This window comes from Paraburkholderia sp. PREW-6R (assembly GCF_039621805.1).
Taxonomy (GTDB): domain Bacteria; phylum Pseudomonadota; class Gammaproteobacteria; order Burkholderiales; family Burkholderiaceae; genus Paraburkholderia.
The window spans coordinates 1721243-1778913 of record NZ_CP155074.1; the positions used below are offsets into that span (position 1 = coordinate 1721243).

At 61.5% G+C, this 57671-nt stretch carries 51 protein-coding genes (2 of these 51 running past the window's edge); 23 read left to right on the forward strand and 28 right to left on the reverse strand.

From position 1 onward, the window contains the following. The 6 genes in view from waaF to AAGS40_RS22850 are tightly spaced (at most 38 nt apart) and all read left to right on the forward strand, a layout consistent with a single transcriptional unit that may run on beyond the window. A protein-coding gene (gene waaF, locus AAGS40_RS22825) for a lipopolysaccharide heptosyltransferase II (protein ID WP_345815167.1) crosses the window boundary here: on the forward strand, window positions 1–601 show its final stretch. It extends 656 nt beyond the left edge of the window; 601 of the gene's 1257 nt are visible here — the last part of the coding sequence; its start codon lies beyond the left edge, outside the window; the stop codon is at window positions 599–601. Between the two features lie 23 nt (window positions 602–624). Further along, entirely contained in the window at window positions 625–2370 is a 1746-nt protein-coding gene (locus tag AAGS40_RS22830) for a carbamoyltransferase C-terminal domain-containing protein (protein ID WP_345815168.1), read from the forward strand. Between the two features lie 26 nt (window positions 2371–2396). Further along, window positions 2397–3446 (forward strand): glycosyltransferase, encoded by a 1050-nt coding sequence (locus AAGS40_RS22835; RefSeq protein WP_345816551.1) that lies wholly within the window; start codon window positions 2397–2399, stop codon window positions 3444–3446. Window positions 3447–3448: 2 nt separating this feature from the next. Then, window positions 3449–4582, forward strand: a complete 1134-nt coding sequence (locus AAGS40_RS22840) for a glycosyltransferase family 9 protein (RefSeq protein WP_345816552.1) — start codon at window positions 3449–3451, stop codon at window positions 4580–4582. Beyond that, window positions 4572–5528, forward strand: coding sequence for a glycosyltransferase family 4 protein (locus AAGS40_RS22845; RefSeq protein WP_345815169.1), 957 nt, complete (start codon window positions 4572–4574; stop codon window positions 5526–5528). Before AAGS40_RS22840 ends, AAGS40_RS22845 begins: the two co-directional genes overlap by 11 nt. Before the next feature lie 38 nt (window positions 5529–5566). Then, a complete protein-coding gene (locus tag AAGS40_RS22850; protein ID WP_345815170.1) occupies window positions 5567–6583 on the forward strand; it encodes a UDP-glucuronic acid decarboxylase family protein in 1017 nt (338 codons plus the stop codon). Here AAGS40_RS22850 and AAGS40_RS22855 read toward each other — a convergent pair. Continuing rightward, on the reverse strand, window positions 6540–8333 hold the full coding sequence (locus tag AAGS40_RS22855) for a RecQ family ATP-dependent DNA helicase (RefSeq protein WP_345815172.1): 1794 nt from the start codon (window positions 8331–8333) through the stop codon (window positions 6540–6542). The genes AAGS40_RS22850 and AAGS40_RS22855 overlap by 44 nt on opposite strands. 321 nt (window positions 8334–8654) lie before the next feature. Between AAGS40_RS22855 and AAGS40_RS22860 the strand changes: the two genes are divergently transcribed. The 3 genes from AAGS40_RS22860 (at window position 8655) to AAGS40_RS22870 (ending at window position 11961) form a co-directional block, all read left to right on the forward strand. Further along, a complete protein-coding gene (locus AAGS40_RS22860) occupies window positions 8655–9791 on the forward strand; it encodes a glutathione-independent formaldehyde dehydrogenase (protein WP_345815174.1) in 1137 nt (378 codons plus the stop codon). Window positions 9792–10044: 253 nt separating this feature from the next. Next, the gene (locus AAGS40_RS22865) at window positions 10045–10938 is read left to right on the forward strand and encodes an alpha/beta hydrolase (RefSeq protein WP_345815175.1); all 894 of its coding nucleotides are present in this window, start codon (window positions 10045–10047) and stop codon (window positions 10936–10938) included. A gap of 114 nt (window positions 10939–11052) precedes the next feature. Beyond that, window positions 11053–11961: a cation diffusion facilitator family transporter gene (locus AAGS40_RS22870; protein ID WP_345815176.1), complete on the forward strand. Its 909-nt coding sequence runs from the start codon at window positions 11053–11055 to the stop codon at window positions 11959–11961. A gap of 24 nt (window positions 11962–11985) precedes the next feature. Here AAGS40_RS22870 and AAGS40_RS22875 read toward each other — a convergent pair whose 3' ends face one another. From AAGS40_RS22875 to AAGS40_RS22905, 7 genes are all read right to left on the reverse strand, one after another. Next, on the reverse strand, window positions 11986–12396 hold the full coding sequence (locus tag AAGS40_RS22875) for a septal ring lytic transglycosylase RlpA family protein (protein WP_345815177.1): 411 nt from the start codon (window positions 12394–12396) through the stop codon (window positions 11986–11988). 446 nt (window positions 12397–12842) lie between these two features. After that, window positions 12843–13568 carry an MBL fold metallo-hydrolase gene (locus AAGS40_RS22880; RefSeq protein WP_345815178.1) on the reverse strand — a complete coding sequence of 242 codons (726 nt, stop codon included), beginning with the start codon at window positions 13566–13568 and terminating at the stop codon, window positions 12843–12845. After that, window positions 13565–14170: a DUF6875 domain-containing protein gene (locus AAGS40_RS22885; RefSeq protein WP_345815179.1), complete on the reverse strand. Its 606-nt coding sequence runs from the start codon at window positions 14168–14170 to the stop codon at window positions 13565–13567. The genes AAGS40_RS22880 and AAGS40_RS22885 overlap by 4 nt, the downstream gene beginning before the upstream one ends. A 249-nt stretch (window positions 14171–14419) precedes the next feature. After that, a complete protein-coding gene (locus tag AAGS40_RS22890) occupies window positions 14420–15229 on the reverse strand; it encodes an ATP-grasp fold amidoligase family protein (protein ID WP_345815180.1) in 810 nt (269 codons plus the stop codon). A 650-nt stretch (window positions 15230–15879) separates the two neighbouring features. Continuing rightward, complete coding sequence (locus tag AAGS40_RS22895) at window positions 15880–16929, reverse strand: DUF1254 domain-containing protein (RefSeq protein ID WP_345815182.1); 1050 nt, start codon at window positions 16927–16929, stop codon at window positions 15880–15882. 244 nt (window positions 16930–17173) lie between these two features. After that, window positions 17174–19075 (reverse strand): S9 family peptidase, encoded by a 1902-nt coding sequence (locus AAGS40_RS22900; protein WP_345815183.1) that lies wholly within the window; start codon window positions 19073–19075, stop codon window positions 17174–17176. Between the two features lie 425 nt (window positions 19076–19500). Next, on the reverse strand, window positions 19501–20604 hold the full coding sequence (locus AAGS40_RS22905; RefSeq protein ID WP_345815184.1) for an SDR family oxidoreductase: 1104 nt from the start codon (window positions 20602–20604) through the stop codon (window positions 19501–19503). Between AAGS40_RS22905 and AAGS40_RS22910 the strand changes: the two genes are divergently transcribed. Next, window positions 20590–21474 carry a LysR family transcriptional regulator gene (locus AAGS40_RS22910; RefSeq protein ID WP_345815185.1) on the forward strand — a complete coding sequence of 295 codons (885 nt, stop codon included), beginning with the start codon at window positions 20590–20592 and terminating at the stop codon, window positions 21472–21474. The genes AAGS40_RS22905 and AAGS40_RS22910 overlap by 15 nt on opposite strands. 50 nt (window positions 21475–21524) lie before the next feature. Here the strand turns inward: AAGS40_RS22910 and AAGS40_RS22915 are convergent, their stop codons facing one another. The 4 genes from AAGS40_RS22915 to AAGS40_RS22930 all read right to left on the reverse strand — a co-directional run bounded on the left by AAGS40_RS22915 (window position 21525) and on the right by AAGS40_RS22930 (window position 25926). After that, complete coding sequence (locus tag AAGS40_RS22915) at window positions 21525–22898, reverse strand: dicarboxylate/amino acid:cation symporter (protein WP_345815187.1); 1374 nt, start codon at window positions 22896–22898, stop codon at window positions 21525–21527. Window positions 22899–23013: 115 nt separating this feature from the next. Next, the gene (gene leuD / locus AAGS40_RS22920; RefSeq protein ID WP_345815188.1) at window positions 23014–23628 is read right to left on the reverse strand and encodes a 3-isopropylmalate dehydratase small subunit; all 615 of its coding nucleotides are present in this window, start codon (window positions 23626–23628) and stop codon (window positions 23014–23016) included. After that, window positions 23625–25043, reverse strand: coding sequence for a 3-isopropylmalate dehydratase large subunit (gene leuC, locus AAGS40_RS22925; protein WP_345815190.1), 1419 nt, complete (start codon window positions 25041–25043; stop codon window positions 23625–23627). The genes leuD and leuC overlap by 4 nt, the downstream gene beginning before the upstream one ends. Before the next feature lie 4 nt (window positions 25044–25047). Further along, window positions 25048–25926, reverse strand: coding sequence for an alpha/beta hydrolase (locus tag AAGS40_RS22930; protein ID WP_345815191.1), 879 nt, complete (start codon window positions 25924–25926; stop codon window positions 25048–25050). 117 nt (window positions 25927–26043) lie between these two features. Here AAGS40_RS22930 and AAGS40_RS22935 point away from each other — a divergent pair, with 117 nt between their 5' ends. Continuing rightward, window positions 26044–26946 carry a LysR family transcriptional regulator gene (locus AAGS40_RS22935; protein ID WP_345815192.1) on the forward strand — a complete coding sequence of 301 codons (903 nt, stop codon included), beginning with the start codon at window positions 26044–26046 and terminating at the stop codon, window positions 26944–26946. A gap of 128 nt (window positions 26947–27074) precedes the next feature. Here the strand turns inward: AAGS40_RS22935 and AAGS40_RS22940 are convergent, their stop codons facing one another. Then, window positions 27075–27902 carry an AraC family transcriptional regulator gene (locus tag AAGS40_RS22940; protein ID WP_345815194.1) on the reverse strand — a complete coding sequence of 276 codons (828 nt, stop codon included), beginning with the start codon at window positions 27900–27902 and terminating at the stop codon, window positions 27075–27077. Window positions 27903–28463: 561 nt separating this feature from the next. On the opposite strand from AAGS40_RS22940, the gene AAGS40_RS22945 reads away from it, so the two are divergent. Then, window positions 28464–28958 (forward strand): MgtC/SapB family protein, encoded by a 495-nt coding sequence (locus tag AAGS40_RS22945; protein ID WP_345815196.1) that lies wholly within the window; start codon window positions 28464–28466, stop codon window positions 28956–28958. Window positions 28959–29041: 83 nt separating this feature from the next. On the opposite strand, the gene AAGS40_RS22950 is transcribed toward AAGS40_RS22945, so the two are convergent. Then, entirely contained in the window at window positions 29042–29476 is a 435-nt protein-coding gene (locus AAGS40_RS22950; protein ID WP_345815198.1) for a PRC-barrel domain-containing protein, read from the reverse strand. A 281-nt stretch (window positions 29477–29757) separates the two neighbouring features. Here AAGS40_RS22950 and AAGS40_RS22955 point away from each other — a divergent pair, with 281 nt between their 5' ends. The 3 genes from AAGS40_RS22955 (at window position 29758) to AAGS40_RS22965 (ending at window position 34079) form a co-directional block, all read left to right on the forward strand. Next, the gene (locus tag AAGS40_RS22955) at window positions 29758–30333 is read left to right on the forward strand and encodes a DUF308 domain-containing protein (protein ID WP_345815199.1); all 576 of its coding nucleotides are present in this window, start codon (window positions 29758–29760) and stop codon (window positions 30331–30333) included. Between the two features lie 158 nt (window positions 30334–30491). Further along, on the forward strand, window positions 30492–31121 hold the full coding sequence (locus tag AAGS40_RS22960) for an Hsp20/alpha crystallin family protein (RefSeq protein ID WP_345815200.1): 630 nt from the start codon (window positions 30492–30494) through the stop codon (window positions 31119–31121). A 117-nt stretch (window positions 31122–31238) separates the two neighbouring features. Beyond that, complete coding sequence (locus AAGS40_RS22965; protein ID WP_345816554.1) at window positions 31239–34079, forward strand: ATP-dependent Clp protease ATP-binding subunit; 2841 nt, start codon at window positions 31239–31241, stop codon at window positions 34077–34079. A 53-nt stretch (window positions 34080–34132) separates the two neighbouring features. On the opposite strand, the gene AAGS40_RS22970 is transcribed toward AAGS40_RS22965, so the two are convergent. The 4 genes from AAGS40_RS22970 to AAGS40_RS22985 all read right to left on the reverse strand — a co-directional run bounded on the left by AAGS40_RS22970 (window position 34133) and on the right by AAGS40_RS22985 (window position 36384). Continuing rightward, entirely contained in the window at window positions 34133–34405 is a 273-nt protein-coding gene (locus tag AAGS40_RS22970; RefSeq protein ID WP_345815201.1) for a UBP-type zinc finger domain-containing protein, read from the reverse strand. 59 nt (window positions 34406–34464) lie between these two features. Next, window positions 34465–35700 carry an FAD-dependent oxidoreductase gene (locus AAGS40_RS22975; RefSeq protein WP_345815202.1) on the reverse strand — a complete coding sequence of 412 codons (1236 nt, stop codon included), beginning with the start codon at window positions 35698–35700 and terminating at the stop codon, window positions 34465–34467. A gap of 173 nt (window positions 35701–35873) precedes the next feature. Then, a complete protein-coding gene (locus tag AAGS40_RS22980; protein WP_345815203.1) occupies window positions 35874–36113 on the reverse strand; it encodes a DUF6566 family protein in 240 nt (79 codons plus the stop codon). A gap of 28 nt (window positions 36114–36141) precedes the next feature. Next, window positions 36142–36384, reverse strand: a complete 243-nt coding sequence (locus tag AAGS40_RS22985) for a hypothetical protein (RefSeq protein WP_345815204.1) — start codon at window positions 36382–36384, stop codon at window positions 36142–36144. A gap of 394 nt (window positions 36385–36778) precedes the next feature. On the opposite strand from AAGS40_RS22985, the gene AAGS40_RS22990 reads away from it, so the two are divergent. Both AAGS40_RS22990 and AAGS40_RS22995 read left to right on the forward strand, forming a co-directional pair. Next, on the forward strand, window positions 36779–37993 hold the full coding sequence (locus tag AAGS40_RS22990) for an alkene reductase (RefSeq protein WP_345815205.1): 1215 nt from the start codon (window positions 36779–36781) through the stop codon (window positions 37991–37993). A gap of 90 nt (window positions 37994–38083) precedes the next feature. Next, a complete protein-coding gene (locus tag AAGS40_RS22995) occupies window positions 38084–38440 on the forward strand; it encodes a host attachment protein (RefSeq protein WP_345815206.1) in 357 nt (118 codons plus the stop codon). Window positions 38441–38557: 117 nt separating this feature from the next. Here the strand turns inward: AAGS40_RS22995 and AAGS40_RS23000 are convergent, their stop codons facing one another. The 7 genes from AAGS40_RS23000 to AAGS40_RS23030 all read right to left on the reverse strand — a co-directional run bounded on the left by AAGS40_RS23000 (window position 38558) and on the right by AAGS40_RS23030 (window position 46132). Next, on the reverse strand, window positions 38558–39157 hold the full coding sequence (locus tag AAGS40_RS23000; RefSeq protein WP_345815207.1) for an HAD-IA family hydrolase: 600 nt from the start codon (window positions 39155–39157) through the stop codon (window positions 38558–38560). Between the two features lie 82 nt (window positions 39158–39239). After that, entirely contained in the window at window positions 39240–40034 is a 795-nt protein-coding gene (locus AAGS40_RS23005) for a DeoR/GlpR family DNA-binding transcription regulator (RefSeq protein WP_345815208.1), read from the reverse strand. Window positions 40035–40164: 130 nt separating this feature from the next. Beyond that, a complete protein-coding gene (araD, locus tag AAGS40_RS23010) occupies window positions 40165–40854 on the reverse strand; it encodes an L-ribulose-5-phosphate 4-epimerase AraD (RefSeq protein ID WP_345815209.1) in 690 nt (229 codons plus the stop codon). Further along, window positions 40839–42554, reverse strand: coding sequence for a ribulokinase (locus AAGS40_RS23015; protein WP_345815210.1), 1716 nt, complete (start codon window positions 42552–42554; stop codon window positions 40839–40841). The genes araD and AAGS40_RS23015 overlap by 16 nt, the downstream gene beginning before the upstream one ends. A 1-nt stretch (window position 42555) precedes the next feature. Further along, on the reverse strand, window positions 42556–43590 hold the full coding sequence (locus tag AAGS40_RS23020; protein ID WP_345815211.1) for a ribose ABC transporter permease: 1035 nt from the start codon (window positions 43588–43590) through the stop codon (window positions 42556–42558). Next, the gene (locus AAGS40_RS23025) at window positions 43583–45106 is read right to left on the reverse strand and encodes a sugar ABC transporter ATP-binding protein (protein WP_345815212.1); all 1524 of its coding nucleotides are present in this window, start codon (window positions 45104–45106) and stop codon (window positions 43583–43585) included. The genes AAGS40_RS23020 and AAGS40_RS23025 overlap by 8 nt, the downstream gene beginning before the upstream one ends. Before the next feature lie 84 nt (window positions 45107–45190). Further along, window positions 45191–46132: an ABC transporter substrate-binding protein gene (locus AAGS40_RS23030; RefSeq protein WP_345815213.1), complete on the reverse strand. Its 942-nt coding sequence runs from the start codon at window positions 46130–46132 to the stop codon at window positions 45191–45193. A 305-nt stretch (window positions 46133–46437) separates the two neighbouring features. Between AAGS40_RS23030 and AAGS40_RS23035 the strand changes: the two genes are divergently transcribed. From AAGS40_RS23035 to AAGS40_RS23060, 6 genes are all read left to right on the forward strand, one after another. After that, complete coding sequence (locus AAGS40_RS23035; protein WP_345815215.1) at window positions 46438–46839, forward strand: hypothetical protein; 402 nt, start codon at window positions 46438–46440, stop codon at window positions 46837–46839. Window positions 46840–47041: 202 nt separating this feature from the next. Then, the gene (locus tag AAGS40_RS23040; protein ID WP_345815217.1) at window positions 47042–48976 is read left to right on the forward strand and encodes an EAL domain-containing protein; all 1935 of its coding nucleotides are present in this window, start codon (window positions 47042–47044) and stop codon (window positions 48974–48976) included. Window positions 48977–49246: 270 nt separating this feature from the next. Then, a complete protein-coding gene (locus AAGS40_RS23045; protein WP_345815218.1) occupies window positions 49247–50983 on the forward strand; it encodes a PQQ-binding-like beta-propeller repeat protein in 1737 nt (578 codons plus the stop codon). A 540-nt stretch (window positions 50984–51523) separates the two neighbouring features. Then, window positions 51524–52243 (forward strand): DUF1223 domain-containing protein, encoded by a 720-nt coding sequence (locus AAGS40_RS23050; RefSeq protein ID WP_345815220.1) that lies wholly within the window; start codon window positions 51524–51526, stop codon window positions 52241–52243. Then, complete coding sequence (locus AAGS40_RS23055) at window positions 52227–52496, forward strand: hypothetical protein (protein WP_345815222.1); 270 nt, start codon at window positions 52227–52229, stop codon at window positions 52494–52496. The genes AAGS40_RS23050 and AAGS40_RS23055 overlap by 17 nt, the downstream gene beginning before the upstream one ends. 79 nt (window positions 52497–52575) lie before the next feature. Further along, window positions 52576–53757: a porin gene (locus tag AAGS40_RS23060; protein ID WP_345815223.1), complete on the forward strand. Its 1182-nt coding sequence runs from the start codon at window positions 52576–52578 to the stop codon at window positions 53755–53757. A 148-nt stretch (window positions 53758–53905) separates the two neighbouring features. Here the strand turns inward: AAGS40_RS23060 and AAGS40_RS23065 are convergent, their stop codons facing one another. From AAGS40_RS23065 to AAGS40_RS23075, 3 genes are all read right to left on the reverse strand, one after another. Next, window positions 53906–54883, reverse strand: coding sequence for a sensor domain-containing diguanylate cyclase (locus tag AAGS40_RS23065; protein WP_345815224.1), 978 nt, complete (start codon window positions 54881–54883; stop codon window positions 53906–53908). Window positions 54884–55048: 165 nt separating this feature from the next. Beyond that, on the reverse strand, window positions 55049–56254 hold the full coding sequence (locus tag AAGS40_RS23070; protein WP_345815225.1) for an ATP-binding protein: 1206 nt from the start codon (window positions 56252–56254) through the stop codon (window positions 55049–55051). 480 nt (window positions 56255–56734) lie between these two features. Further along, on the reverse strand, window positions 56735–57671 hold the 3' portion of the coding sequence (locus AAGS40_RS23075) for an EAL domain-containing protein (RefSeq protein ID WP_345815226.1). Its footprint extends 656 nt past the window's final position; the window shows 937 of its 1593 coding nt (coding positions 657–1593); its start codon lies beyond the right edge, outside the window; it ends in the stop codon at window positions 56735–56737.

Here is a 57671-nt window from a genome sequence, read left to right on the forward strand (position 1 = left end):
CTGCATTGTGCTGCATCCCGGCGCAACCGCGGCATCGCGCCGCTATCCGCCGGAGCGCTTCGGCGCAGTCGCCACGCGGCTCGCGCGCGAAACCGGTGCGTCATTGCTGATCACAGGCAGTTCCAGCGAACGGCCGCTGGTCGAAGCGGTGATCCGCGCGGCGGCCGCCGATGTCGGCGCGCAATTGCACGACCTGAGCGGCGCGCTCACGCTTGGCGAACTGGCCGCGTTGATCGAAGGGGCGAGCGTGCTCGTGTCGAACAACAGCGGGCCGGTGCATCTCGCCTCCGCATTGGGCACGCCCGTGGTCGACCTCTACGCGCTGACCAACCCGCAGCACACCCCGTGGCAAACACCGCACCGCGTGCTCTTTCGCGACGTCCCTTGCCGCTGGTGCTATCGCAGCGTGTGTCCGCAGCAGCATCACGCGTGTCTGCTCGGTGTCACGCCGGACGAGGTCGTGCACGCTGCGCTTGAATTGCGCGCGTCAATGCAGAAACGCTCAAACGATCCGGCCGATCACGCGCAGACCCTATCCCGCGCCGACGACATCAGTGATACCGATTCGCCGCCGCTTGCCGACGAACCTGTCGCTCCCTGAACCCTTTTTCGATGCGAACGTCCATGTACACACTCGGAATCAACGCCGTCTATCACGATAGTGCGGCAGCCTTGCTGCAAGATGGCGTGGTGATCGCCGCCGCCGAAGATGAACGCTTCACGCACGTCAAGCACGCGAAGCGACCCGTTCCATTCTCGACCTGGCAACTGCCGTTCGACGCGATCGACTACTGCCTCAAAGCCGCGGGCATCACGCTCGCCGATGTGGATCACGTCGCCTATTCCTACGACCCGACGCTTTTCGGCGGTATGCCGAAGCGGCCTGGCGCGACCATCGAGTTGCCGTTCGATCCTGCGAACACCCGTCTGACGGATCCGTCCGCATCGCCGTGGGACCCGCTTTTCCTGAGCTACATTGCCAACGCCAAAGGCCAATTGCTCGACGGCGCGCCGCATCATCTGAAAAAGCGTTTTCAGGGCGTGGATCGGGACAACGGCTTCAAATGGCACTTTGTCGATCATCATCTGGCGCACGAGGCAAGTGCGTTTCTCGCCGCGCCGTTCGGGGACACCGCGGTGCTGACCATGGACGGCCGCGGCGAAGGCGTGACGACGAGTATGGGGCAGTTCGTCGGCGGCGAATACACGCGGCTCAGGCAGGTCGAGCTGCCGCATTCGCTGGGTCTGCTGTACGAGGCCGTCACGGACTGGCTGGGCTTCCTGCACTCGTCGGACGAGTACAAAGTGATGGCGTTGGCCTCTTACGGCAAGCCGCTTTATGTCGATGTATTCCGCGAGATCGTTCGCTATCGCAACGACGGGACTTATACCGTCGAGGCGCCGCGTCTCGTCGAGCGCTTTGGGCCGCCCCGCGAGCGCGGCGGCCCGCTCGAGCAGCGCCATTTCGATATCGCGCATTCGCTGCAAAGCGTGCTCGAAGAGACCGTGTTGCAACTGGCCGGCTGGCTGCATCGGCAAACGGGTCTCAGCAGACTCAGCATGGCGGGCGGCGTTGCGTTGAACTGCGTGATGAACGCAAAACTGCGCGACCTGGGACCTTTCGACGACGTGTGGGTTCAGCCCGCCGCGGGCGATGCGGGCACTGCGCTCGGCGCGGCCCTCTGGATCGACTACCGCGAACGCGACGCGCGCGGCGACCGGCAACGCCTCTGGAGCATGGATCACGCGTACCTCGGCCCGGAGTACAGCGAAGCGGAGATCGAGCAATTCCTGAGCTGGTCGAAAATACCCTACCGCCGTCTTTCCGACATAGCCGCCGACACCGCCGATCTTCTCGCCGACGGCAAAGTCATCGGCTGGTACCAGGGGCGTACCGAATTCGGACCGCGCGCACTCGGCGCGCGCTCCATCCTAGCGTCACCCGTGGACCCGCAGATGCAGGCGAAGCTCAACGAGATCAAGGACCGAGAAGATTTCCGCCCGGTTGCGCCCGTCGTGATGGAAGAACATGCGAACGAATGGTTTGTCGACGGCAAGGTCGCGCCATTCATGCTGTTCGTGTTCGACGTGCGCGAGGAAAAGGCCGAGCGCATTCCGGCCGTGCGCCACGTGGACGGAACGGCGCGCGTACAGACCGTCAACCGCTCGCAGCATGCGCTGTATTACGACCTGCTGGACGCGTTCCGGCGACGCACCGGCGTACCGATTCTGGTCAATACGTCGTTCAACACGCGTGGTGAGCCGATGGTGAATTCGCCGCGCGATGCGGTCGAATCGTTCTGGACGTCGCCGCTCGACGCACTCGTGATCGGCCCGTTCCTCGTCGAGAAAGTAGGAGCGCGCGCATGAGTTCGCTGACGCCGGCTCCAATCGACATGGGCGGCGGCCTCACCAATCCGTCAGCCGTTGACGAGCCCGTTGCCGCGGGCTTTCCTGGGGCGCTGCTTGCGCACCTGGATGTCGCCGTGGTCGTGCCGACTTACCGCCGCCCTTCGATGCTCGCGGCGTGTCTGGCCGCGCTGTGCGAGCAGGACTTCCCGCCGGATCGATACGAGATCGTGGTCTGCGACGACGGACCTGACGACGCGACACGAGCGTGCGTCGAGCGTTTTGCACGCTCGCAGGCGGAGCGAGGTCTTGCGGTGCGCTACGTACCGGTTACCCGGACGCAAGGTCCGGCCGGCGCGCGCAATGCGGGCTGGCGCGAGGCGCGTGCGCCCGTCATTGCCTTTACCGACGACGATACGCTCCCCGATCCGCACTGGCTGACCGCCGGCGTCGAAGCCCTGGCGCGAGGCGCGGCAGCCGCCACGGGTGCGATCGTCGTGCCGCTGCCGCCCACGCCGACCGATTACGAGGCGGACGCAAGCGGCCTGGAACGCGCCGAATTCGCCACGGCGAACGCGTTCGTCGCTCGCTCGTTTCTCGTCACGACGGGTGGCTTCGACGAACGCTTTACTTCCGCATGGCGCGAAGACTCCGACCTGCAGTTCACGCTGATGCAGGCGGGCGGCGAGATCGTCCGCGCGCCTGACGCCGTGGTGGTGCATCCCGTGCGGCCCGCGCATTGGGGCGTGAGCATTGCGCAACAGAAGAAGAGCCAGTTCGACGCGCTGCTCTACAAGAAACACCCCGAACTCTTCAAGACGAGAATCCGCTCGACGCCACCGCTGCTCTACTACGCGATTCTGTGCGCGGCGCTGATCATGTTGATCGGGGCTTCCGTGGGCGACACGGCCACGGCGCTCACCGCGCTGATTGCATGGCTGGGTTTGACCGGCTACTTCTGCATGATCCGTTTGCGGGGCCGCGATCACGGCATACGACACATCGCCGAAATGGCGTGGACGTCGATTCCGATTCCGTTTCTTTCGATCTTCTGGCGGCTTTATGGCGCCTTCCGTTTCAGGGTGTTCTTTCTATGACTATGAATACGCCAGCGTTCCTGAGCGCGCTTGCGCCGCGCCGCATCGTCATCTTTCGCGCGCTGCAGCTGGGCGACATGCTGTGCGCCGTGCCCGCGTTGCGAGCGCTGCGTGAGGCGGCGCCGGACGCACACATCGCGTTGATCGGCCTGCCGTGGGCGCAAAGTTTCGTGGATCGTTATGCGGATCTCGTCGACGAACTGATTGTGTTTCCTGGCGCGGTCGGCTTTCCCGAGCAACCGGAGTCCGATGCGCAACTGCCCGATTTTTTCGAGCAGATGCGCGCACGCCGTTTCGATCTGGCCATCCAGTTGCACGGAAGCGGCGGTATCGCCAACGATCTGTTATTCGAATTCGGTGCGAGGGCCTGCGCCGGCTTCGTGCAGCCTGAGGAAACGGTCCGGCAGGGTTGCTTCATTGGCTGGCCGGACGATCTGCCCGAATCGGAGCGCTATCTCGCATTGACCAGCGCGTTGGGCGCACCCGCCTCGGACCGGCAACTTTCGTTTCCGTTAGACGCACGCGACGCTGACGAATATGCGGAGCTTGTCGCCGTGCATGGTGTGGAAGCCGAGCGACTCGTGCTGATTCATCCTGGCGCGCAATTGCCGTCGCGTCGCTGGCCTGCCGAGCGTTTTGCCGGCGTGGCCGACAATCTCGCCGCCGACGGCTGGCAGATCGCCATCACCGGCACCGTGGCGGAAACACCGCTGACAGGCGCCGTGTTGGGCGCAATGACTTCGCCCGCGCTTCATCTGGCGGGCGCGACCTCGCTCGGTGGACTCGCGGCGCTGGTGGCGCACGCACGCCTCGTCGTGTGCAACGACACCGGCATTTCGCACATCGCAGCAGCGGTGAGGACCTCGTCGGTAGTGATTGCATCCGGCAGCGATACGCGACGCTGGGCGCCGCTCGACCACGCCCGGCACCTCGTACTCGCCGACTATCCGGCATGCCGGCCATGCAGTTTCCGCGAATGTCCGTATGGGCATCCTTGTGCGCTGAACGTGAGCGTCGAGCAGGTGGTCGACGCTGCACGTACCCAGCTCGCCCACGTGCTGGGCGCGCATCGCGGTGCACCGCACGCGCTGCATGCGTGCGGCTATCCTTTCACGGAGCTGCCGCATGCTGCATGACCGCCGACGCCTGCGCGTATTAACCTGGCACGTGCACGGCAACTACCTCTACTACCTCACGCAAACGCCGCATGAGTTCTATCTCGTCACGAAACCCGGGCATCCGCCGGGGCATGCCGGAAAAGTCGGTGTACTGCCGTGGGGCGACAACGTCCATGAAGTCTCGGCCGACGACGTGCGCAACCAGGAGTTCGACGTCATCCTGTATCAGCACAGGAGTCATTGGGAGCATGACCGCGAACAGGTGTTGAGCGCCGCACAGCAGCGATTGCCGCGTGTCTATATCGAACACGACCCGCCGCAGGAAAATCCGTTCGAACAGCGGCATTGGGTCGACGATCCAGGCACGCTGCTCGTTCACGTGACCCACTTCAATCGCCTGATGTGGGACAGCGGCGCGACGCCGACTACGGTCATCGAACATGGTGTAGTCGTGCCTGAAGGGGTGCGTTACAGCGGAGAACTGGCACGTGGAATCGTCGTGGTGAATCACCTGGCGCAACGCGGCCGCCGCCTTGGCGCAGACGTATTCACCGAAACCCGGGAACGGGTGCCGCTCGATCTGGTGGGAATGGATGCGCAGAGTCTCGCTGGTATCGGCGAGATCGGCAATCTCGAACTCGCTGCGTTCACGGCACGCTATCGCTTCTTTTTCAATCCGATCCGCTGGACCAGCCTCGGTCTCGCGATTGTCGAAGCAATGACGATAGGGATGCCGATCGTCGGTCTCGCGACCACCGAACTGGCCACCGTCATTCGCAACGGCGAGAACGGCTTCATTCATACGGACGTCGACGCGCTCGTCGACGCGATGAACGCGCTGATTCGCGATCCCGGCGAAGCGCGGCGGCTTGGCGAAGGCGCACGGCTCACCGCGCTTGAGCGTTTTCACATCGACCGCTTTGCGCAGGAATGGCATGACACGTTGTTGCGCGTTGCAACTTGAGTGCACGCAGCCCGTAACCTACCGAAGGACGACGCACCATGAAAGAACTCACCCGCAAGCGGATTCTGGTTACCGGCGGCGCCGGCTTCCTCGGCTCGCACCTATGCGAACGACTCGTCACGCAAGGGCACGATGTGCTTTGCGTCGACAACTTTTATACCGGTACGAAAGACAACATCGCGCATCTCTTCGACTGCGCGAATTTTGAACTGATGCGTCACGACGTGACATTTCCGTTATATGTCGAGGTGGATGAAATCTATAACCTTGCATGCCCTGCTTCGCCCATTCACTACCAGCATGATCCGGTGCAAACCACGAAGACGAGCGTGCATGGCGCAATCAACATGCTTGGGCTCGCCAAACGCGTGAAGGCAAAGATTTTTCAGGCGTCGACGAGCGAAGTGTATGGCGATGCGCTCGTGCATCCGCAGACGGAGGACTACTGGGGACACGTGAACCCGATCGGCCCACGTTCATGCTACGACGAAGGCAAGCGTTGTGCCGAGACACTGTTCATGGACTATCGCCGGCAGCACGGTCTGTCGATCCGCATTGCGCGGATCTTCAACACGTATGGGCCGCGCATGCACCCTGCCGATGGCCGGGTCGTGTCCAACTTCATGATGCAGGCACTGCAAGGCGATCCCATCACGCTGTATGGCGACGGGTCGCAGACGCGCTCGTTCTGTTACGTGGACGATATGGTGGACGCATTTATCCGCCTGATGAACACGGCGGACGATCCCGCCGGCCCTGTCAATCTGGGCAATCCGCATGAAATCAGCATGCGTGAGATTGCGCAGCGCATTGTTGCGATTACGGGCTCCGCGTCGCCGATCGAACTCCGCCCTTTGCCAACCGACGACCCGTGGCACCGTCAGCCGGATATCACGCGTGCGCATCAGCTTCTTGGCTGGCAGCCCCATACCGCACTGGACGACGGATTGCGCGCGACCGCCCGCTATTTCCGTGCACGGATCGAAGCCGGCGCGGGAGGTCGTGCAGCCGCTACTGCTGGAGTTGTCGCGCCGCCCGCACATAGCTCGCCATGAAAGTGCGCGTGCGGCCGTCGGGAAACTGAACGGCGACCTGCTCACCGCTTGCGAGGGCCACTTCGCCCGCGCCGTAACGCGGCACCCGAACCGCGTCGCCTGGCGCCCACTGGCGTGGCGGCGCTTCGCGCTTGACTGCCGTTCCAGCGAGCGACTCAGGCGCGGATGGATTGTCCACGGCGATCGCTTCGCTGTCCGGACGTGCGTCGATCAGCGTAGGATTCACGCAGTTATCACACACGCCGCAGCGCTCCGCATGCATCGAGTCGCCATAGTAGTCGAGAATCGCGCGCCAACGACAGCGGCCAGTCTGCGCATAATCGATCATCTGCTGGAGCGTTTCCTTGTCGTGCGCGCTCATCTGCTCGAATTTTGCTGCGGCTTTCTCTACCGCGTCACGCGCGCTCGCCGCGGCATGGTCACCTGTCGCAGCACGCGTCAAAAGCCGATAACGACGCTGCCGGTCACGTCCCGCGATCCGGGCGTTCTGGAGCATGTTCAGTGCGACTTCTAGCTTTCCGCCGCCGACTTCCGGCAAATCGTTTTTGAGTGACGCGAGCGTCACGCCCTTTGCGTCTTCCTTGCAGTGCCTTGCCAGCGTATCGTACACACGTTGCGCCAGTTCGAGACTCGGATAACGCCCCGCCAGAAAGAATTGCTGGATGCGCCGGTCGTTGAGATCGAACAGCAGCACGCAATCGGCAGGCTCGCCATCGCGCCCCGCGCGGCCGGTTTCCTGGTAGTACGCATCGAGACTGCCGGGAATCTGGTAGTGGATCACGAAGCGGATATCGGCCTTGTCGATGCCCATCCCAAACGCGTTCGTTGCGATCATGAGCCGCGTATCGCCGGACATGAAGCTTTCCTGCGCCTGATCGCGCGCCGCTGTCGGCAGGCGACCGTGATAGCGCGAAACAGACTCGCCCGCTTCGACGAGCCAGCCGTAAATGCGTTCGACATCGGCCACGGTGGCGGCGTAGATGATGCCCGAGCCTTTCAGCGAAGCGAGCAGTTCATGCAGTTGCTCGCGCTTGGCCTCGATCGCGCGAAGCGCACCGTCTTTGCCGCCGGCCGTGCTGACCTGAACCACGCGGTAGCGTAGATTCTCGCGCAACGTGCCCGTACGAACGATGCGCGGATCACGCAGCCCGAGAGACCGAACGATGTCGTCGAGCACGGTGGCCGTTGCCGTCGCGGTCAGTGCGAGCACGGGCGGTTGGCCGAGCGCCTTCACCGCATTGGCGATTTCGAGGAATGCCGGCCGGAAATCGTGTCCCCAATGAGACACGCAATGTGCTTCGTCGACAACCACGAGTCCGACGCGCGGCGCCAGGCTCGCGTCAGGCCGCGAGCGCAGTATGTCGATGAAAGCCGGCTGCGCCAGGCGCTCCGGCGTAACGAACACGATACCGCTTTCGCCGGTCGCAATGCGTTGCAGTGCCTCGCGTTCCGCACGGCTGCGCAGTGTGCTGTTGACCACCGTGCAATCGATTCCGGCCGCAAGCAGTTTGTCCGCCTGATCTTTCATCAACGCGATGAGCGGCGATACGACTAAGGTCACGCCATCCAGATGCAGTGCGGGCAGTTGGTAGCACAGCGATTTGCCTGCGCCGGTTGGCATGGTGGCAAGCGTGTCATGCCGCTCGAGCACGCTGCGAATGATGTCTTCCTGGCCGGCGCGCAGTCGCGCGATGCCGAACATGTTGCGCATGGTCTTGCGCATACTTCTAAGCCGCTGGTCGAGTGTCATAAAGTGCGCGGTCTGTACTTAGGGCTGAGGCTGTTTGCTTCGCTGCTGCAACGTTGTCTGCATATTCAGCTGCCTATGGTCACTCATAGTGGATCCTGTTACCGGCCGATCCGGCTTGAACAAGCACGTGAGCAAGCCGCGTTCCGCGGTCGGCGGTGCGACCCTGTGCGACCCGGTGCTAACCGAAGCTGGCTTGAAGCGTCTGGCACAGTGCAGCGCCCGGTCGTCGCATTTCTTCTGAAAAGCAATGGCGGGCATGCGCGGTGCTGCGGTTCGCAAACCGTCGCCAGATTGGCGCACGTTCGCACATAGGAGATCAGGATGAAAGCACTCGTGTATGAAGGCCCCCGTCAGGTTGTCGTGAAAGACATGCCCGACGCGAAGATCGAGCGTCCGAACGATGTTCTCGTCAGAATCACCACGACCAACATTTGCGGCTCCGACCTGCATATGTATGAGGGCCGCACGAACATGGAAACAGGCCGTATTCTTGGCCACGAAAATCTCGGCGTAGTCGTGGAGGTGGGACCCGGCGTCGAGCGGATCAAAGTCGGTGATCGCGTATGCCTCCCGTTCAATATCGGTTGCGGCTTCTGCAAGAACTGCGAGCGCGGGTTGACCGGCTTCTGTCTGACAGCCAATCCGGGCATGGCGGGCGCGGCCTACGGTTTTGCTGGAATGGGCCCCTATAGCGGCGGCCAGGCTGAATATCTGCGCGTGCCATTCGGCGACTTCAACTGCCTCGTATTGCCGCCCGATGCGCTCGAAAAGGAAAACGATTATGTGATGCTGTCGGACATTTTTCCGACCGGCTATCACGCAACGGAGCTTGCGGGCGTGTTGCCCGGTGAAAGCGTGGTGATCTACGGCGCCGGGCCAGTGGGATTAATGGCTGCTCTGTCGGCGCAGATCAAAGGCGCAAGCAAGATCATGGTGGTCGATAGTCATCCTGATCGTTTGAAACTCGCTGAAAAGATCGGCGCCATTCCAGTAGACGACAGCGACGGCCATTCAGCGGATCGCATTCTGGAAATGACCGGCGGCGAAGGCGCGGACCGTGGCTGTGAATGTGTCGGTTATCAGTGCAGCTGCAAGGGGCATGAAGTGCCGAACCTGACCATGAACAACCTGATCAAGGCCGTCCGTCCGACAGGCGGCATTGGTGTGGTGGGCGTGTTTGTCGCCGAAGATCCGAAGGCCGAGGACGACCTGGCGAAGAAAGGGCAGATCGCGCTCGATTTCGGCCAGTTGTGGATGAAGGGTCAGAAAATCGCTACCGGTCAGGCGAACGTGAAAGCCTATAACCGTCGTCTGCGTGACCTGATTTCGGCAGGCAAGGCCAAGCCGTCGCAGATCATTTCTCATGAGTTGCCGCTGGAGCAGGCTGCGGAAGGCTACAAGCACTTTGACGAGCGGGACGAAGGTTGGACCAAGGTCGTGTTGAAGCCCGCGGCCTGAGGCGCAATCCACCGTATGGCCGCCGCAGATTTGGCGACGGCTGCGCGCGTTCGTGCAGCCTGATCGACGCGCAACCATATCGCCGGATGCCGGCCTCCCAGCAGAACGTCACCCGAGGGTTCGACAAAGGGCGAATGGCTATGAAATAGCCGGCATGGATCGACAACGTTAAAATCGACGCCATGCCGGCTTGAATCGACCATCAGCCAGTGGTCAACGGCGACCTGCAACCTCTTTTGCTCAGGGTGTCGCGATGCTGAAAACCATTGCCACGAATCTGCTCGATATCGCGTACGACGAACAGGGTGACGCCAACGGCTGGCCGGCGGTTCTGCTGCATGGTTTTCCGTACGACGTCCACGCATACGATGAAGTCGCGCCTCGCCTCGCATCTGCAGGCGCACGCGTGATCACGCCATATCTGCGCGGCTATGGACCCACGCGGTTTCTCGCGCCCACCACCCCCCGCTCGGGGCAACAGGCTGCGCTCGGCGCCGACCTGCTCGCGCTCCTCGACGCGCTTGAGATTGAACAGGCCATCCTGGGCGGTTACGACTGGGGCGGACGTGCGGCCTGTATCGCGGCCGCGTTGTTTCCTTCGAGAGCGCGCGGGCTCGTGTCGGTCAACGGCTACAACATCCAGAACATCGCGAGGGCGATGACACCCGATACCCCTGAGAAGGAACACCGGCTCTGGTATCAGTACTACTTTCACGGCGAACGCGGCCGCGCAGGTCTCGACGAAAACCGCGCGGATTTCTGCCGCCTGTTATGGTCGCTCTGGTCGCCCACCTGGAAATTCGACGACGAAACCTACGCGCGTACAGCGGTCGCGTTCGACAATCCGGACTTCGTCGACGTAGTCATTCACTCGTACCGGCACCGGTTCGGCCTGGTTGAAGGCGACCCTCAGTTCGACGACCTGGAACGGCAACTGGCCGCCATGCCGCCCATCACCGTGCCCACTATCACGCTCGACGGCGACGCCGACGGCGTGTCCCCGCCTGGCGCGAGACAGAACGGCCTCAAGCGTTTTACTGGACGCCATGAGAACCGTGTCGTGCCGAACGTCGGACATAACCTGCCGCAGGAAGCGCCGGACGCTTTTGCACAGGCGCTACTCGATGTTCATGGATGGGCGGGGTAACGTAGTCGCCGCGCGCTGCCCGAGTGTTCATCAGGGGCGAAAGCGGCCAAGGGTCGGCAATCGTTCAAAACCCGCGTATCGTTCACCCATTCTGTCGACAAAGAGATCATCACGATGTCAGACCGCAGGTCCGATGCCGCGCTTCGGCACATGGCCTCCGTCGTCGCGCTCGTCGTGGCGTTGGCGCTGGTCGTGGTCAAGTTGTGGGCATGGCTCGCAACCGGCTCCATCTCGCTGCTGACCGCGGCCGCAGACGGGCTGGTCGACGTAGTCGCGTCGTCCGTGACTTTTGCGGGCGTGCGCTATGCCGCGCGACCTGCCGACAGCGGACACCGCTACGGGCATGGCAAGGCCGAGGCAGTGGCGGCTTTTGTGCAGGCGCTGCTGCTCGGCGCCGCCGCGGTCGGCCTTGGCGTCGAGTCGATCCGCCGTTTGCTCGTTCCCCAGCCGCTCAGCCAAACCGGCTTCGGCATTGCGGTGATCGTCGGCAGTTCTTTCGCGGCTGCCGGACTGGTCGCTATGCAGACGCTCGTCGTTAGACGCACCCAGTCGACAGCCATTGCAGCGGACAGGGCGCACTATGTCACCGACGTCGCGGTCAACATCGCGGTACTGATCGCGCTATTGCTCGAACGTCTTCTTGGCTGGTTGTGGGCCGACTCGGTCGGTGCGCTCGCCATTTCTGTGTACATGCTGTGGAACGCTCGTGGGATGGCTATGCACGCGCTAGTCCAACTGCTCGACCGCGAGCTGGACCTTGCCGATCGCGAGCGCATCGAGGCCGCGGTGCGCGCCTGTGACGGCGTAGAGTCGGTGCACGATCTGCGGACCCGAAATGGCGGCGACCGGATCTTCGTCGAGTTCCATCTGGAGGTGAACGGCGCGCTCACCGTCGAACAAGGTCACACCATTGGAGACATTGCCGAAAAAGCGGTCCAACGGCTGTTCCAGGCTGCTGATGTCACGGCCCATCTCGAACCCGCAGGCATCGACGACGAGCGGCTGGACGATCTCGTCAAATAGCACCGGTCGCCGGACCGGCAGAAGTCAACGCCCGTTCCGGGTTTCTTTCAGGTCGACGGGCGAGACGCCAGCGGTCGCGCCTTGTGCGCCCGTGCCCGGTTTGACAGAACCGTCGGCTTGAGGCACTTCTACCGGCTTCACTTCGACGGGCGCGGTGCCGTCTTCCTTCAGGCCCAGTTTGTCCGCAGTCTTAGGCGACACATCGACAATCCGGCCTTTCACATAGGGCCCGCGATCCCTGATCTCGACGACCGCGCTGCTGCCATTCTCCAGATTCGTGACCTTCGCCTTGGTACCGAGCGGCAAGGTCTTGCTCGCGGCTTCGTTGGATTGCGGGTCCATTGGCGTGCCATCCGCCATTTTTTTCTTGTAGAACTCGTGTCCGTAATACGAGGCCTTGCCCTTGCGCGTCTTGCCGCTGCGGTCGAGCTTCATGTTTTCAGCGCCCTTTGTACTCGGCGAACTGACGGATACGGGGGCATCTGAATTCGAGTTTTGCGCTGCAAAACTGGCGCGCGCGAGGAATGGACAGAGGAAAGCAAAAACCGTAATGAGCGCAGCCTCGCGGCAGAGCCGCGAGCAATGAGTGAAGTTCAAGAGAGTTTTCGTCATGCGCGCCCCTTCGCCCGTATTTAACTCTGTCGAAGGGCGACGGGTTACGTCTGCGCCCTGTTTGACATGAGTATTGGGGCTATTAGACAGTCCAATACGTCAGCCGGAAATTGACGTATGGTATATGTCCGGGCTTTGTCTGTTCAATATACGGATCGCGAAGTACGCACGCTTTTGCGCTGTTGATGAATAATCGCTCCAGCACAAGGATGACTGTACGGTAACTGACCGACAGATCACCCCGACCTCCGTACGCGTATTGCGCGCTGTCAGCCCTCGACTGCTTCCTTCAATCCGCTTCGCTCGCAATACTCGATCAATCCGTCGATCAGCTCGGCAGGGTTACCCTGAATCGCGGGACCGTGCATCGGAAAGATCCATTCAATATCGTATTTTTTTATTTTATTCAGAGCGTGACGCAAATGATCGACCGACGGTAAATAGCCTGATTTCTCGATCGACGCGACAATGTCCGGCAACGCGTTGCCGCTGCCTGCGTCGACAGGGCCGAATCTCATGAAGATATCGGACGAGAAAAGCGCCTTCAGGCGCGGTACATAAATCACCAGCGAATCCCACTGATGAACGTGCTTGGCGAAGATCGGAATGAACGATTCTTCGTTGATGGTGACCGGAGCCTCGTCTTTGAGCGGCTTCGTTTTGACGGAGAAAACGTCGGCAAGCGCGTGCGAGCAGATTGGATGCGCGTAAGCGACCAGATTCCTGTTCAGCGTCATGAACTCCGGCAATGCGCCCATTTCGTCCGCTTCGAAATGCGGCACGATTACACTGCCCACCGAGCCGACATCGATCCCTGCCGCTTGCAGATTCGATTTCAGTAGCGGAAAGTCGCTCCTCATTCCCGTCTCGATGCAGACAACGCCGCCAGAAGGCGTTTTCAGAAAGAACTGGCTGAAACTCAGCTTGAGCTTGTCGATAAAGATGCTGTTGCGGTAAACATGGTCCGCAAAAACATCCACTTTCGAGGTGGTCATTGACGTGTCTCCATCGCTGTCTCGAACTGCGCAAGTGCAATGCTTCCGCGCTTTCCAAACTTCTCCAGATAAGCGCGGACATAGTTGTCGTTACCGTGCAGGAACGCAATGTCCGTTGGCACCATGTTTCGGATCGCCAGTAGCGGGACCGGCGACTGCAACGGGCGAAAATCTTTGCTCCATAGCCCCGGCTCCTCACATGCTTGAAAGAACTGACCGATCATCATGTGTCGCTCGACAAATGCGGGCTTGAGCTGCATCTGCACAGCTTCTACCGCGGCGGCAACGTCGTCAAGCCTGTTTGGCACGATGATCCGGCACTGATACACATCGTTCATTCCAGCACTCTGCTGAAATTCTTCCATGTGCTGCTCCATATCCCTCGCGAGACACGGCACGCTTTCGGAGTAGTTTCTGTAAAACGTGATCGCGCGCTTCAGCATGGCCGTTTTTGCGAACGGGCACACATCGCCGAGCCTGCCCAGTGCCGTGTTGGGCGCGCAGAGAAAATGCTCGATCCAGGCCATCACACTGGCCAGGCTTTCATCGAGCAAAGCTTCTTCAAAAGTTAGACGTTCTGATTCCGACAGATGCGTCGCCATGTTCAACCTCGTCAAATCGCTGATGCCGGTCACGCTCAGGTGACATTGACGCAGCCGCAACAGCGCGTCCGTTGGTATGTAGCCGATTAATTCCGTTATTGCCTGACACTTCAAAGGTCACTCGCGCGGACGCAGCGGGAGGTCGGGAGAGACAGGACGCAAAAAGCGACGCTGTCCGTCGCAATTAAACCCGCGCTTGAAATCCGTACGGTCTACAGAGGTAAGCTGAAACGCAAAACCAGACCGGGACTATTTCCCCGGGGACATTCCCTCACTGCGCCGCGCAAGCGGCGGTGGCATTGCATTGATCAACTGCCCCCACTCGTAGTCGTAGCGCTCGGGCAGGATAGGGGCGACGCCTGCGCCAGGCGTGAAGGTCAACTCGCCGAAGAAGATCTCGTCGTCGAATACATAAAGGTCCACACGCACATAGCCCAACTCTTCAGTCAGCCGCGTGGCGACGCGAATCACTTCATCCCAGTTCGGCAGGCGTTCGGCCGGCACCGTGCTGCATGGGTAGTCCCCCAACACGATATCCATCCGCTTCCAGTCGGTGTCGTAGAAATCGTGCCGAGGGCTGCCGAACCGGTCGGAGATCACGCCGGTCAGTACGATCGGGTCGCCCTGCTCGCGCGTGAAGATGTGCATTTTGTAATCGGCAGGGATGTTTCCCGTCCGGTCGAGCAGAAGTTGCTCGAAGTAAATCCTCGGCTTGATCGACCTGTAGTGACGTTCGCGCGACGCGAGGTAGAAGTCGGTGGCAAGCCATTCATCGGCAAGCTGTTTCAGTTGCTCGAACGACACATCGGATTTGTCCCGCACTACCTTGACGAATGCGCAACCGTGGTTCGCTTTCATCACGAAAGACGCGGGCAACGCATCGAACACCTGCTGGGTGAACGCATCGGGTACGGCAATCAGTGGGACGAGATGCTTTTCGCCGATTGTGCTTTTCACATAGTTACGCACGGCGAGTTTGTCGGCTAGCGTGCTCCACAGCGGATCGGGATGCAGGCACCGATCGAGCATGATTTCGTTGAAGGTCTGCGCCTTCCTCATATTCGGAAAGCGTCCGACTCTTCTGCGATGGGAAAAAAACAGAAAGACCGCGTCAGGAAGGAAAAACTTCACGCCATGGAGAACGCGTGTGCGAATTGCGCTGAACCGCTCGCCTACGCCACCTGTATGTGCGGAGCCCGACTGCGCCTGACCGCTCACCTGCGCCGGCAAACGCTGCGTCAGTCCCGGCAGAGCAGGCGACTGAGAAAAGGACGTTCGCCGCCGTAGTTTGTCAGGCGTGCTCATTGAAAGACTCCACTCGCGATAGATGAAACGAACCGGTGGCCGCCTGCATGCCCACTTCGGCTTATGTTGCAGTGAAGCATAGCCGAATAAATCCGCACACGATTTGGCGTGTCCGAAAGTCTGGAGGTCTTGGCACAATCCGGGACTTTGCTGTCTGTTGAGACGCAAAAGTTGCGCATCCGGCAATCATCGGAGGCGCTTGTGAGGAAAAATTCGCACCGTGTTTTGTCGGCTGCGACCGTAAGCCAAGGTGTTTGGCTACAGCGTCAGCACGATGAAAGGTGCGAATGAGAGCGGCCGGCCGTCGATAGGGTTAGCGCTTCGAGGTGTGCTCTATCCCGGCGGTGAAGTCAGTGCCACCCTGCGCGCCGATTTCACCGCGGCGGTGAATGATTCAATGCGCGTTAGTCGAGCGGTACGGGCGCGGGGAAAGTCCACGCGCCGCTGAGGATCTCGGCGCGCGGCCGATAGAGACGCACTGTGTAATTCCAGCCGGCAACCACGGGGAGGCAATTCGGCACCTGCCCGTTACAGCCGCCAAACTGCACCGTGATCGAACCGTCACCGCCTTTTTTCGCGGTGAGATTGTTGACCGAGTAGGCATTCGCCGGATTTTTCTCGAAGTAACCCTGGTCGTTATAGACGCTCACCGACCAGAACGCGTCCACCGGCACATCCTTCACCGAGAGGCGATAGACGGTCTTTCCGTCGTTCTTCGGCGGCGTGAAGTTCAGGTACGTCGCGTCCTTGTCCGGATTGCCGCCCCAGGCCGCCGCTGCGCCAACGAGGCGTCGTACCGGGTCCACCTCACCTTTGCGGCCGAATGCGCCCTTGAAGTCGGGAATCGTTGATGCAAGAACCAGCAACGCCTCACGCACCTTTTTCTGGCTCACCGGATCCCAGGCCGGCATCTGCAGCGCGCCGGGCGCGCTCTGGCTGACCGCAATCGCGTCTTGCAGGTTGTGTACCTGCTCGATGTCGGTTGGGCTGGCCGGATCGACGAGCGTGCGAATGGCAACCACCACGTAACGCGTGCCGACATTCTCGCGCGTCAGTGTATGCGTGCCGCCGCCGTAGAATACGTTCGGCACGTAGTGATCCTCATTGATCACCTGCATGGCCATGTAACGGGTGCCGGGGTCGGGCATCCTGATGGTGACCGCACCGGCGTCCAGGTCAAACACACCGGACGAATAAAGCGTGTCGCGATTCAGACGGATGACCGTCTGATGATCGATCGACGCAGGTTCGCGACGATGAAGCAGTTTGCCCAACCCACCTTGTTTCGCGAGTGCGGCGACGTACATGTCCGACTCGGCACGCACGAAATTATCGACCGTGACAGGCACGCTCGCCCCTGTTGATCCGGCGGCGGCCGGCTCCGACCCCGCGGCGCTGGTGGCCGCGCCGACGAGGCCCACGATACAGGTCGTCACCAATGCAGTTTTATTCATGAATGCACCCTCTGATCAGCCGATGATGAGTGAATAGCCGCAAGTCCGCGTCTGCCGACGCCGCTTGGGCCATTCGCGGTTCTTTGTCGCGACCGCTTCCGTATCTTATGTTCTCCTGCCGATACCTAAGATGCGCGTCGCGTGGACAGAACGATAACTCATGCCGGACTTCGCGCGGTCTGCATTGTCGCGAGGCGATTTCCGCCTCGCGTTTCCGGTCAGGTCGTCCGTCGCGCAAGGCTCACTACCCTGGCGCCTTCGCAAGATGTTCGGCAAAGAACGCTTCCATTGCCTCATAGAACTCGAACTGGTTCTCCTCGTTGCGAAAGCCGTGCCCTTCGTTTTCCTTGAGCATGTACTGGACATCGACCCCGCGTGCGCGCAGCGCCTCTACGATCTGGTCGCTTTCGGCCTGCTTGACGCGCGGGTCATTGGCGCCTTGCGCGACAAAGAGCGGCGTCACGATCTGGTCGGCAAAGAACAGCGGCGATGCATCGTGCAGCGCTTGCCGCCCTTCTTCGGTTTGTGGGTTGCCGATCATTTCGTACATCATGTCGAGCATCGGTTTCCAGTACGGCGGCATCGACTCGAGCAATGTGAAGAGATTCGATACGCCCACATAGTCGACCGCCGCCGCGTAGCGGTGCGGCGTGAACGCCACGCCCGCCAGCGTGGCGTATCCGCCGTAGCTCGCGCCGTAAATGCCGATACGCGCCGGATCGGCGATGCCTTGCGCCACGAGCCAGTCGACGCCGTCGTCGATGTCGTTCTGCATCGTGCGGCCCCATTGACCGAAGCTCGCTTCCCAGAAAGCGCGGCCATATCCCGTAGAACCGCGAAAATTGATTTGCAGTACCGCATAGCCGCGATTGGCAAGCAGTTGTGCCTCGACATTGAAGCCCCACTGGTCGCGCGCCCACGGTCCGCCGTGCGGATTGACGATCAGCGGCAACGGCTCGGCCATCGGCTGCCCGAGTTCGAAGCCGGCGGGTAAGGTCAGATAACCGTTAAGTGTCAGGCCATCGCGTGCGGTGATACTGATCGGCGACATGGGGACCATATCGTTCGGGTCGAGCCAGGGCATCATGTCCGCGAGCTTGACGAGGCCGCGGCTCGCAATGTCGTAAAGCCACACCGAGCCCGCCGAGCGGTCGCTCGCGGCACGTACGATCGCGCGCGTTTCGTCGCGCGTAATGCTTGCAACGCTGACCTCCTGCCCGGGCAACTGACGCTCGAGATCACCGAGGATCTCGCGTGCCCAATCGTCGAAAAAGTGGCGATGCACCTTGTCGTCGACATAGGAAGCGGCCGTGAGCACTCGCCGGTGTTCCGAATACGACAGACCGCTGACGTCCACGTGTCCGGTCTCGAACAGCAGCTCGCCCTCGGTAGCCGCTTGGGGATCGAATTCGAAGATCGCGGCCTTGTCGCGCCCGCGGTTCGACAGAACATACAGGCGCCTGTTATCGAACGTGAAAAACAATGGGGAGACAGTCTCGCGAAAATCCGTGGTCAGGATCGCGCGGAAAGGGTCGGTCTCGACGTCTCGATAGAGAAGCGTCTGGTTCACGCCATCCGACGCGATTGCGACGCGCAGCCGCCCGTCGTGATCGGTCATCCAGCTCATCACATTGCCCGGATTCTCCGCGATGGGCGCCAGTTCACCCGTCACCACATCCACGCGGAACACGTCGAAGACCTGCGGATCGCGGCGATTCATCTGGATCAGCAGGTGACGGTCGTCGTCGCGCAGGTCGTCGACGATGCTGGCCCTGATGCCTTCGAACGGCGTCAGGTCGCGTGGCTCGCCACCGCTTACCGGCACCGACAGCACATGGAAATTCTCGTCACCGCCGAAATCCTTGACGAACAGGATCTGATCGTTTCCCTTCCAGGCGTGGCCAGGCACGTCACGCTCCGTTTCCTGAGTCAGCGCGCGCGGCTCGCCAACGGGTGCGCCGTCTGCATCGATCGCCTGGACGAAGATGTTCTGGCGGCCCGCGTGCCGCGCATGGAAAGACAGGTGACGTCCATCCGGCGCGATGGTGAACGACTGTTTATCGGGCCTGCGAAAGAAATCCCGCACTGGGTACCGTTTAACGGCGCCAACGTGGCTGCCACCGTTCTGCTGCGATTGAGCGACCATGTATGCCTCCGTGAAAGTTGCATTTGAACACGAGTCGCGCCCTCGTGGGCGGCGACGAGTCCAAGACCGCCCGTCTACCGGCTTCTGCCAGCGTTCATCCCTTGACGGTTTGTACCGCAAGGTCCAGTGGCGGCTGCTTTCTTTCCTCACCCTTTGCTACATGCTCGCGTCTCTGGAACGTATCACTATCTATTTCGCAAAACTCCTGATGCAAGACGCTCCTGGACTGTCCCATGCTGTCTGCGGAGTGGCCGCAGGCACTTTTTATCGGTTGCGTTCTGATCGAGCTGCCCAGCAACCTGCTTTTGCGTGCGTGGGTGCACGGCGCACCATCGCACGAATCATGGAACGCCGATCGCCGGCTTGAGCGGCGCATGGATAGCGCTGCATGCAGCTACGTCAAAACCGAATCGGCGGCCGGGTGCTCACTGAAAAACGCTGGGCACGAGATTCTCACCGCCGGACACCTCAATCACGGTGCCGGTAACATAAGCGTTGGTCATCAAGAAAAGCGCGGCGTGTCCAATATCATCGACGGTGCCGGCGTGTCGCGCCGGAAAAGACTCACGCACTTTTGCCTTCAAGGCGTGGCGCTCCTCGTCGGACATCACGCGCCACAAGTCGGTGTCGACGTAGCCGGGACGTATCGTATTGACACGGGTGGGCGCCAGTTCAAGGGCGAGTGAGCCCGACAATGCTTCCACGGCGACGAACGCAGCGGTGACAGCGCTGAAGCCCCTTTTATGTCGTGCTGCGAGGCCGCCCGTAAGGAGAGTAATTGAACCGTTGGCTCTCAGATGGGGCGCTGCATAACGCGCACAGGCCCAGCTGCCCATAAACTTGTTGTCGAAGTAGCTTCGAACGCCACGCATATCGTCGTCCATGAAAGTCCCCCAGGTCCCCAGGTCGGGCCCGGCGGTGACGGCGAGATGATCGAATGGACCTATGTCGTCGAAGGCCTTTCTCACCGCCGCCTCATCGCAAATATGCAAGGTCACCTGTTCGAAATTTGCCAGCTCTGGCCGTTCTTTCGCCGAGGCGATCCGCCGACTCGCGACCGTGACGGACGCACCCGCTGCATACGCCGCCCGCGCGATTCCAAGGCCAATTCCCGTTTTCCCTCCGACTACCACCACCCTTTTCCTTGCAAGACTCATAACGGATGGCGACGATTGTTCCTGATGACTGCTTTCGGTACTCATGGCTTTATTCCTGTTGATCAGTTGTTCCGCTAATGAATCAGGGAGCGCCGCCAAACGGAGGTTCCGTGGTTGCGCAATCGTCGCGGGCCGCTGACACGCATTGTTTGTTGACAGCACGTTGCGGTCCTTGCCTTGCGATCGACCGTTAAGCGGGCGTGCATTGATACTAGGTTGATTGTCTGAAGATGATAATGAGTGCATTTTCCATAGGTGCCATTCTTTGAAAGAATAGGTGGTCGACCTCGAGGAGGTCTTGCAGCCGATTCTGGCCAACATGGATGCGGGCCACGGCTGGCTCATCAAGGGAATGCGATGGATCGATTTCATGAATTGACCGCCTTTATTACCGTCGTGGAGGCGGGCGGCTTTTCCGCGGCCGCGCGCCGGCTCGACGATTCACAATCGGGAATGAGCAAATCCATTGGCGCATTGGAAAAGCGGCTCGGCGTGCTGCTATTCAATCGCAACACGCGCAGCGTGACGCTGACCGATCAAGGTCGGAAATACTACGACCTTATCAAGCCGCTTCTGGAGGAAATGGACGAAGCTGATGCAGCGCTAACCAGCAGCACGCTGGACGTTTCCGGCCTTGTCAGAGTCGCTGCGCCCTCTACCTTCGGCCGGCTCCATGTCCTTCCGCTCGTTCCGCCATTGTTGGCACGTCATCCGAAGATCAAACTCGATCTTGGCCTGTTGGACGGCGTCCAGAATCTGATTGCGGACGGGATCGATCTGGCGATCAGAGTCGGTCAAGTGCACGATCAGGATGCCGTAGTAAAGCGGGTGATGGGCACTTCCCTCGTATGTGTCGGGTCACGCCGTTATTTTTCTCGACATGAACCGCCCATGGTCCCGGAAGACCTTGTCGATCACAATTGTCTTGTCTACAACGACGCAGCAAGTTGGAAGTTTGTCGGCCCAAACGGGACAGTCAGTGTGCCGGTGAGCGGCAATCTTTCATCCAATAGTGTCGAGACGATTCTTTCCGGGGTGCTCGCTGGCTTAGGCATTGGCATGTTTTCCCGGGCGTCGCTAGTCGGTGAACTCCAGCATCCGGATATCGTTACCGTGCTGGATCAGTTTATGGATGAACCGCGAGATGTCAGCCTCATCTGGCCGAAGCGCAGGTTTGTACCGGCGCGTGTGCGCCTCGTCACTGACTTCTTTGCAACGATGCTTGCCCAGCGGGTAGCGTGACCATGACAAGACATCCTGGTGATTTATAGCGCGCAACGGGATGGGTCGCATCAATCGCTACAGCCCATCTGTTTCCTTTCTATCTGCGCCTGCGCTGTGGTACTGATTGACAGCGCAGACGCAGGCGCAGGCGTTTTCGGGGTCCGCGAACCGCCTCGGACCTGCTCCTCACTGCCCAACGCCATCGTGAGCTTGGTTCGATCGAGCTCCCCTTCCCATGCCGATACCACGATCGTTGCCACGCCATTGCCGACGATATTGGTCAACGCCCTGCATTCGGACATGAAGCGATCAACGCCGAGGATCAACACCATTGCGCTGACGGGAACGGTCGGAATCACGGACAGACTCGCAGCAAGCGTGATGAAGCCCGCGCCCGTTACGCCGGTCGATCCCTTCGAAGTCAGCATCGTGACGAGCAACAGCGTGATTTGTTGCGCAAACGAAAGATGCGTGTTGGTCGCCTGCGCGAGAAACAGCACCGCGAGCGTCATGTAAATGTTGGTCCCATCGAGATTGAACGAGTACCCGGTTGGCACCACGAGCCCCACCACCGCACGCGGGCAGCCCAGACGTTCGAGCTTGTCCATCAGTTGTGGCAGCGCCGCTTCGGACGTCGATGTGCCGAGTACGATCAGCAGTTCGTCGCGGATATAGGCAAGGAAACGCCAGAGGCGGAACCCGCACAGACGCGCGACGGTGCCGAGCACGACCGCCACGAACAGAAACGCGGTGAAATAGAATGCGCCGATCAGCTTCAGCATCGGCAACAGCGAAACGATGCCGTAACGACCTATCGTGAACGCCATCGCCCCGAAAGCGCCGATCGGCGCGAGACTCGTGACCATCCGGACAATGCGGAAAAATGCTTTGGACAAGGTTTCGATCATCTGTGTGACGGGCCTGGCGGGCTCACCCATCAGCGCGAGCGCCGTGCCGAACAGCATCGCGATCAGCAGCACGGGAAGGATGTCGCCCTGCACCAGCGCGCCCAGAAACGTGTCGGGTATCACATGCTCAATAAATCCGGCGATGCCGTCGCCATGCGCCGCCTGCGCCACATAGCCTGACACAGCGCGTGCATCGAGCGTCGATGGATCGACGTTGAAACCGTTGCCCGGCGCGATCACGTGCGCGGCCAGCAAACCGATCCCTAGCGCGAGGGTGGATGCGACCTCGAAATAGAGCAGCGCCTTGCCGCCGACGCGGCCGACTTTCTTCATGTCCTGCATGCCTGCGATACCCGACACGACGGTGCAAAAAATCACCGGCCCGATGATCATCCGCACGAGCTTGATGAACAGATCGCCGAGTGGCCTGAATGCAATCGCCGCGTGCGGCGCGAAATGGCCGAGCAGCACGCCGGCGACGATGGCTGCCAGCACCTGCACATATAGAATCATGTAGAACGGTTTGCGCTTCATGTGTCTCCTCCATTTTTCGAGGCAAAGGGATGCCCTCCCCTTCTTCGGTCGGAAGGGAATCGGCCTGGCTGAAACAGCGGATCCGCGCGGCGCGCGTTGCGCGGCGCTGGGGCGCTTACATCACCTGGGCCCAGGGATGCCGCGCGAAATGCAACTGTTCGAACGCTTCGATTGCGGCGAGCGAGTCGAGCGTCAGATCAACGGTATCCATGCCTTCGATCACCATGCGCTTATGGCGCGCGCCGATTGGATAGGCGTACCGCGCGCCCGACGCAGAACTCACGGTCTGTTGTTCGAGATCGATCGAGATCGCTGTGCCGGGTGTTGCGACAGCCTCGTGCGTCAGCGCATCGATCGCCTCGCGTTCGAGTTGCACGAGCAGCAGCCGGTTATTCATTGCATTTGAATAGAATATCTCCGCGGAGCTCGGCGCGATCACCGCCTGAAAACCGTACTGCTGCAGACCCCATACCGCATGTTCGCGGCTCGATCCGCAGCCGAAGTTCGCGCCTCCAATAAGAATGCGCGCGTTTGCGTACGTGCTCTGGTTGAGCACGCAGTCAGTGCGAGGCACACCGCGCTCGTCGAAGCGCAGGTCGTACAGCAGACCGTCCGCGAGACCCGCCTTGTCGATGATGCGCAGGAACTGCTTCGGCATGATCTGGTCGGTGTCGAGGTTGTCGATCGGCAACGGCACAGCGCTGCCTTGAATAGTCGTGAGTCGGGTCATGATGCGGATGCCTCCAACGTGCGGACATCGGTAATGGCGCCAGTGATCGCCGCAGCGGCCGCCATTGCCGGACTCATCAGGTGCGTGCGGCCTCCGCGTCCCTGGCGGCCTTCGAAATTACGGTTGGTGGTGGACGCACACCGCTCGCCCGCGCCGAGCACGTCGTCGTTCATCGCGAGGCACATCGAGCAGCCCGGCTCGCGCCATTCGAAGCCCGCATCGAGCAGCGTCCTCGCGATCCCTTGCTGTTCAGCGGCCCGGCGCACGCTTCCGGAGCCCGGCACGACCATCGCGCGCACACCTTTTGCGACGCGCTTGCCGCGCACGATCTCGGCCACCGTGCGCAAGTCTTCGATGCGCCCGTTGGTGCACGAGCCGATGAACACACGGTCGATGCGCGTACCGGCAATCGATTGATTGGCAGCAAGTCCCATGTAGTCGAGCGCGCGGCGCAGCGACGCGGCGGCTTCGTGCGTCGCTTGCGAAGCTTCGTCGGGAATCGGCTGATCGATCGCGACCGCCTGGTCAGGACTCGTGCCCCAGGTGACGAACGGGGCGATGCTCCGTGCGTCGAAGCGATGCTCGATGTCAAAGCGCGCGCCGACATCGGTATAGAGGTCGCGCCAGTCTTCGAGCGCGGCTTGCCATGCAGTTTCGTCGAGTGACGGTGTGTGGGCGCGCACGTAGTCGAAGGTGGTCGCATCCGGAGCGATCAGCGCCGCACGCGCGCCGGCTTCGACGGTCATGTTGCACAAGGTCATGCGGGCCTCGGCCGAAAGCGATGCGATCGTCGAACCGGCAAACTCCACGGCATAACCGCGCGCACCTTGCGCGCCGATCCTGCTGATGATCCAGATGACGACGTCCTTCGATGACGTGCCATACGGAAGCGGGCCATCGACCGTGATGCGCATGGTCCGCGCGAGCCGGTACACGAGCGTTTGGGTGGCGAGCACGTGCTCGACTTCCGAGGTGCCGATGCCAAAGCCCAATGCGCCGAGTGCGCCGTACGTGGTGGTATGGCTGTCTCCGCACAGTACGACCATGCCGGGACGAATCAGCCCGAGCTCCGGCGCGACGATATGCTCAATGCCCTGCAGCGGATCGTCCGCGGCGAGGAGCCGTATGCCGCCTTGCTCGCAGTTGCGCGCGAGGTTCTGCGCCTGCAGCAACGACGCTGCATCGCGAATCACGCGCGGCGACTCCGCATGCGTGGGAATGATGTGGCTCACGACGGCGAGGTGCTGGCGCGGACGGCGCACCGCGCGACGGCGTGCGTCGAGCGCGCTGAACGCTTGCGGGCTGGTGTACTCGTTCATCAGATGCAGATCCGCATACAGCAGCACGTTCTGTTCGTCGATACGCGACACCGTGTGCGAATCGACGAGCTTCTGGTAAAGGGTTCGGTCGGACATGAGATTACTCGCTCAAGAAAGGCAGCACGCGCGCGAGCAACTGCTGCGGCGCTTCTTCGGGAATGTAGTGGCCGCAAGGCAGCGCTTCGCCCCGTACGTTCGGCGCATACGCCCGCCATTCGGTGAGCGGATCGAAGCATTGTTCGATCACGCCCTGCGCGCCCCAGAACGCCATGAACGGACAGCCGATCCGCTGCCCGGAGGCGAGCGTCGCACGGTCGTGTTCGAGGTCGACCGTCACGCTTGCCCGATAGTCCTCGCAGATGCCGTGCGCCGTGTCAGGGTCGGACAGACACCGCAGATAGTCGGCGTAAGCGGCCGGCGTGAACGGCGCAAGCCCGGCGCTGCGCGCGCCGATGGTCTGCCTGAGATAGAGATCGGGGTCCGCACGGATGAGCGTCTCCGGGAACGGGGCCGGGCGCACCAGCATGAACCAGTGCCAGTAGGCGCGCGCAAAGTCGAACGAAGTCTGCTCGTACATTGCGAGCGTCGGCGCGACATCGAGCGTCACGAGGCGCGTCACGGCCTCCTGATGATCGAGCGCCATGCGGGCCGCGACGCGCCCGCCCCGATCGTGGCCGATGACGCTGAAGCGCTGATGGCCGAGGCCGCGCATCAGTTCGACCTGATCGAGCGCCATGCGGCGCTTCGCGTAGTTCGCGTGATCCGCTGCGCCCTGCGGCTTGCCGCTGTCGCCGTAGCCGCGCAAGTCCGCAGCGATCACCGTGAAATGCTCGGCGAGCGTCGGCGCGACCTTGTGCCAGATCGCATGCGTTTGCGGATGTCCGTGCAAAAGCAGAAGCGCGGGGCCGCGCCCGGCCTGGACCGCGTGAATGCGTATGCCGTCGACGGTTGTCGAAACGTTGCTGAAGCCTTCGAACATGATTGTCTCCTGATCGTGATTCAAGTCTAATTGATGAACAGGCCGACCTGATTTCCTGCCAAGCATTCCGGTCGTAACCTGAAGTAACGAATCGCTTGATCTTTAGGAGGGGACGGAATGGATGGTTTCTCGGACCTGAGCCTGTTCGCACTCGTGGCGCGCCACCGGAACCTCGCGGCGGCGGCGCGCGAGGTTGGCGTGACGCCGCCTGCAGTCAGCAAGCGGCTGGCGCAACTGGAACGTCGCCTCGGCGTGCGCTTGATGAATCGGACGACACGGCGTCTGAGCCTCACACCGGAGGGCGAGCTTTACCTGTCAAACGGCTCGCGCATTCTCGACGAGTTGTCGGAACTGGAGCATCGCGTCACGCAAAGCCGTGGCGAACCGACCGGCTTGTTACGGGTCAACGCGTCGTTCGGGTTCGGGCGGGCGCGTATCGCGCCCGCGGTGTCGGAGTTCGTCGAGCGCTATCCCGCGATGAAAATCATGTTGCACCTGACGGACCGGCCGGTGAGCCTACAGGGCGAAGGCTTCGATCTTGGCATTCGCTTCGGCGAGGTGCCGGACGCACGTATCAACGCACGCCTGCTGCTCGAAAACAGGCGGCTGGTATGCGCGTCGCCTGCTTACCTGGCGCGGCACGGCAGGCCCTCCGTGCCGCACGACCTGACACGGCATGCGTGCATCGTTCTGCGCGAGAACGAGTCGGCTTACGGCACGTGGTATTTTTCTCGCGGCAAGCGCACCGAAACGGTCAAGGTCGATGGAGCGTTGTCCAGCAACGACGGCAGCGTCGTTCTTCATTGGGCGCTCGAAGGTCGGGGGATCGTCGTACGATCGCAGTGGGAGATCGAAGGACACCTGGCGCGTGGCGAACTCGTGCCGTTGCTCGCGGACTGGACACTGCCGGATGCCAACATTCACGCGATCTATCTGGAGCGCAATCAGCTTTCGGTCAAACTCAGGACGTTTGTCGACTTCCTCGGCGAGTATCTGCGCAGGCCAGCGAATCTCGCGTGACGCGTCTTCCTGTTGCGCACCGAAACGAACGGCGCCTTTACGCGCCGGCATCGAATGACGCTGGTTGGCCGACAAGCGCGCTTCGAATGCCGACCCTCGCAAGGTCGTTGGCAACTTCGCAAGATGCGTCATCTGTCGGCGCTTCGGTGGGCTAGCCGGAAAGCACGCGGGGTCATGCCGTCGTATCGATGAAACACTTCGGTGAAATGCTGCTGAGTCTGAAAGCCCGCGCGCGCGCCAACGTCAACCAGGGGAATGGTTTCCTCGCGCAACATCGTCCTCGCAAATTTCACTCGTTCGAGCGTCACGTATAGATGGGGCGGCGTACCTGTCGCCATTTTGAAGGCCCGCGCGAAGTTCGATGCACTCATGTGCACCAGCACTGCAAGGTGCTCGACCAGAATGGTTTCGGCAATATGCTCACGAACGAAGGCTTCAATGCGAGTCAACCTCTGACGCGTAAGAGGCAGGGGCGGACCGGCCGCGCCTGCACAGTGCCCATAGCGGACAGCGATATGCACCGAGACGACATCCGCAAACGCGTCGGCGCACGCTGCGTCGATGAGATCCGCGTGAAGCAAAGCATTCAACGTTTCTGCGGTTTCGCTCAAAAACGGGTCCCAGAACCGGGTCCATTTAGGGATCGCGTCGCACGCATCTTGCGAAGCTTGCCCGGGTAAGCCCGGTTTAAGTGCGATCACCCATCCATTCGGCGGGTCGTCAGTAATGGTCGCGAACTGCGCCCCCACCGGAAGGATGGAGACAAACGGTGCACTGATTGAAATGGAATGATTCGTCCCGAGATCGTCGATGCCCGCAGCGCGTACAACAGTGTTGCCTGTCGGTACAACGAGCCGAAATCCCGACACCGGTTTCAGGCCGCCAGCGGCTAAAGCGACATTCATCGGTTGGCACCCGACGCCGTCATCCGAAGTCGATCCTGTTGCTGGTTTCATGATGAGCAACGCCCTCCTTTCTGCCTCGCCGCACACCCGAGCTTAAGGTGGAGTTCAAGGCCGCCCAAGGCGGATTCGTCATATATCAGAAGCAACCATCGCCTCGTCTGGAGGCACTGCTGAGCTATCGCCGGGTCACTCAGTCGACGCTCGATCGATCGTAGGTTTCATACCTGACCATCCGTTCAGAACGCATTCTTCGGGATGGCTGTTTATGCCGGACATCACGCAGCGCAAACGAAGGAGCGGTATGCGCGGTCTGTAAGGTTGCCCGACAACGTCGTCATCATCGGTGTCTCATAAGTAGTTGAAGTGACAGATAGTAAAGAAGGTATCCGCTGAGGCAGTCACATTTCGGACAACTTACGCCTGTTCCGCATCGTTCCATGTCGAGCCGACCGATCGCTGCGATCGCAAGAGGACGACTTCGGCTTGCATGTTGAAGAGTCTCCTGAGCGGCGTTTGCCGCCTCATCAATTTGCTCCGCCCGGCACTAGACTGTAACGGGCGGCCAGCTGCTCGCGGACTGCACCGTGATGTGCACACCTTAGCGGGGGGTCAATGATTTCACATGTGCAATTGTCAGAGGTAATCTTGCGCATGGTCGCGGGCGTGCTCGTGGGCTGTATCGTCGGGCTCGATCGAAACCTGCATGGCAAGCCTACCGGCGTCAAGACGCTCGGCCTCGTTGCGCTCGGCGCCTGTCTCGTCACGATGGCAGGCATGTCCTTCGAACTACACGGTCTGAATGACAACAGCGACGCCGGTCGTGCGATTCAAGGCGTGATTACGGGCATCGGTTTTCTCGGTGCCGGCGTCATCCTGCAAAACCGCGCCACCGGCAAGATTAGCGGCTTGACGACAGCGGCTTCGATCTGGGTCACCGCCGCGCTTGGCATTGTGTGCGGCATAGGCGCATGGCAGATTGCGGGTATTGCCACCGCCCTTCTCCTGCTGCTGCTTTCGGTCGGCGGCCGCGTTGAACGAGCGTTGCACCGGCGCTGGCTACGAAAGTCACCCGAGGAGCAGGCGGCCATCACACGGCACGACGAGTAACACGGTGGCGCGCCAGGCCGCGCACTGCCCGCGGAACGGATAGGCCGCGTCAAAAGCATCAATGATGGCGCTGCGATACCTGATCAGTGATGCTCGCTGTACTCGGACCTCGCTTCAGGTGTTGCGCGTACCTTCGTGTATTGAAACTCTGGCAGCGCCTTGATCGCATCTTTCGTCGCACCGGCTAGCACCAATTTGCCATTGACGAAATCGAGCTGCTCGATCGGGATGGCGACGTCATGATGCGCCACCCCCAGAAACTGGTTTGCGGCGACGATTGCAAACGATACGGAACGATCCGGCGCCACGATAATGTCATGAATGACGCCGACACGCTCATCCTTCTCGTTGAAGACGGGCTTGTCCATGATCGACTTTCTCACGCTCCAGCCTGCCACGATCGCGGCCGATTCTGCCACGCTGACACCAAGCGGCTGGGTGCCGGCCACCTGGGCGTTTGCGTCTGGAACGAATCCAAGCGACGACGCGAGCAGCAATACAAGGAGATTCGTTTTCATGAGATTCCCTTCGCTCTGGCGTTGAGGTGCGATGCCGGGCCCGCACTAAAACAGCCAGGCCACAACGTACGCAGCGTTAGTCCATGTTAGAAGTTCCCGCAGCAAACCGCTATAAAAAAGCGGCGATGGATCGTGTCATTTTTCATGCGTCTGGATGGCATGGCGAGCCCCTCGTGAACGAATGCAGAATTGCGGAACGCATGGCAGAAACGCGAAAGAATCCCAGCTGTCCGGAGCCTAGACTCAAGTTCATTGCATGACGGCACGGCTCGGAGTTCCACATGGACGAACTGCTTGGACGCGCGTGGTGGATGCTCATTCTGCGTGGGACGGTAGCGCTTCTGTTCGGCAGTCTGGCGCTATTCTGGCCGGCTCTTACTCTGCTACTGCTTATTAATCTCTTTAGCGCCTACGCGATCGTCGGTGGCATTGTTGCGATCGTCGGAGCCATTCGTTACCGCGCGACACACGCCGGCTGGTGGGTGCCCTTGCTGCTCGGCCTTTGCAGCATCGGCGCCGGCCTGATCGCCGTACTACTACCGGGCATTGGTGCGCTCGCGCTGGTGGCCGTCATCGGTGCAAATGCCGTTATCACCGGGGTATTCGATCTGATCTCGGCAGCCCGGCTGCACGGGCGCCTGCGCAATGCGTGGATGCTGGTGCTCACCGGCGTGGTGTCCCTGCTGTTCGGCATCTTTGTGCTGCTCTTTCCGGGCGCTGGCGCACTGGCGCTCGTCTGGGTGATCGGCGTGTATGCGCTGTTCACGGGCGCGCTGCTGTTCGTACTCGGCATCACAGCACGTGCCTGGCACCGTGAAGGCCCGAGCGGCGAGCCACACGCGCCGTTGCATCCGTGATCGCACCACTCGCGCACGCCTGCAGCACAACGTGAGACCGCGCGGCCGCCGTCGCGCGGCCGCGCCTCTCATCTCCGGAGAGTCGAATGGACGGCCCGTCGTCTCCAGTGATCCAGCCCCAGGTCTGGCACTGGCGTACCTCACGTAAGGAGAATCACATGCCTCTGGATCTCGACAGATGGAATCCGTTCCGGTTTCTACGCTCGAACGCGCAAAAAGGTGCATCCGGCCTCGCCGAAGCGCCGCCCACCGGACAACAGGATGCCCGGCAAAACGGGCAACAGACTGACACACAGACGGGTAACGGTGCCGCGTCGGCAGCCGCGCCTGCGCCGGTATCGTTGGCGCATGCCAACTGGCCGTTGCCCGATCCGATTCATCTGATCGCCGATCTGATCCGCGATCCTTTCGGAGCCTCCGGGCCGCTCAAAAGCTGGTTTGGCGACTTCAGCGCAAGCGAGTTTCAACCGCGGATCGACGTCACCGATGAGAGCGACGCACTGCGTATCGTCGCCGAATTGCCGGGCATGACCCGCGACGACGTCGAACTCGAAGTGATAGAAGACATGCTGATCATCAGCGGCGACAAGCGCTTCGAATCGACGAGCGAAGAACAGGGATGCTATCGGGTCGAGCGGTCGTTCGGACATTTTCAGCGCGCGGTCCCGCTGCCGGCGGACATTGATCTCGATCGGGCAGAGGCCCGCTTTGAAAACGGCGTGCTGACGCTGCGCCTGCCCAAAGTGGCCGGAGAACCGGCCGTGAAGCGCCGCATCGAGATCAAATAATCCCCTCGGCACTCTGCGGTCATGCCAATGGTGAAACCGCGGAAGACGTAGAGAAACCGATATTTTCCGCTCACCCCTACCCGCTCGGGAAGCGATGCCCGCACCGACGAAAAGGAGATCATCATGGCCGAGTGCAGCGTTTGTGGAAAGCCCGCCACCTCGCAGATCACGATCACCGAAAACGGCCATCGCCGTCAGCTGATGCTGTGCGACCAGCACTACATGGAGTTCATGGCGCGCAATCAGCGCCGCCTGTCGCCGCTAGAGTCGCTCTTTCACGGCGGACTGTTCGAAAGCCTGTTCGACGATATGTGGCCACAAACGGCAACCGGCCGTGGCAGCCGCTCGCGGATCGGACGCGCGCCCGGACCCTCCGACGCGGCGGATCAGGGACCAGGCGCCATCAGCGGGCACACGGAAGATTCAACGGGCGGACAACCAGGCGGCCGCACACGCCGGCATCGCCGGGCGCGCGAAGCGGTGGACCTGCAGACCTATCTGAGCCAGAGCGGTCTGGACCGCCTGCAGGCCGCGGCGCAAGCAGCGGTCGAATATGGGAAGAACGAGGTCGATACGGAACACCTGCTGCTGGCGCTCGCCGATAACAATGTGGTGCAGGAAATCCTGCACGGATTCAAGCTCGACCCCGAAGAGATCAGGAGAACCATCGACCAGACCGCGCCGCGCGGCACCCGCAAGGAACCGGCCGACAACGAGCAGATCGGCGTGTCGCCTCGCGCCAAGAGCGCGCTGGAAAATGCGTTGAAGTCGTCGCTGGAAATGGGTCACAGCTATGTCGGTCCGGAGCACATCCTGATTGGACTCGTCGAGGAAGAAGACGGCTTTGCGGGTGATTTGCTGCGCAAGCTCGGGCTGTCGCCGCAATCGCTGCGGCAAAAGGCAGTCAAGGTGGTCGGCAAGGGGGCCGAAGACGGCAAGACGGAAGGTCGCTCCACCACGCCCACGCTGGACAAGTACGCGCGCGATCTGAGCGCGCTCGCGCGTCAGGGCAAGCTCGATCCGGTGATCGGCCGTGACAGGGAAATCGAAACTACCATTGAAGTGCTCGCGCGGCGCCGCAAGAACAATCCGGTGCTGATTGGCGAACCCGGCGTGGGCAAGACCGCAATCGTCGAAGGCCTCGCACAGCGCATTGCGCAGGACCAGGTGCCGGAAGTGCTGCGCGGCAAGCGCGTGGTCGAACTGAACATCAATAGCGTCGTGGCAGGTGCGAAGTATCGCGGCGAGTTCGAAGAACGCGTCAAGCAGGTGCTCGATGAGATTATCGAGAACCAGGACCGTCTGGTCGTATTTATCGACGAACTGCACACCATTGTCGGCGCCGGCCAGGGCGGCGGCGAAGGCGGCCTCGATATCGGCAATGTCTTCAAGCCCCCGCTCGCCCGCGGCGAGCTGCACCTCGTAGGTGCGACGACGTTGAACGAATACCAGAAGTACATTGAAAAGGACTCGGCTTTGGAGCGGCGCTTTCAGCCCGTGATGGTGCCCGAGCCTGGCGTCGAGGAAACGATCGAGATCCTGCGTGGCCTGCGTGACCGGCTCGAAGCGCATCACAAGGTAAAGATCACGGAAGGGGCAATCGCTGCTGCGGCAAAACTCTCGGACCGCTACATCGCCGCACGCTTTTTGCCCGATAAGGCAATCGATCTGCTGGATCAGGCCGCCGCCCGCGTGCGCATTTCATCGAGCTCGCGTCCGCAACCACTGCACGATATCGAGGCGAGCATCCGCCGCATCAAGCAGGAACAGGACGCGGCCAGCGCTGCGAAACAATTCGACAAAGCCAAGCAACTGGAAGAACGGCTCGTCGCGGAACAGAAACAGCTGCATGAAACGACTGAGACATGGAAGAAGGAACGCGGCACCAGCTCGCAGGAAGTCACGGCGGAAGACATTGCGCAGATCGTGTCGTCGCTCACGGGCGTGCCGTTATCTGAACTCACGGCGGAAGACCGCGAGAAGCTGTTGCGACTCGAAGACCACCTGAAGGAGCGTGTGGTCGGCCAGGATGAAGCCGTCTCCGCGGTCGCCAAAGCAGTACGGCTTTCGCGCGCGGGGTTGACCGAGGCCGGCAAGCCGACTGCAAGCTTCCTTTTTCTCGGACCCACGGGTGTGGGCAAGACCGAACTCGCGAAGGCGCTGGCCGCTTCGGTGTTCGGCGACGAGAACGCACTGGTGCGCATCGACATGAGCGAGTATTCCGAGCGTCATACCGTGGCACGGCTCGTCGGCGCGCCGCCCGGATATGTCGGCTACGAGGAAGGCGGCCAGCTTACCGAGCGCGTGCGGCGCAGGCCCTATTGCGTCGTGCTGCTCGACGAAATCGAAAAGGCGAACTCGGAGGTGCACAACCTGCTGCTGCAACTGTTCGACGAAGGGCGGCTTACCGACGGCCGGGGACGTCTGGTGGATTTCACCAACACAATTATTATCGCGACCAGCAATATCGGTTCACAGCTGATCCAGGACAACATAAAGGCAGATTCGAAGCAGCTCGATTATCCGGAACTACGGGACCGGTTGATGGAAGTATTGCGCCATCATTTCAGGCCGGAGTTCCTCAATCGCGTCGACGAGGTGGTGGTGTTTCATGCGCTCGGCAAGGAGCAGATTCGCACCATTGTCGATCTGCAACTTGCGCGCGTACGGCGTACGGCGCTGGCCCAGGGCATCGACCTGACCTTCGACGACAGCTTGCGCGAGCACCTGGCGCAGATCGGCTATGACCCCGAGTTCGGCGCGCGGATGCTCAAACGCAAGATCCGTCTGGAGGTGGAGTCGCAACTCGCCGATGCGCTGTTGGGAGGCGACGTGCACGACGGCGACAAGGTCACCATGACGTACGACCCGGGAACGCATTCCGTGCGGGTGCAGAAAGCAGCGGCGCCGACGGAAGCGCCCAGCGAGGCTTCGGCGCAGGCACCAGCGCATGCGTGACGCCGGCATCGGAAAAGATCGCCACGCCGCCGCGCAAGCAGGCGGCGTGACCGTCACGATTCAAGTTCACCCACGATGATCTCGTCGCGATAGCACCAGATCCACGTTTCGCCGGGCTCGATTGAACGTACCAGCGGATGGCCGGTCGCGTGAAAATGCCTGCTCGCGTGCCGGTTGGGCGACGAATCGCAACAGCCGACGTATCCGCACGAAAGGCAAAGCCTCAGATGCACCCATGGCTGGCCAAGCTTCACGCAGTCCTCGCAATAGTCGATGGGCGTGTGAAGGATGCGGGCCTCGCCCAGGTGCGTGCATTCAGGGGACATGATCGTACTCCTCCGACAGGTTGTGCGCAGACGCACGTGGACCACGGTTACGCTTGCCCTCAACCGCTATTCAGATAGCGATGCACGAGCGCCACCGCCATTGCACCTTCGCCGACCGCCGACGCCACGCGCTTGATCGACGCATGTCGGACGTCGCCCGCAGCGAATACGCCTGGCATACACGTTTCCAGATACAGCGGCGCGCGTTCGAGCGGCCATTTCAGGTTCGCCTGATAAGCCTGCAAGTCGGGACCGGTCACGAGATAGCCGCCTTCGTCGCGGACAATGCCAACCTCCTGCGCCCATTCGGTCTGCGGTACGCCGCCAATGCAGACGAAGAGCCAACTCGTCCTCACCGTGCGTTGCCGACCGGTGCGCACATCGGTCAGCGTGATCGCCTGCAACACGTCACTGCCCGCGAGCGCGGTCACTCCGGTGCACGTGCACACTTCGACGTTCGGCGCCGACGTGATGCGATCCACGAGGTACTGGGACAACGTGTTCTTAAGCGATGCGTCCCGCACAAGCATATACACGCGGTTGGCTGACTGCGAAAAATGCAAGGTCGCCTGTCCCGCCGAATTGCCGCCCCCCACCACATACACGTCTTCGCCATGGGTCAGCGCGGCCTCGCTCGCGCCGGCGCCGTAATAAAGGCCCGCGCCGAGAAAGTGCTCCTCGCCTGCCAGCCCGAGTGTCCGGTATGCGACGCCGGTCGCGCAGATCGATGTGCGCGCCGTGATACGTGTGCCGTCATCCAGATACACGACGCCGCCGCCAGGCACAAACTGAGCGTGCACGCCGGCGCGCGCCAGCAGGATTTCGGCGCCGAACTTGATGGCCTGATCGCGCGCCCGCTCAGCGAGTTCCGCACCACTCAGCCCCTGCGGAAAACCCAGATAGTTCTCTATCTTCGAACTGCTGCCTGCCTGGCCGCCCAGCGCCCAGCGCTCGACCAGCACGGTGTGCAGCCCCTCGGACGCACCGTACACCGCCGCGCTCAATCCCGCCGGTCCTGCGCCGTAAATGGCCAGATCGTAGGCCTCGCGCGATGGATTCGCGAACCAGCCGAGCTTCTCTGTGATTTGCCGGACGGTCGGACATTCGAGCCGCGTTCCGTCGTGGAAGATACAGACGGGCAGGCGCGAATCGGAAAGATGTTGCACGTGCGCCAGATCCTTGGCTTCTTTGTCGCTACCCAGCTCGATCCATTCGAACGGTATGTCGGAGCGATGCAGGAAGTCGCGTATCGCGTAGCCGGCCGAGCTGCGCATGCGTCCATAGATCCTGACCATGAATATGCCCCCCATTGACGAGGTTCAGAACTCGCTTCGCTATTCACGCGCCTGACAGGGAGGCGGCTGCGCCGGGACAAGTGCAGTCGCCCGTATTGTGCAGTGTCGGTCGATCGAAGGGCAGCGTCTTTCGCTAAACCGCCGTTTTTTATCCGCTTTTGCTGAGGTTTCCATCACATCGGGCGGTGCGACGCTTCCACCTTGTCATCGACAAAGCGTGTGCCCCATTCAATGCCGTCGCGCACCGCCTCCTCTTGCGCAAGCCATTCCGGCTGCACCGTGTCCGGTCGGAATTCGGCCACGGTGCTATCGGCTCGGCGCACGCTTACCCTCGCCTGCCACGCGCCGTACGCGTTCTGCTCCGGCTGCACCACGATCTCGTAGCCTCGATGTTCAAACGCGTGCGTATGCATCAGTGGCTCCGGTGTCGTGACAAGGGCATCAATCTGGGAGCACGAACTCGGTGCGCATGTCTTCGATCACCTTCTTGAGATGATGGGCGTAATCCGCGCCGAGGTCATCGAGCGGCACGATGTTCCAGTTGCGGCCGGAGGCGTCCGGCGGATGCCGCTCCGGCAGCGGTAGGCGCACGCGCAAAGCGCCCGGCACGTCAGCGCCGATTTTCGCCATGCGCTTCTCCAGCTCGTCGCGAATATGCTCCGGCGATTGAACGGTCTTCGGCATCGGTTCGACTCCTTCTGGTCGCGCGTCCGGGTTGTCACTGAACGGCGCATACGTTCCTGTTGCGCGAGCATGCGCGAACGATGCTTCAAGTCTAGTCGCAAATTCAGGCATGGTCGAAGAATCGGCGGCTTGCGCAGTGTTGTCATGGCGGATCTGGCCGACATGAACGCCTGCAACCCCATTCGCGGGTCAGGCACGCATCCGATCGCCGATGCAGCGGTGGATCGAATGGTCCGCAGAATCGCGACACATCTGAGCAGGAATTGGAAAGAAGCGCATGCGGGTCATGGCTAGACTCGGCGGAAAGCGGGCCTCTGCGGTGGGACTGCGCCGACGCCTCGAAGCGTCCACGGCAGCGCCTTTCGCCCACGTCCAGATTGCAAGGAGCGAATTCATGTCTGATACGGAAATCGCGCCCAAGGTAGCCGGGCAGCACGACCAACAGGTTCCACTACGCAAGCTGTTCGAACCCGTCAGGGTGGGACCGTATCACCTCCGTCATCGTGTCGTGATGGGGCCGCTCACGCGTTCGCGCGCGAGCCAGCCAGGCAACGTACCGTCGCAACTCAATGCCTGCTATTACGCGCAGCGCGCAGCGGCCGCGCTCATCATCAGCGAAGCGACGCAGGTGTCGATGCAGGGACAGGGCTACGCATGGACGCCCGGGATCCATAGTCGCGAGCAGGTCGAAGGCTGGCGGCTCGTGGCGGACGCGGTGCACGAGGCGGGCGGATTGATGTTCATGCAGCTCTGGCATGTCGGACGCATATCGCACCCCTCGCTGCAGCCCGATGAAATGCTGCCGGTTGCGCCATCTGCGCTCCTGCCAAGAGCGGAAGCGTTCATTCAGAACGAGCGCGGCGAAGGCGTGCTCGCGCCCTGCGTCACGCCTCGCGCGCTGCAGGTCGAAGAGATGCCGTATCTTGTGCGCCAATACCTCCGGGGTGCGCGCAACGCAAAGACCGCCGGTATGGACGGCGTCGAAGTGCACAGCGCGAACGGCTATCTTCTCGACCAGTTTCTGTTGTCCGGCACGAACCGGCGCACGGATGAATATGGCGGATCGAGCGAGCGTCGCGCGCGGCTGCTGCTCGAGGTCATCGAAACGGTTTGCGAAGTGTGGGGTCCGGAAAGGGTCGGCGTCCGGCTCTCGCCTCTCGGTACCTTCAATGACATGCATGACGACGATCCGGAGGCGACCTTTTCTTACGTCATCGAAAAGCTGAACCGGTATGGGCTGGCTTATCTGCACATCGTCAACCCAGCGCTGGCGGCGACCGGTGAGGATCTCGCTTTCGCGGAGCGCGCAAAACGCATGAACGAGATGATACGCAGCGCTTATCGCGGGGTGCTGATGGTCGCGGGCGGCTTCGACGGCAGCAGTGCCGAGAAATGGCTCGAGGACGGCAACGCGGACCTGATTGCGTTCGGACGCCTGTTCATCGCCAATCCCGACCTGCCTGAACGCCTCCGGTCGCGCGCTCCGCTCAATTCGCCGGATCCGTCCACGTTCTATGGAGGCGGCGAGCGCGGATATACCGACTATCCGTCGCTCGCGCAGGAGCGCGGGGAGGCGCCCCGGTCCGTCATCGACGGGCGTTGGAGATAGGCTGTCGCTGGCGGGCGAACTCGCTGCCAAACGACAATCTGCGACGGCCGCCGCCGAGCCGCCGACCGTTCACGCTGGGAGGGGCGCACCATGGCTGTCAATACCTGGGTTGTCGTCGCGGACGGCAGCCGTGCTCGAATCTTCGAGACACCGGGCCTGAGACTGGACTTGCGGGAGATCGAGGATCTCGTCAATGTCGCCCCAAGTGGAGCGACGCTGACGGATAAAGACCGTGAAAAATTCGCGAAGACCGTCGCCGACTACATCGAGAAGGGACGGGTCCACCAACGGTATCAGCGATTGCGATTTGCCGTGGAGCCGAAATTCCTGGGGATGCTGCGCGCGCGTCTGAGTGAGGAGACGCGTCAGATGATTTTCGAAGAGATCAACGAAGACCTGTCGGCCCTCGATGCGCGCGAAATTCAGGCGCACCTGCAAAGGCATTGACGTGACCGGTCGCAGGTTGCATCAATGTGTGGAAGCGGCAAAGTAACGTGTCCACCGGAAGGCAAGCAAGATGTGCCAGACAGGCTCAACGCCATCCGGAGCGCGACTGATCCGTCATCAGTCGATGGACAGCACGAGGTCGTTTCCCTCGACGGATGCGGTCATGCCGCTCAGATCGTTCAACCAGTCCTGGTTGCCGAGCTTGCCCTGCGTGAGTGGCGAGGCGATCGCAATGACGCGCGCACCGGCCCGCCAACCCGCCTCGATGCCGGCAGGCGCGTCCTCGAACACGACGCAGCGGTCCGCACTGACGTTCAATCCGCGCGCACCGAGCAGGAAACAGTCTGGCGACGGCTTGCCGTGCGGCACGTCTTCCGAACTCACCAGCAGCGCAGGGATCGGCAAGCCGGCCGCTTGAATGCGGTTGAGCGCCAGCTTGCGATCGGCGGAGGTCACGATCGCCCAGCGGTCCGCAGGCAGCGAACGCAGCAACGCGCCCGCGCCGGGGATTTCGAACACGCCGTCCATGTCGTCGCGCTCGCGCTGCATTAAAGCGAGCGCGTCCGACTCGATATCGACACCCGGCGGCGCAAGCGCTCGCATCGAGTCGATCGTGCGGCGCCCCTGCGACTCCCGCAGCACATGTGCGGGGTCGAGCCCGTAACGGTTTGCCCACTCCGTGTAAGCGCGCACCATCGGTGCATGGGAGTTGAGCAAAGTGCCGTCCATGTCGAACAGGAGAGACGAGGCGCGAATCTGTACGTTTCGTAGCAGCATGTAGACGGGGAAATGAACAGGATCAGGTGGCAATCAGCACGTCGACGCCCGCCGCCTTCGCGGCCTTGCGCGCCGTATCGGGCAGGTCTGCATCACTGACCCACAAGGGCACGTGATCGAACGGCACAATGACGGAAAAGCCGCGATGGCCCCATTTCGTACTGTCGGCGATGGCACAGACCAGCCTGCTCTGCGCAATCGCGGCATGCTTGAGTTGGGTTTCGAGCTGATTCGAATTGGTCCAGCCGGCGCTTTCGTCGATACCGCGCGCGCCCATGAAAAACAGGTCGAAATGCGATTGCGCGATCTGGCCGAGCGCGACCGGGCCGACCGTGGAAAGACCGTTGTGATAAAGCTCGCCGCCGATCAGATGGACATTGAAAGCCGGATGGCCGCACAGCTCGATGGCGATATTGATGCCGTGCGTCGCGATCGACAACTGGTTCACATCCGGCAGCCCCGCCTTGATTGCGAGCGCGACTTCCATCGCGGTCGTGCCCGAATCGAGGTAGATCGCCATGCCGTCGCGAATCAGACTTGCCGCGTGCCGGCCGATGCGCTGCTTCTGCGTCTGCTCCTTCTGGGCGCGCAAAGGGTATTCGACCTCGGCATCGACGAGCACCGCGCCGCCATGCACGCGCCTGAGCAAACCCTGTTCTTCGAGCACGTGCAGGTCGCGCCGCACCGTCATCTCGGACAAAGAAAACTTGCGGGCCAGATCGCTCACGCGACACTGCCCGCCGCTCGACAGCGTGGCGAGGATCAGTTCGCGCCGATGATCGGCAAGGGCGGCGTCAGGCAGGTTCTTTGGTGGCATGGCATTTCCGTTCGACTGCGCCTCCGGACGCAACTCCCGGTCCGACAACGCGCCAGCAATGGCAGATTGAGATAGCTGGCCGTCCAGCATTTTAAACCGGCCGAAATGCGCGCGGGATTTCGGAGCCGGATCACGACTGGCCGTAATAGGCGCCCGTACCGTGCTTACGCAGATAGTGCTTGGCGATCAGTGTTTCCTTGATGGGCGGCGCCGCGGGATTGAGCGACTGCGTGAGGTAGGCCATCTGGGCGATCTCTTCGAGCACGCGGCTGTTGTAGACCGCCTTCTGGGCGGTCTTGCCCCAGGTGAACGGCCCGTGGCACGCCACGACGATCATCTCGATCTCGCGATGATCCAGCCCGCGCAGCCGCGCGACGATCTGCTCGCCGGTCTCGATCTCGTAGTCACGCTCGATCGCCGCGTCGCTCATCGGCTCGGTCACGGGTATCGCTGCGGTGAGATGGTCCGCGTGCGTCGTACCGAAGATCGGAATTTCGCGGCACGCCTGCGCCCACGCGACCGCGTACATCGAATGCGAATGACAGATGCCGCCGATATCACCGAAAGCGCGATACAGAACCGCGTGTGTCTTCGTATCCGACGAGGGCCGCGCCGAACCCTCCACGACGCGCCCGTCGAGATCCACGACCACCATCGACTCCGGCAGCAGCGACTCGTAAGGCACACCGCTCGGCTTGATCGCAAAGACGCCGGTAGCCGCGTCGAATGCGCTGACGTTGCCGAACGTGTAGATCGCCAGACCCTGCTTCGGAATCTCCAGATTGGCCTCGTAGGCTTCGCGTTTCAGTTCGGTGTACATAGTTCTGTCGAGTGAGGTGCGGGATGGGCTTCCGCGGCGGACAGCCGCTCGATCAGCGCGCCGTATTCGCGGTACTGCCGGTAAAGGCGGTCGTAGATGGCCGTCGCTTCGGGATCGGGTGTGTAGGTCGTCTCGAAGCCGGAACCCATGTGACGTTGCGCCGATTCGACGCTGTCGTGAAGGCCAGCGGCGACCGCGGCGAACATCGCGGCCCCGAGCGCCACCGCTTGATCCGACTTCGCCACGCGGATGTCGAGCCCGAACACGTTCGCGACGATCTGCATGTTGAGTGGCGATTTTTTCGCTACGCCGCCGACCGCGATCACCTCGTCGATCCGGATGCCTTCCTCGCGGAACCGTTCGACGATTGCTCGCGCGCCGAACGCCGTTGCCTCGATCAGCGCGCGGTAGATTTTCGGGGCATCGCTGCCGAGCGTCAGACCGAAAAGCGCGCCGCGAAGCGTTTGATCCGCGAACGGCGTGCGCCGTCCGTTGAGCCAGTCGATCGCGACCATTCCGGTGTCTACGGGGCTTTCCAGCGCGGCCTGACGCTCCAGCTCCGGCAGGATGCGGTGCAGGATGCCATCGCGCTGAGACTGGGCGTCGGGCGTATCGCCCAGCAGGGCAAGCGGCCATGCGAGCAACTGGCGAAACCACGCGTAGACGTCGCCGAATGCGGATTGCCCGGCTTCCATGCCCGTCATGCCGCTAATCACCGACCCTTCGACCTGTCCGCAGATGCCTTTCACGATGCGGCCATCGACCTCCGCCGCTGGGGCCATCAGGATGTCGCAAGTGGACGTGCCCATCACCTTGACGAGCGAATACGGCCGGATGCCTGCGCCGACCGCGCCCATGTGCGCATCGAACGCGCCGACGCCGACCACCACGTCAGTCGTCAGGCCGAGCGTGTCGGCCCATTGCGGCGTGAGCGTGCCGGCGGCCGTGTCGGCAGTGTACGTGTCGCGATAGAGCCGTTCGCGCATGCCGGCAAGCAGCGGGTCGAGCCGCACGAGGAAAGCTTCGCCTGGCAGACCGTCGAAGGATTCGTGCCACATCGCCTTATGCCCGGCCGCGCAGCGGCTACGCTTCATGACGTCGGGCGCGGTCGTCCCTGTGAGAAGAGCGGGCATCCAGTCGCAATGTTCGACCCAGCTGTAAACGCTCGCACGCACGGCCGGGTCGACGCGCAACACATGCAGCATGTTGGCCCAGAACCATTCGGCGGAATAGACGCCGCCCACGTAGCGGGTAAAGTCCACGCCACCCCAGTTGCGCGCGAGCGTGTTGATTTCATCGGCTTCGCGCACGGCCGTGTGATCCTTCCACAGCACGAACATGGCGTTCGGGTTGTCGCGGAACGGCTCGGTCAGTGCGAGCGGCGTGCCCGCGCGATCGACCGCGACGGACGTGGAACCGGTCGTGTCGATCGACATGGCGCGCACGTTCGCTCGCACTTCGTCGGATACGCCAGCTAACGCGTTGCGCACGGCGAGCGTGAACGCGTCGATATAGTCCTGCGGATGCTGGCGAAACACGTTGCGATCCGGGTCGCAATACATTCCTGCTTTCCAGCGCGGATAGAACTCGACGGCGCTTGCCACCTGTTCGCCGGTTATCGTGTCGACGATCAGACTGCGACACGAGTCCGTGCCGAAATCCACGCCAATCACCAATGCGCTTGTGTCTAATGTGCTCATATCAGTTCATCGAGCCTTTCTGACGCCATTTGTCGAGAATGACCGCGAGCACGATCACCGCGCCCTTCGCAACGTACTGCCAGAACGACGAGAGCCCGAGAATGGTGAGGCCGTTGTTCATCACGCCGATGATCAAGGCGCCGACTACCGTTCCCCAGATCGTCCCGACGCCGCCCATCAGGCTCGTGCCGCCGAGCACGACCGCCGCGATCGCGTCGAGCTCGTAGCCGCTGCCCCAGTTTCCGTTCGCGCCGTATAGCCGGCTCGCCGACATGGCCCCCGCCAGTCCGGCAAAAAGGCCGCTGATGGAATACACGAAAAGCAGAACGAGGCTCACGCGGATGCCTGTCAGGCGCGCGGCCTGCAGATTGCCACCCACCGAATAGATGTGCAGGCCAAGCACGGTCTTTCTGAGGATCGCCCATGACACCAGCACGACGCTGACTGCGATCCAGATAAGCCATGGCACATGCAGGAAGTCGCCATTGCCGATCCATTCGAAGCTCGGAATGTCGTTGTTCAACACGGTCGTGCCGTCGGCAAGCAGGTATGCCGCGCCGCGAAACGCCGTCATCGTGCCAAGCGTCACGACGAACGCATTGATGTTCAGAAAGGCCACCATCGCGCCGTTGATCGCGCCCATCACGAGGCCGGACACGATGAACACCGGGATCGACCAGCCGGCCATATGTCCCATCAACGAGACCTGCATGCCGAGCACCGCCGACACCGCGAGAACGGAGCCGACCGACAGGTCAATGCCCGCCGTCAGGATCACGAAGGTCATGCCCGCCGCCAGCACGAGGTTGATCGCAACCTGGCGCAGGATGTTCATCGTATTGTCGGCGGTCGCGAAATTCGACGTGCCGTCCGCGCTGTAGTAGACCGTCAGCGCATAGAAGACGAGATAGAGCACGATCAGAACCGGCAGCATGCCGAGCCGCTGCAACAGCAGATCGGCGACGAGGCTTTTCTTCTTCGGGCCAGGCGCCGCCGGTCCGGATTCGGCCGGGTGGTGGAGTTTCGTTTCAGCCATGTTTGACGTTGTCCTTTGCTTCGACCGCTTCGCCGGTGGCGAGACGCATGACGTTTTGCTGTGTGATGGCCGCGCCGCTCAGTTCGCCGGTGATCGCGCCTTCGCGCATCACTAGCACACGGTCGCAGAGCCCTACGACTTCCGGCAGTTCGCTTGAAATCACGATCACGGCGACGCCCGATTCAGCTAGCGTGCCGATGATCTGATAAATCTCGCTCTTCGCACCGATATCGACGCCGCGCGTGGGTTCGTCGAGAATCAGCACCTTCGGCTTGATCTCCAGCCAGCGCGCGAGCAGCACCTTTTGCTGGTTTCCCCCCGACAACCGCCCCACGATGACGTCGGGGCTCGCGACTTTCACGCTCAACTGCTTGACCGATTTGCCGGCAAGCCTCCTGAGCGCGCCGTGATCGACGATGCCAAGGCGGCTGTTGCGTCCGGCGACATTGAGCGTCGCATTCGTCAGCACGGAGAGTTGCAGGAAGAGCCCAAGGCCCTTGCGATCTTCGGGCACGTAGCCGATGCCGAGCGCGATGGCGGCGCGCGGATTCGGCGTGTGGACCAGTTTGCCTTCGAGGTGGATGCTGCCGGACGCCTTCGGGTCCGCGCCGAACAGAAGGCGCGCGAGTTCCGTGCGCCCTGCGCCGACCAGCCCCGCGAAGCCCACAATCTCGCCGCGCCCGACCGAGAACGACGCCGGCTTGATCTTTTCGCCCGACAGATCGCGCACTTCGAGTACCGGTTCGCGCGTCACGCCCGCAGCACGCTTGTGCTGATAAAAATCGTCGAGCGGCCGGCCGACCATCATCTGGACGATGCGGCTCGAATCAAGCGCGTCGTGCGACAGTTCGCCGACGTAGGTGCCGTCGCGCAGCACGGTCACGCGGTCCGCAAGCGCGTAGACTTCCGCCATCCGGTGGCTGATGTAGATGATCGCAAGGCCCTCGTCGCGCAGACGCCGCACGACCGTAAAGAGATGGTCGGTCTCGCGGTCGGAGAGCGCGGCGGTCGGCTCGTCCATGATCAGCACGCGGCCTTTATGGATCAACGCGCGCGCGATCTCGACCTGCTGCTGTTCTGCGATCGACAGGCGCCTCGCGCGGTCCGACGCCCGAAAGCCCGCGCCGAGCTGACGAAGCACGGCGGTCGTTTCGCGCCGCATCCGCGCGTGATCGACAAAGCCGAAGCGCGTGCGGGGCTCGCTGCCCATGAAGACGTTTTCGGCGACCGACAGATTCGGTGCGATCGCCAGTTCCTGATAGATGAGGTTGATGCCCGCCGCGCGGCTCGACGCGGGATCACGCAGGCGCACGGCTTGCCCGTCGATGCGGATTTCACCGCGGTCCGGCGAATACACGCCTGACAGGATCTTCATCAACGTGCTCTTGCCGGCGCCATTCTCGCCCATCAACGCGTGAATCTCGCCGCGATGGACAGTGAGGCTCATCCCGGACAGCGCACGCGTCGCACCGAACGACTTGTCGATGCCAACCATTTGAAGAATCGCACTCGTCATGACTTTTCCAGGGGGAACGTACGCGGCGACCGTGCCGACGCGCACGCAAGGGATGTGTTTCTCTTGGCCCGCGCAACCTGTTGCCTAGTTACGTACCCAGCCCTGATAAGTCGCGACGTTCGCCCGGGTGATCGGCGGCGTTTCGAGCAGCTTGACCTTCTGCGCAGGCGGCTTGCCATTTAACAGCGCATAGCCGATGTCCACGCCTTCAGTCGCCATCCGGTGCGGATCCTGCGCCGGCGTCACGGCGAACAGGGACTTCGGATTCTTCAGTGCCGTCTCGCCGTCGGGCGCGCCGTCGACGCCACCGATCAACTTCACGTCGGTGCGCTTCGCCTGGCGGATGGCGAGTTCCGCGCCGATCGCGGTCGGGTCGTTGATGCCGAAGACGGCGTCGATCTTCGGGAATGCAGTCAGCAGGTTTGACATGCTGGAGAGGCCGCCGTCGCGGCTGCCGCCGGCATTCTGATTGTCGGAAAGCAGCTTGATACCGGGGTTTTTGGCGAGCTCGGACTTGCAGCCTTTCACGCGGTCCATGATCGACGACACCGGCGGGCCGTTCACGATCACGACATTGCCCTTGCCGCCCAACTGCTCGGCAATGTACTTGCACGATTGCGCGCCCGCCATGGTGTTGTCGGACATGACCGTCGCGTCCGCGCCCTCGGCCGCTACGTCTACCGCGACGACCACGATACCCGCCTTCTGCGCCTTCTTTACGGCAGGCGCGATGCCCTTGGAATCAGCCGCGCCGAGGATGATCAGGTCGACCTTGTTGGCGATGAAATTTTCGATCTGGCCGACTTGTGTGTTCAGGTCGTACTTCGCCGAAACCACCGTCACTTTCGCGCCAGGGTTGATCTTGTGTGCTTCTTCTGTCGCACTCTGGCCGATCGCGACGAAGAACGGGTTCGCCAGGTCGCCCACGGTCACGCCGACTGATTTCAGCGGTTTTTCGGCCGCTTGTGCGGTCGCAGCCAGTGCGAGCACGGAACAGACAGCGAACGATGCGATGGTTTTTTTCATATTGTCTCTCTCCGATAAGGAACCCTGTCAGATGACACGGGCATGCACAACGATCCGAACATAATCTAACATTTCGACACAATAATAAACACTATCGAACATGTTGTGAAGGATTTTCGGAGGTGTTGCGTGGGCGAGGAGACGAGCGTGCGCCCGTGCAGATCCTGCAGGCGGCAAATCGGTCGGGGTTTGATGCGCACCGCAACCGGCGAGGCGCCAGGTCCGAATCCGGCCATGCAGCTTTCTTTCGCCAGACCTGTTGTCTGTAAGCACCAGGCACTGCGGTCGACCTGATAGCAGAAATAATGAACACCTACACCGGGTGTAACTTCAGGCGTGCGATTGAAGTTTGCCCGTCGCTTGCCGATAAGCATGGGTCAGCACACGTGCACAAGCGAAAAGAAATGGCCGAATTTCCCGCCTTACACATCGAAGAAAACAGACGTCATGCAGTCGAGCGACGCCGCCGGCATGACACGGCTGACGGCCCGCGAATCGACCCGGTCGATTGGCTGGCGGCATACATGAAGCGTGTACCGAGCGCAGCCGCATCCTTGATCGCCGGTCACGCGATGGGCCGCCGTCTGGTATGGACGGCGAGCAGCCGGAGAGACAGGCGCGACGCGACCGTCTATCGTTTCGCGTCGGCAAAACCCACGCTTTCCAGCCGCGAAGACGCGACGGGAAAACGAACTTTTTCGAACTGACCCCTCGCGACGAAAAGACCGGCGATCGCGGCTATACGGTGTCGCGTTTGCGAGATCAGGTCGTTTTCGCCCAGGCAGGTCGAGTCAAGCCGCCAGGTGATAGAACGTATGCGTTCGGTAACAGTAGTCGTTGACCGCTCGCGCTCAGGCCGCCGCCTGAATAATCGCGTCGGCTGCCGCGCAGCAATCAGGAGTATGAATTTTGACTGACGACATTCGCGTATTGCCCGGGGTGGCAACGGCGCAATTCAGATCATTCGCGGCGAACATGCCGCCATTCTATGCGTCGGTGATCGCCACGATGCTAACCGCGATGATCGTCTTCTACCGGGAAACGCCGGGCTGGTTTGCAGTGGGAATGCCATTCCTTTTCGTCAGCATCTGTTTATGGCGTATCCGTTGGTGGACGACCCATCGCAACGATCCGGTCACCGACGCCCAGGCAGGGAAGCATCTCATTCGCGCAACGGCGATCCTGATAGGAAGCACCGTGACGGTGATGGCGATGGATGTCGCTGTCTTCCCCAGCGCGAGTATCCACGCTCGCTACTACGTGGCCATGCAGATTCTCGCCTCGACGATGGCTGGCTTTTACTGCCTGATGCATCTCCGGGCGGCGGCTTCGCTCATGGCCATTGCAATGATGGTGCCGTTCACCGGCTTCATGCTTGCGATGAGAGACGTGGGATCGATTGCGTCTGCGATCAATTCTCTTATCAACGTCGGCTTGATGATGTTTGTCATGTCGCGGTATCAGCGCGAATTTACGAGTCTGGTGCGATCGGAGGCCGCGACCGCCGAGTTGAGCAAAGAAAACATACGCCTTGCAAACCTCGACATGCTGACCGGTCTTCCGAACCGGCGGCTGTTCTTCGACACTTTACTGGACGCACTCCAGACCGCAGCAGCCCACGGGCAAACTGTCGCAGTCGGCATTGCCGATCTGGACGGCTTCAAGCCGGTGAACGATACCCATGGCCATCGGGTAGGCGATGCGGTGCTCGCCGAGGTCGCCCGCCGCATGACGGCGTCGGCCGAGTCGGTCTTCGTCGCCCGGGTAGGGGGCGACGAATTCGGTTTCGTGATCACCGACTTTCGCGATCGTGAAACGCTTCTCTCGTTCGGCGATCAGGTGATCAAGGCTGTCTCCACCCCGATCCAGGTTGGCAGCATCGTTACCTCGGTGGGATGCTCGCTGGGCTTTGCGCTGTACCCGGAGGCCGCAGCGACTTCCGACGTATTGTACGAATGCGCGGATTATGCGCTGTACCACGCAAAACGTTCCGGCCGCTCAAAAACCGTCGTTTTCGCGGACAACCACGAGGCCATACTCAAGGAGCAGGGAAAGGTCGAACAGGCCCTGCGCGGTGCCGATCTCGAGCAAGAGATGTTTCCCGTTTTCCAGCCGATCGTGGACACGGAAGCGGGAAAAACGAAGGAATTCGAGAGCCTCGCTCGTTGGCAGAGCCCTGTCCTGGGTATGGTGTCACCCGCGGTCTTCATTCCTGTTGCGGAGCAGGCAGGATTGATAGGTGACATTACGCTCGTGCTGCTTCGCAAATCGCTGGAGGCTGCGGCAAAGTGGCCAACCGACGTGCATCTGTCGTTCAACGTGTCGCCGTTCGATATTTCGAGCCAACACAGAACTTTGCAGATGATCAGCATTATCTCCGGAAGCACTGTGGAACCATCGCGGATCTCGATTGAGCTGACGGAGACAGCGTTGCTGCACAGTTTCGCCGAGACCAACGCCAATATGCGGCGCCTTCAGGAGCTAGGCGTCAACATCTCACTTGACGATTTTGGAACCGGTTATTCAAGCCTGAGTCACATCCACGCACTGCCTTTCGACAAACTGAAGATTGACAAGAGTTTCGTCGACGCGATCAGCTCCAATCCGCGCAGTCGGGACATTGTCCGTTCGCTGATCCTGCTGTGCAAAGACATGGGTATCGGCTGCGTGGTAGAGGGAATTGAGACTGCCGAGCAGTTGGATGTCGTGCATCAGCTAGGTGCGAGGAACATTCAGGGCTACTTTTTTTCGAGGCCTATTGAAGCCACATCGATAAGTGCGTTTCTGAGCGCGTACGACGCTTCGTCCCCTCACGCGAACGAAAGAAGCCTCACCCTCACGTAACGGCTATCTCGACGGCTGCTTCCAGCGCTTGACGGTCATTCGTCTGCCTTAAGCGTTCGATTACCTATCTGCGGAGCCGGGGGTGCCGGTTCCGACCGACGGCATGCCGGCGTCGGCCTACCCGCAGTGCTTACGTGCACGCGAAGATGGTGGCCCCAGCCTCCCACGCTAGTCGGCACGCTTGATGCTGCGTGTGATCGCACATTGCACGGCGCTTCGCTCGCGCCACCGATCAGTCATGGCGCGGACGCCGGCAATGGGGAGAACGCCATGCAAACGCTACCCATCCCGCGCCGCTTTTACCTGCTGGGCGCGCTGATTTTGTGCTCCGCTATCGTCCTGAGTTGCGGCGGTGGCAGTGGCGGAACGTCGGGCACGGCTAGCTCGGGCGGCGGCACCACGACCGGAACGGGTAGCGGCACCGGCAGCCCTGGCGGCGGGAGCGGAAGCTCGGGCGGTACGGGCAGCCCGTCGGGCGGCACCGCCATGTCTGCTGCCGGCGACGTCGTGACCTACCACAACGATATCGCGCGCACCGGCCAGAACCTCAACGAAACCATCCTCACGCCCGCGAATGTCAACGCAACCACGTTCGGCAAGGTCGGCTTCTTTGCGGTCGACGGCAAGGTGGATGGTCAGCCGCTGTACGTCGGCGCGCTGGCGATTGCCGGCGGCACGCATAACGTCCTGTATGTCGTGACCGAGCACGACAGCGTCTTCGCGTTCGATGCCGACACCGGCACGCAACTGTGGAAAGCATCCGCACTCGGCGCCGGCGAAACAACGAGCGACGACCTCGGCTGCGCGCAGATCACGCCCGAGATCGGCATCACGTCGACGCCGGTCATCGACCGCTCACGCGGGGCGCACGGCACGATCTTTGTCGTCGCGATGACGAAGGATTCCAGCGGCGGCTACCACCAGCGCGTACATGCGCTCGACCTCGCGACCGGGGCCGAACTGCTGAACGGACCCACCGAGATCGCCGCGTCATATCCGGGTACGGGTGCGAACAGTTCGAACGGCCGCGTTGTGTTTGCGCCATCGTCCTATGCCGACCGCGCGGGGTTGCTGCTGCTAAACGGCGTGATTTACACAACGTGGACCTCGCATTGCGACGGGGGCGCGTATACCGGCTGGATCATCGGTTACAGCGCGGACACGTTGCAGCAGACCTCCGTCCTGAACGTCACACCGAACGGTTCGGACGGTTCAGTCTGGATGAGCGGCGCCGGTCCCGCATCGGACGGCTCGTCGATCTATCTGCTCGACGCGAACGGCACATTCGATAACACTTTCAACGCCAATGGCTTCCCTGCACAAGGCGATTTCGGCAATACGTATCTGAAACTCGGCACGACCGGTGGTCTGTCAGTCGCGGATTATTTCGCCATGTCCAACATTGTTCAGGAATCCAACGCAGATGAAGACCTCGGCTCGGGCGGCGCGCTCGTGCTGCCGGATCTTGCGGATGCGAGCGGCGCGATTCATAGGCTCACCCTCGGAACAGGTAAAGACGACATCATTTATGTGCTCAATCGAGACTCGATGGGGAAGTTCAACGCTGCCGGCAACAACATTTACCAGATCATTCCTGGACAGCTGACGGGTGGCGAATTCGGCATGCCGGCCTATTTCAACCAGACCGTTTATTTTGGCTCGGTCAGCGATCACCTGAAGGCGTTCACGATTACCAATGCGAGGCTGTCGGCGACCCCTTCCAGTCAGACCGCCATGACTTTTGTTTATCCGGGGACGACGCCGAGTGTATCGGCCAACGGGTCCGCCAACGGTATCGTGTGGGCGGCCGAGAATGGCAACGTTGCCGCGTTGCATGCATTTGATGCTGCCAATCTTGCCACCGAGCTGTACAACAGCAATCAGATGGGCACGCGCGACCAGTTCGGTGCGGGGAACAAGTTCATCACACCCATGATTGCGAATGGCAAGGTCTATGTCGGGACCACGAATGGCGTCGCTGTTTTTGGTCTTCTGACGAAGGGTTGATGCCGGGTTCATGCGTTGGCTCAGTTCGCCCTGAGACGGAATCCACATGAAGCGACCAAGCGGCCGAAGCCGCTGAATTCAGCCGATTTTCAGCCAGTCCGGCGAGTCTTCGCTGCGTCGATGCAAGCGCGCGGCAAGTCCGCGACCGCGGTCCGCGCCATGACAGCCGGTCCCGTACCGTCGAAGCGACATTTTTTTCAGCGAAAGGCCGCCTACCTGTAACCGGCAGCGCCTATCGAACGAACTCATTTCACCTACCCACTCACGCTCGTCGATACCGCCGATGTCGATTCACTTTTCATGACCCATGTGTGGCCGCTGCTGCCATGATCTGCGGCCGCTTCTCGCGATTTGTGAGGCGCTCGACCGGCTGGACATCGAGCGCGCTCTGCGGACGCCCCGGCGTATCTGGGCATCTTTAACGAGGACCTCAGCAATAGCAACTGAAAGTATTCATCACACTTGTCCGGTTCGCTCCAACAGTAGCCTGCTCGCGCTGAAGAGCGGAACACCATAACGGTCGCTTTCTGGAGTCAGAATATGCTGCCCCGCATTCTTACTGCCTTGATTGCAAGCGCCGCGGCGCTGCTCTCCTGCCATGCTTTCGCTGACGAACTGCGTCCGGTCGTCGTTGAACTATTCACCTCCGAGGGCTGTTCCTCCTGCCCGCCGGCGGATCGCCTGCTTTCTGAACTGAGTGACACGCGCACCGACGTTCTGCCGCTGGCGTTTCATGTCACCTACTGGAATCGGCTCGGCTGGAAAGACCCGTTTTCGTTAGAGGCCGCCGATGCACGGCAGGCCCGATACGCGCAACGGTTTCGTGGCTTCGAGTACACGCCCGAAATGGTTGTCGATGGAAAAGCCGATCTGGTCGGATCCGATCGCAGTGCGGCGGCCATGGCTATCGCGCATGCCAGGGCCGATGGGATGACGGCCGCGACGGTCCACGCCACACAGTCCAATCATGGCGTTTCGGTATCCATTGGCCGTGGCGTCGGACGCGCGCATGTGCTGCTGATCGGCTACGACGCCCGTCACGTCACCGCGGTCGGCCGCGGCGAGAACGCAGGCCATACGCTCACCGAATCGAACGTCGTGCGCAGCATCATGGACATAGGTCAGTGGTCCGGCGCGGCGCTGACGTTGCGTGCCGATGCCGTTGCCGGCGAACATCAGGTCGTACTCCTCGAGGCCGACGACGATGCGATCGTAGGCGCCGCAACCGTGAGCAACACGGCCGATGCCCCTGCTCAGTGAGCGGCGGGCGTTGTTCGACGGCGCATTCTCCGCGGCCGGCGTGTCTATTGATCAGCAGTTCGAGAACGCGAACGGCTTGCGGGTACATGGTGCGGGACTGCTCAGGCACGTTTGCGTTGCATTGATACCACTGATTCGCCGGGCAATCGCGATCGTATTGCGTTCAAACGCCCCGCAAACCCTTGTCGCGCTTCGATTGCTTACGATTTATGACAAATTATTGCTGTTATTGCAAAGGAAAACATCTCCCTGAAAGCGTTTGTTTGACCGCTCACTTTTTTATACTCGCGGCGATTCTCACCCCCTATCGTTAACAAAGCCCGAGTCAATCTATGAAGAAAATCTCCTTCGCCCTCGCCGTCTCCGCGCTTGCCGCATCAACCGCCCATGCGCAGAGTTCGGTGACCCTCTATGGTCTGATCGATGCCGGCATTGCCTATACGAACAATGTTCAGAATGGCACCGCCAGCCACGGTAGCTCGCGCGTCGCACTTGCAAGCGGCAATATCAGCGGCAGCCGCTTCGGCCTTCGCGGTGCGGAAGATCTCGGCGGCGGCCTGAAGGCTATCTTCGTGCTCGAGAACGGCTTCAACGTCAACAACGGCGCTTTGGGCCAGGGCGGCCGCATGTTCGGCCGTCAAGCGTTCGTCGGCCTGAGCACCGCACAATATGGCACCGTGACGATGGGGCGCCAGTATGACTCGATGGTCGACTTCGTCGCGCCGCTGTCCGGCACGGCGGGCACGTTCGGCGACTCGGGCTTCGCGCACGTATACGACAACGACAACCTGCAACATACAGTCCGCTTGAGCAACTCGGTGAAGTTCACGAGTGTCGATTACGCCGGCTTCAAGTTCGGCGGCGTGTACGCGTTCAGCAATAGCACCAGCTTCGCGGTCGACCGCGCGTACAGCGCCGGCGCAAGCTACAACAATGGCCCGCTGCGACTCGCCGCCGCCTATCTCCAGATCAACGGCTCCGGGGCGGCAAGCAGCCCGGCCGGAGCGGTCAATCAGAACGTCGCGGCTGACCCGAGCGAGTTCAAGTCGACCGCGGGCGGCGGCAACCTGACGGCGGATGTGCAGCGCACGGCCGGTGCCGGCATCGGTTATACGTTCGGCCCGGCAGCGGTGAACTTCGTCTATACGCACAGCCAGTACCAGAATACGTCCGCATTCGGCCTGAACCCGGTGGGCGGTTCAACCCACTTCGACAACTATGAACTGAACGTCAAGTACGCACTCACGCCGGCGCTGAGTCTCGGCCTGATGGACACTTTCACGGACGGTCATCTGAACGGTGTGAGCAAGTCGAACATCGGCTCCGATCCGAAGTGGAACCAGGTCAACGCGATTGCGCGCTATTCGCTGTCGAAGCGCACGGAAGTGTATGGTGAAGCAATGTACCAGCATGCGATCGGTAACAAGAACACTGCAGTGATGTACAACGCCGGCGGTAACTCCGCGACGAGCAATCAGGTGATGGGGGCTGTCGGCATCCTGACCCGCTTCTAAGGAAGCCTGACGGAGATTCAATCCTGTGTGTGCGCACAGGATCACTACGCGCCGGCAAAGCACCGCCGGCGCGTCGGATTGTTCGGAGAAAGTCGCGTAGGCGAAAGTCTCAGCGGACCGTCGCTCCGTATGCACTGCGCCCGCTACATCAACCGCGTCGAGCGGCTTCCCCTCTTGTGCCCTTGTGCGCATACATGTCGAGATCGCTTTCGACGAGCAGGTCGATGACCGATTGGTGCCGCTGCGGATCGAATTGCGCCTGTCCCACGCTGAAGCGGATTTCGTACCTGTGCGGCGATCCAGCATGAGCCGCCGCGAGGGTGTCGCGCAGACGTTTGAGCGCACGATGGGTATCTTCATCGTTGGCATCTGTCAGAAGCACGACGAATTCGTCGCCGCCGAGTCGACCGATTACATCGCTGTCGCGGAGCGCGGCACGTAGCGCATCGGCGAAGGTCACGAGCGCGCGGTCGCCTTCGGCGTGCCCATACGTGTCGTTGATCTGCTTGAAGCTGTCGAGGTCAAAGAACAACAGCGACGCGTGCCGCCCCAGACGCTTGCAGACGTGCAACGTTTGTTGCGCGAGCGCTTCGAAGCCGCGCCGGTTGACCAGTAGCGTGAGGTCGTCGACGGTGGCGAGTTCGATCGCCGCAATTTCCCGTTCCACGATCTTCGCCAGGTCGCGCAAAAGTCCGCACTCTTCGCTCCCGAATGCTCGCGGATGCGTATCGATCACACACAGCGTGCCGACTTTGCTACCGTTCGGTGCAGTCAGCGGCTGCCCGGCATAGAAGCGAATGCCGGGCGTACCCGTGACGAGCGGATTGTCATGAAAGCGCGCGTCGTTGCGTGCGTCGGGAATCACCAGAACGTCAGTGTGCAATATCGCGTGCCCGCAAAAGGAGATGTCGCGCGCCGTCTGTGCGACGTTCAAGCCCATACACGACTTGAACCACTGCCGGTTCTCGTCGACGAGACTGACAAGCGCGATCGGCACATTGAACAGGCGACGTGCGATTCGCGTCAGCCGGTCAAATCGTTCCTCTCCGGGCGTGTCTAACAGTCGGAGCGCACGCAGCGTCGCGAGGCGCACAGGTTCGTTACTGGGTAGGGGCGCGGCAAGCATAACAGTGTCTCGGTTCTAACTAACAGGCTGTTTAATCGGAATGCCCCATAAACAGGGTTTGAGAGACCGGCGCTATCGATATCGCGTTCATAACGCCGTAACGCCGGGCCAAGAGCGGGTATGGATCGCATGACGAATCAGCAAGCGCCCGGATCGCTTCACGCACTACCGCCCGACGGTTAGCGAAGCCAGCAACTTCAGCAGGCTGTCGATATTGACCGGTTTGACGAAGTGATAGTCGAAGCCCGCCGCCTGCGCGCGCAGTTTGTCCCCGGTCTGACCGTAGCCCGTGATCGCGATTAGCAGCGGCTTCCTGTCGCCTTGACGGCGCAGTTGCTTCGCCAGCTCATAGCCGTCGATATCCGGCAAACCGATGTCGAGCAACGCCACGTCCGGAGCGAACAGCGGCGCGGCTTCGAGCGCTTCGGCGGACGAATAGGCGACGCGGGTCGCGTGTCCTTCGGATCGGCACAACATTGCGAGGGCATCGGCCGCGTCTCGGTTGTCGTCGACCACGAGCATGTGCAACGCGGTCTTGGCAAGCCCCTGCTGCGGCTCCAGGCGGTCGACCGCCACATGGCGCTCGTGGTGATGAAGCCGCGGCAGGCGCACGGTCACCGTGGTGCCCAGATTGCGGCCGGCGCTATACACACAGATCGTGCCTTGATGCATCTCGACCAGCTTCTTGACCAGCGACAGCCCGATCCCGAGGCCGCCGCTCGAACGATCGAGCGTGCGTTCGCCTTGCGAGAACAGCTCGAAGATTTTCGGCAACAGTTCGGCCGAAATGCCAGTGCCGGTGTCCTGCGTGACAATCGAAACCGATTCGTCATCGGCTTCGACGTTCACGGTGATTTCACCGTGCTCGGGCGTGTACTTGCTTGCGTTGCTCAGAATGTTGACGACAATCTGCGAGATCCGCGTGATGTCGCCGTTCACCCAAAGAGCCGCATCGCACACGTTCACGTGCAGGTGCTGATGACGCGCTTCGGCGATCGCCGCGACCGACTCGACCGCGTGATAGACGGCGGTGCCCACCAGCACCGGTTCGAGTTGGAGCACGATGCGCCCTTGCGTGATGCGCGACACCTCGACCAGATCATCAACGATGCGGGTCATGTGTTCGACCTGACGGCGCATCATGTCGATCAACTCGGGCGAGCAGTTTCCCCCGTCCGGGCGTTTGTCGAGCAACGCGAGCGCCGTGCGTAGCGGCGCGAGCGGATTGCGCAGCTCGTGCGCAAGCATTGCGAGGAATTCTTCCTTGCGACAGTCCGTTTCCCGCAACCTCAAGTTAAGCTGCTTGCGCTGCGCGAGGTCGATCAGCGCAATCTGGCGGCGTAGATCCGCTTCCGCCTTTTCTGCCGACAAGGCGTTCCGGGCGCTCGCCATCCTTCGGGTTGCCGCGGTCAGGGAGCGCGAAATCCGGCTTAACGGAAACAGTTGGGCACCTGGCTCCAACGAGCCACGCCCCGAATGCGCGCACTGGCGTTGCGCCTTTACCATGCCGCCAATCAGGCCGTCACCGTCGGCCTCGTCCGTCCTGCGCTCCGACGCAGTCCCGGGTGAATGGTTCGGCGCAGGCCGACCTGAGACGAAGAAAGCCGGCCGGGGCCCGACGACGAGCAAGCCTCGTCGTTCGAGCGTGTAGTAAGCCCGGAAGACGGTTGAAGGGCTCACGCGGTACGACCTGCTCGCCTCGCGCACGGACGGAAGCCGCGCACCAGGCTCAAGCGCACCGATGGCAATCAGGTTTTCGAACTCCGTCGCCAGCTGGAGATAGCGCTTCATCATTAAACTTACCAGGGAAATAGGGCTGCCCAGACCTGCCGCGGTTGCGGGTGAAACGCCTCATACGGAATGTCGGATCCACCAGCCCCGCGTCGTCCACGCTCCCGCCTCGGCCGAAGATGGTGCGTTCGCGGCCCCGAGAAAAGCCTTCAACCCGCTGGCACCGAGTGCACGGCTATAGAAGAACCCTTGACCAAACTCGGCAAGGCTTGCCCGCGCGATGTTGTGGTGCGCCGCGTGCTCAATGCCTTCCACAACCACCATGGCGCCCATCTCGTGGCCCATGCTCGTCAACGCACTCAACTGTCTGGAGCGCTCATCGGCATCCATTGCCAGCACCTCCCTGTCGATCTTCACCATCTCGAAGCGCATGTCTGCCGGCAGTTCAGGTCCGACGTCAGTACGACTCGTGGCCGACAGCGCAAAACGCAGTCCTCTGTTGCGCGCCTGGGCCATGATCGGGGTGAGACGTTTTCTGAATTTCATCGCGCTGCCCGCTCCGACCTTCAGTACCAGGAGCGGCAGACCAATTGAGCCGACATCCCCCAGGTCCGCGATGAAGGCGGAACTCATCAGGTAAGAAGCAGGAGCATTAATGGCCACGAAAAGCGATTTCGGCGCGCCGATTTCCCGCAACTCCTGAGCGGCGCGTGACACGACGAATTGCGTCATCGGTCCAATCAAACTGCTGTTCTCAATGAACTGCATATAGTGAGCGGGGCCGAGCGCGCCGTATTGCGGGTTGTCCCATCGCAAGAACGCTTCGACGCCGGCGCACGTGCGCCGCCTGACGTTCACGATCGGTTGGTACTCGACATGGAACTCGCCGCGACGCAGCCCTGCACGCGCAGCACGCAGCAGCGACTCGTCGTAGCGAAACCACCTTTTCTTGAGCGCCCAACCCGCCACGACGATCAAAACCGCCAGCAGGATCGGCCACCATACAAAGCGCAAGATGTTCCATACCGGGAAACGCTGCGTAGCCGTGCTCGGCGAC

Excerpts from the sequence above, each read along its gene's own strand:
- AAGS40_RS23015 (WP_345815210.1), bottom strand. The coding sequence starts at position 42,554 with ATGAGCACATTAGACACAAGCGCATTGGTGATTGGCGTGGATTTCGGC.
- AAGS40_RS22945 (WP_345815196.1), top strand. The coding sequence starts at position 28,464 with ATGATTTCACATGTGCAATTGTCAGAGGTAATCTTGCGCATGGTCGCG.
- AAGS40_RS22845 (WP_345815169.1), top strand. The coding sequence starts at position 4,572 with ATGCTGCATGACCGCCGACGCCTGCGCGTATTAACCTGGCACGTGCAC.
- AAGS40_RS22900 (WP_345815183.1), bottom strand. The coding sequence starts at position 19,075 with ATGGTCGCTCAATCGCAGCAGAACGGTGGCAGCCACGTTGGCGCCGTT.
- AAGS40_RS23065 (WP_345815224.1), bottom strand. The coding sequence starts at position 54,883 with ATGCTTGCCGCGCCCCTACCCAGTAACGAACCTGTGCGCCTCGCGACG.
- AAGS40_RS22955 (WP_345815199.1), top strand. The coding sequence starts at position 29,758 with ATGGACGAACTGCTTGGACGCGCGTGGTGGATGCTCATTCTGCGTGGG.
- AAGS40_RS22985 (WP_345815204.1), bottom strand. The coding sequence starts at position 36,384 with ATGCCGAAGACCGTTCAATCGCCGGAGCATATTCGCGACGAGCTGGAG.
- AAGS40_RS22990 (WP_345815205.1), top strand. The coding sequence starts at position 36,779 with ATGTCTGATACGGAAATCGCGCCCAAGGTAGCCGGGCAGCACGACCAA.
- AAGS40_RS22980 (WP_345815203.1), bottom strand. The coding sequence starts at position 36,113 with ATGCATACGCACGCGTTTGAACATCGAGGCTACGAGATCGTGGTGCAG.
- AAGS40_RS22835 (WP_345816551.1), top strand. The coding sequence starts at position 2,397 with ATGGGCGGCGGCCTCACCAATCCGTCAGCCGTTGACGAGCCCGTTGCC.
- AAGS40_RS22885 (WP_345815179.1), bottom strand. The coding sequence starts at position 14,170 with ATGGCGACGCATCTGTCGGAATCAGAACGTCTAACTTTTGAAGAAGCT.
- AAGS40_RS23060 (WP_345815223.1), top strand. The coding sequence starts at position 52,576 with ATGAAGAAAATCTCCTTCGCCCTCGCCGTCTCCGCGCTTGCCGCATCA.
- AAGS40_RS22995 (WP_345815206.1), top strand. The coding sequence starts at position 38,084 with ATGGCTGTCAATACCTGGGTTGTCGTCGCGGACGGCAGCCGTGCTCGA.
- AAGS40_RS23025 (WP_345815212.1), bottom strand. The coding sequence starts at position 45,106 with ATGACGAGTGCGATTCTTCAAATGGTTGGCATCGACAAGTCGTTCGGT.
- AAGS40_RS22975 (WP_345815202.1), bottom strand. The coding sequence starts at position 35,700 with ATGGTCAGGATCTATGGACGCATGCGCAGCTCGGCCGGCTACGCGATA.
- AAGS40_RS23035 (WP_345815215.1), top strand. The coding sequence starts at position 46,438 with ATGAACACCTACACCGGGTGTAACTTCAGGCGTGCGATTGAAGTTTGC.
- AAGS40_RS22865 (WP_345815175.1), top strand. The coding sequence starts at position 10,045 with ATGCTGAAAACCATTGCCACGAATCTGCTCGATATCGCGTACGACGAA.
- AAGS40_RS22840 (WP_345816552.1), top strand. The coding sequence starts at position 3,449 with ATGAATACGCCAGCGTTCCTGAGCGCGCTTGCGCCGCGCCGCATCGTC.
- leuD (WP_345815188.1), bottom strand. The coding sequence starts at position 23,628 with ATGACCCGACTCACGACTATTCAAGGCAGCGCTGTGCCGTTGCCGATC.
- AAGS40_RS23020 (WP_345815211.1), bottom strand. The coding sequence starts at position 43,590 with ATGGCTGAAACGAAACTCCACCACCCGGCCGAATCCGGACCGGCGGCG.
- AAGS40_RS22880 (WP_345815178.1), bottom strand. The coding sequence starts at position 13,568 with ATGACCACCTCGAAAGTGGATGTTTTTGCGGACCATGTTTACCGCAAC.
- AAGS40_RS22935 (WP_345815192.1), top strand. The coding sequence starts at position 26,044 with ATGGATGGTTTCTCGGACCTGAGCCTGTTCGCACTCGTGGCGCGCCAC.
- AAGS40_RS22940 (WP_345815194.1), bottom strand. The coding sequence starts at position 27,902 with ATGAAACCAGCAACAGGATCGACTTCGGATGACGGCGTCGGGTGCCAA.
- AAGS40_RS22850 (WP_345815170.1), top strand. The coding sequence starts at position 5,567 with ATGAAAGAACTCACCCGCAAGCGGATTCTGGTTACCGGCGGCGCCGGC.
- AAGS40_RS22860 (WP_345815174.1), top strand. The coding sequence starts at position 8,655 with ATGAAAGCACTCGTGTATGAAGGCCCCCGTCAGGTTGTCGTGAAAGAC.
- AAGS40_RS22875 (WP_345815177.1), bottom strand. The coding sequence starts at position 12,396 with ATGAAGCTCGACCGCAGCGGCAAGACGCGCAAGGGCAAGGCCTCGTAT.
- AAGS40_RS22910 (WP_345815185.1), top strand. The coding sequence starts at position 20,590 with ATGGATCGATTTCATGAATTGACCGCCTTTATTACCGTCGTGGAGGCG.
- AAGS40_RS22870 (WP_345815176.1), top strand. The coding sequence starts at position 11,053 with ATGTCAGACCGCAGGTCCGATGCCGCGCTTCGGCACATGGCCTCCGTC.
- AAGS40_RS22830 (WP_345815168.1), top strand. The coding sequence starts at position 625 with ATGTACACACTCGGAATCAACGCCGTCTATCACGATAGTGCGGCAGCC.
- leuC (WP_345815190.1), bottom strand. The coding sequence starts at position 25,043 with ATGTCCGACCGAACCCTTTACCAGAAGCTCGTCGATTCGCACACGGTG.
- AAGS40_RS23005 (WP_345815208.1), bottom strand. The coding sequence starts at position 40,034 with ATGCCACCAAAGAACCTGCCTGACGCCGCCCTTGCCGATCATCGGCGC.
- araD (WP_345815209.1), bottom strand. The coding sequence starts at position 40,854 with ATGTACACCGAACTGAAACGCGAAGCCTACGAGGCCAATCTGGAGATT.
- AAGS40_RS23045 (WP_345815218.1), top strand. The coding sequence starts at position 49,247 with ATGCAAACGCTACCCATCCCGCGCCGCTTTTACCTGCTGGGCGCGCTG.
- AAGS40_RS22950 (WP_345815198.1), bottom strand. The coding sequence starts at position 29,476 with ATGAAAACGAATCTCCTTGTATTGCTGCTCGCGTCGTCGCTTGGATTC.
- AAGS40_RS22960 (WP_345815200.1), top strand. The coding sequence starts at position 30,492 with ATGCCTCTGGATCTCGACAGATGGAATCCGTTCCGGTTTCTACGCTCG.
- AAGS40_RS22930 (WP_345815191.1), bottom strand. The coding sequence starts at position 25,926 with ATGTTCGAAGGCTTCAGCAACGTTTCGACAACCGTCGACGGCATACGC.
- AAGS40_RS22970 (WP_345815201.1), bottom strand. The coding sequence starts at position 34,405 with ATGTCCCCTGAATGCACGCACCTGGGCGAGGCCCGCATCCTTCACACG.
- AAGS40_RS22915 (WP_345815187.1), bottom strand. The coding sequence starts at position 22,898 with ATGAAGCGCAAACCGTTCTACATGATTCTATATGTGCAGGTGCTGGCA.
- AAGS40_RS23030 (WP_345815213.1), bottom strand. The coding sequence starts at position 46,132 with ATGAAAAAAACCATCGCATCGTTCGCTGTCTGTTCCGTGCTCGCACTG.
- AAGS40_RS22905 (WP_345815184.1), bottom strand. The coding sequence starts at position 20,604 with ATGAAATCGATCCATCGCATTCCCTTGATGAGCCAGCCGTGGCCCGCA.
- AAGS40_RS22890 (WP_345815180.1), bottom strand. The coding sequence starts at position 15,229 with ATGAGGAAGGCGCAGACCTTCAACGAAATCATGCTCGATCGGTGCCTG.
- AAGS40_RS23050 (WP_345815220.1), top strand. The coding sequence starts at position 51,524 with ATGCTGCCCCGCATTCTTACTGCCTTGATTGCAAGCGCCGCGGCGCTG.
- AAGS40_RS22895 (WP_345815182.1), bottom strand. The coding sequence starts at position 16,929 with ATGAATAAAACTGCATTGGTGACGACCTGTATCGTGGGCCTCGTCGGC.
- AAGS40_RS22855 (WP_345815172.1), bottom strand. The coding sequence starts at position 8,333 with ATGACACTCGACCAGCGGCTTAGAAGTATGCGCAAGACCATGCGCAAC.
- AAGS40_RS23055 (WP_345815222.1), top strand. The coding sequence starts at position 52,227 with ATGCCCCTGCTCAGTGAGCGGCGGGCGTTGTTCGACGGCGCATTCTCC.